Here is a 56,195-nt window from a genome sequence, read left to right on the forward strand (position 1 = left end):
GGTGAGGTCATCGACAGCTCCGCCGGCGGCGCGCCGCTGGTCTACCTGCAAGGCGCAGGTAACATCATCCCGGGCCTGGAAAAGGCACTGGAAGGCAAAGCAGTCGGCGACGAGCTGACCGTAGCCGTTGAACCTGAAGATGCCTACGGCGAATACGCTGCCGAACTGGTCAGCACCCTGAGCCGCAGCATGTTCGAAGGCGTCGACGAACTGGAAGTGGGCATGCAGTTCCACGCTTCCGCGCCGGACGGCCAAATGCAGATCGTCACCATCCGCGATCTGGACGGCGACGAAGTCACCGTCGACGGCAACCACCCGTTGGCCGGTCAGCGCCTGAATTTCCAGGTCAAGATCATCGACATCCGTGACGCCAGCCAGGAAGAAATCGCTCATGGTCACGTCCATGGCGAAGGTGGCCATCACCACTGATTTTCTGCGCTAAGCTCAGAGAACTGGAGAGGCGCCCGAGGGGCGCCTTTTTAGTCCGCGGCTGTCCCTGGCGACAACGCCAAGTGGCTGTTTCGAGTAGAACACGGGAATCTGGAGTTCGTCATGAGTGCTTTTCACGACCTTAAATTGACAGCCCTGGATGGACAGGAGCTACCGCTGGCGCCCTTTAAAGGGAACGTCGTGCTGGTGGTCAACGTCGCCTCCAAATGTGGCTTGACCCCACAGTACGCGGCGCTTGAGAACCTCTACCAGCAATACAAGGCCAAAGGCTTCAGCGTGTTGGGCTTGCCGTGCAACCAGTTTGCCGGACAGGAACCGGGCACCGAGCAAGAGATCCAGGAGTTTTGCAGCCTCAACTATGGCGTGACTTTTCCGTTGTCCAGCAAACTGGAAGTCAACGGGCATGAACGTCATCAGCTGTACAAACTGCTGGCCGGCGAGGGTGCGGAATTCCCAGGTGACATCACCTGGAACTTCGAGAAATTCCTGCTGGGCAAGGACGGGCGTGTGTTGGCGCGGTTCTCGCCCCGTACGCCGCCGGATGATCCGACGGTCATCCATGCGATTGAAAAAGCGCTGAGCTGACCCCCCCCTGTTCCTGTAGGAGCGAGGCTTGCCCGCGAAGGCGTCATGTCATTCAACATTGATATCGACTGACATACGCCTTCGCGGGCAAGCCTCGCTCCTACAATGGTTCTTATCTTCTAGACCTTAATCACCGCAATCAATAGTGCTGTTCAAAGCTTGCGGCTCTCCATATTATCGCCGTCATAAAGTCTTTTCACGTGGAGCGTCCCATGCCAGTCAAAGCCCTGTTCAAACCGTTCCACCTCGGCACCCTCGAGCTGCCGACCCGCGTCGTCATGGCGCCGATGACCCGTTCGTTTTCGCCGGGCGGCGTGCCTAATTCCAAAGTGATCGAGTACTACCGTCGCCGCGCCGCCGCAGGCGTGGGCCTGATCATCACCGAAGGCACCACCGTCGGGCACAAGGCCTCCAACGGCTACCCGAACGTGCCGCATTTCTACGGCGAAGCAGCGCTGGCCGGCTGGAAGAAAGTGGTCGATGCGGTCCACGCCGAGGGCGGCAAGATCGTTCCTCAGTTGTGGCATGTGGGCAGTGTGCGCCGCATCGGCACCGAACCGGATGCCAGCGTGCCGGGTTACGGTCCGTCAGAGAAATTGAAGGACGGTCAGGTCGTGGTTCACGGCATGACTAAACAAGATATCCAGGACGTGATCGCCGCGTTCGCCCAAGCGGCTAAAGACGCCCAAAGCATCGGCATGGACGGCGTGGAAATCCACGGCGCCCACGGCTATCTCGTGGACCAGTTTTTCTGGGAAGGCAGCAACCAGCGCACCGACGAATACGGCGGCAACCTGGCCAACCGTTCGCGTTTCGCCATCGAATTGATTCAGGCGGTGCGTGCAGCCGTCGGCGAAGGCTTCCCGATTATCTTCCGTTTCTCGCAGTGGAAGCAGCAGGATTACACCGCGCGCCTGGTGCAAACGCCGGAGGCACTGGGTGAATTCCTTAAGCCGCTGTCCGACGCTGGCGTGGACATTTTCCACTGCTCGACGCGCCGCTTCTGGGAGCCGGAGTTCGACAGTTCCGAGCTGAACCTGGCCGGCTGGACCCGCAAGCTCACCGGCAAACCGACTATCACCGTGGGCAGCGTCGGCCTGGATGGCGAGTTCCTGCAGTTCATGGTCAACACCGACAAGATCGCGCAGCCGGCCAGCCTGGAAAAACTGCTGGAGCGCTTGAACAACGATGAGTTTGATCTGGTGGCGGTAGGGCGTGCTCTGCTGGTCGACCCGGACTGGGCGCAGAAAGTGCGTGACGGTCGTGAGGAAGACATCCTGCCGTTCAGCCGTGAGGCGTTGATGACGCTGGTTTAAGCAGCGCTCGGAAGGGCCTCTTCGCGGGCAAGTCGGATCGCCGCACCGCTCGCTCCTACAGAATTTGAGTCGTTCGAAGTATCGCGAGCGACACAAATCCTGTAGGAGCGAGCGGTGCGGCGATCCGACTTGCCCGCGAAGCTCTTAAGGCAACAACGCCACATCAGGCAAAACCTGTTCCTGCGAACAAGCCCCCCGTAACTGCCCCTCAAACTGCTCGATAATCGCCGCCCAACCCTGGCGACTCGCATGCTGGCGCGCATTCAGCCGCACGCAACGCAAGGTTTCGCGCTCCTCCAGCAACCACGTCGCGGCATCGCAAAATGCCTCTTCGTCCCCCGGCATCGCCAACACGCCGTTGTAGCCATGGCGAATGTGCTGAGCCGCAGCCGCCTGATCGTAAGCCACCACACCCAATCCCGAGGCCAGCGCTTCAAGCACGACATTGCCGAAAGTTTCGGTCAGGCTCGGAAACAGAAATACATCCGCTGACGCATAGTGACTGGCCAACGCTTCGCCACGTTGTGAGCCGCAGAAAATCGCTTCCGGCAGTTCCTTCTCCAAAAAACCTCGCTGCGGCCCGTCGCCGACCACGATCAATTTCAATTTGCGCTGTGGATATGTGGCCTTCAGCGCGTCAAAACAGCGCTTGAGCAAGCCAAGATTTTTCTCCTGCGCCAAGCGTCCTACGTGGATGACCGCGATGTCCTTCTCGGCCAGTCCCCACTGTTCGCGTAAAGATTGCAGGCGTTTGACCGGATGAAACAATTGGCTGTCGACCCCTCGGGACAACAACGCCAGACGTTCGAAATGACGTCGCTCCAGTTCCAGTCGCTGGCTGATGCTGGGCACCAGAGTCAACGTAGAACGGTTATGGAACCAGCGCAGGTAATGAGTCAGCAAGCGCGACAGCAAGCCGAGCCCGTACTGATTGGAATACTGCTGGAAATTGGTGTGAAAGCCGCTGACCACCGAAATCCCCAGGCGCCGCGCGGCACGCAATGCCGACAACCCCAGCGGTCCCTCCGTGGCAATGTAGAGCACGTCCGGGCGATGACGCTTCCAGCGCCGCAGCAGCTTGTGCATCGACGACTGACCCCATTGCAAACCCGGATAGCCCGGCAGCGGCCAGCCGCGACACAGCAGCAACTCATCGCTGCTGGCCGCCAACTGATCGCAGCCCTGACGCGGCCGCACCAGTTCGACCTGATGCCCGCGCGCGCGCAAGCCATCGCACAAGCGGCCGAGGGTATTGGCCACGCCGTTGATTTCGGGAGGGAAGGTTTCGGTGATCAGGGTGATATGCAGAGCTGTCGTCATGACCTCAGTGTCGGCTGAGGCCATGTCGTCATTGTGGCGTTTCGATGATGGATTTGTGACGGCGTCAGCGTTGGGTCACCAGGTTCTCCGCGCCACGCTCACGCACCCAGAACAGCGTCGCCCCGGCCACGGCGGCCGGCATCATCAGAATGTTGACCACCGGAATCAGCAGCACCAGGTAAACGATCCCGCCGAAACTCATGCTCTGCCAGCGTTTCTGGCGCAGCCAGGCGAGCATCTCGTTCCAGCCGAGTTTGTGGTTATCCGCCGGGTAGTCGATGTACTGGATCGCCATCATCCACACGCCGAACAGCAGCCAAAGCGGTGCGGCGATGATGTTCACCACGGGGATGAACGAGAGAATGAACAACCCGATTGCCCGCGGCAGGAAGTAGCCGAGTTTGCGCATTTCCCGGGACAGGGTGCGCGGGATCATGGCAATCAGTTCGCCCCAGCTGAATGCTGGAAAGTCATCGGTGCCGCGCACCACCACTTCGACTTTCTCCGCCAGGAAGCCGTTGAACGGCGCGGCGATGACGTTGGCGAGCATGGTGAAGGTGAAAAACACCATCAGAACCACCAGCACGACAAAAATCGGCCAGAGAACATAACTGAGAAAACTCAGCCAGTCGGGCAGGGACGGCATCAGCGTATCGACCCACAGGCTGAATTGATGGCTGGCCAGGTAGATCAATCCGACGAACAGCACGAGGTTGATCGCCAGGGGCAACAACACGAACAAACGCAGGCTGGGACTCAGGACCAGCTTGAGGCCTTCGCGCAGGTATTGCGGGCCGGACAGAACGGGGGCGGGCATAACGTGCTCCGAGCAAAGGGTAAACGCGCCGACCTTACCGGCTTTGCCTGACAGGCGAAAGCGCGGTCGAAGCATCGACATCAACTGTAACAAAGGCGTCTCTATCTTCAGTGTGACGGGATAGAGACCACCTATGAGCTGGATTGTTAAACCGTATTTCCTTAATCTTCGCCCCCTCGATACGCTGCACCCATTCTTTTTACAGGACTGTCGAACCCAAGCCTTCCCCAAGGCATTCAACGGTCCTTTTTTATTCCCGCCGGCAACCCGGCGTTCCGCGCCAGGTGTTCCGGGCCGGTCAACAGGAGCAGGTCATGTCTGAAGTCCGTCATTCGCGAGTGATTATTCTCGGTTCCGGCCCTGCCGGTTACAGTGCCGCGGTCTATGCCGCCCGTGCCAACCTCAAGCCACTGCTGATCACCGGCATGCAAGCCGGCGGTCAACTGACCACCACCACCGAAGTCGACAACTGGCCGGGCGACGTCCACGGCCTGACCGGCCCGGCGCTGATGGAACGCATGAAAGAGCACGCCGAGCGCTTTGAAACCGAGATCGTTTTCGATCACATCAATGCCGTGGACTTCGCTGCCAAGCCGTACACCCTGATCGGCGACAGCGCGACGTACACCTGCGACGCCCTGATCATCGCCACCGGCGCCAGCGCTCGTTACCTCGGTCTGCCGTCGGAAGAAGCGTTCATGGGCAAAGGCGTTTCGGCCTGCGCAACCTGCGACGGTTTCTTCTACCGCAACAAGCCTGTAGCCGTGGTCGGCGGCGGTAACACTGCCGTGGAAGAAGCGCTGTACCTGGCCAACATCGCCAGCACCGTGACCCTGGTCCACCGTCGCGAAACCTTCCGCGCCGAGAAGATCCTGATCGACAAGCTCAATGCCCGCGTTGCCGAAGGCAAGATCATCCTGAAGCTGAACGCGAATCTGGACGAAGTCCTGGGCGACAATATGGGCGTGACCGGTGCCCGCTTGAAGAACAACGACGGCAGCTTTGACGAGTTGAAAGTCGACGGCGTCTTCATCGCCATTGGCCACACCCCGAACACTTCGTTGTTCGAAGGTCAGCTGACGCTGAAAGACGGTTACCTGGTTGTCCATGGCGGCCGTGAAGGCAACGCCACGGCGACCAACCTCGAAGGCATCTTCGCCGCCGGTGACGTGGCTGACCACGTTTACCGTCAAGCGATCACCTCTGCCGGCGCTGGCTGCATGGCGGCACTGGATGCCGAGCGTTACCTCGATGATCTGCAGAACGCCAAGTTCTGAAATCGTTGAAATGAAAAAACCGGCTTCGGCCGGTTTTTTTGTGCCTTCAGAAAAATGCCGTAAACCTGTGGGAGCGGGCTTGCCCGCGATGGCGGTGCGTCAGGCGACATAAATGTTTAATGATAAATCGCTATCGCGGGCAAGCCCGCTCCCACAGGATGTGCGTCAACTTCCATGCTCAAGCCAGTTTCTTCAGGCACGCCTCGAGCAAATCCAGGCCTTCCTCCAGCACCGCCGCCTCGGTGGTCAACGGCGCCAACAGTCGAATGATGTGGCGCGATTTACCGCTGGGCATCAGCAACAAACCGGCGTCTCGCGCCAGGCTCAGAAGTTGCGTCAACTGCGCCGAGGCCGGTGTGCCGTCGGTGTTGATCAGCTCGATGCCGCGCATCGCGCCGACGCCGGTCAAGCGTCCCAGGTACGGCGAAAGTTTGCTGTCGCGCCAGGACTCATAGCGGCTGACAATCGCTTCTTCCTGTTGCGCACCCCAGGCTTGCAGATTGGCATCCGTCATTTCATCCAGTGTCGCCAGCGCGGCAGCACAGGCAATGGGATTGCCTGAATAGGTGCCGCCCAGTCCGCCTTTGGGCAACGTGTCGAGCAGCGACTTGCGCCCGACCACCGCGCCCAGCGGCACGCCGCCGGCAATGCTTTTACCCAGCAGGATCAGGTCCGGCTCGATGCCAAGGCGCGAAAAGGCAAAACGCTCGCCGGTACGGCCGAAGCCGGACTGGATTTCATCGGCGATCAGCAGAATGTTTTTTTCATCGCAAAACGTGCGCAGCGCCTGGGCGAACTCCACGTCCATCGCCAGGAAGCCTGCTTCGCCCTGTACCGGTTCGACGATAAAACATGCCACGTCATCGACGTCGATTTCGACGCTGAACAGTCGATTCATCGCCTTCAACGCTTCGGCGCAGGTCACGCCGTTGTCCTTGCTTGGGTACGGCAAATGGAACACCGGCCCCGGCAGCACGCCGACTTTCTGTTTGTACGGCGCGACTTTGCCGTTGAGGTTGAGGGTGGCGAGCGTGCGGCCATGGAAGGCGCCGTCGAAGGCAATGACGGCCGTGCGACCGGTCGAACCGCGGACGATCTTCAGGGCGTTTTCCGCCGCTTCTGCGCCGCTGTTGGTGAGCATGCCACTGACAGCGTACTCCACAGGAATGAACGCCGTCAGACGATCCATCAGTTCCATGTAGGGCACGTGCGGTGCGGCGTTGAACGCGTAGTGAGTCAGGCGCGTGGCTTGTTCGCGAATGGCTTCGACGATGCGCGGATGGCAATGGCCGAGGTTAAGTACGCCGATGCCGCCGACGAAGTCGATATAGCGTTTGCCGTCCGTGTCCCAGACCTCGGCGTTTTTGCCGTGGCTGAGCGTGACGGGATGAACGACGTTGATCGACTGGCTGATGGTTTCGCTGCTCATGGATGACCGACTCTGAAGAAGGGATGCTTCTTTTTATCTAAGCCGTGAGCAGTGGTGTCGGGCAAACGAAATAAAGTGGCCGGGTCAATCTTAAAAGTCGGGATGTGCGGTGGAAGATCAAAAGATCGCAGCCTCGTTTCACTCGACAGCTCCTACAGAGAAACACGATCCCTGTAGGAGCTGTCGAGTGAAACGAGGCTGCGATCTTTGATTTTGAATCAGCGGCGAGTCAGTGGCTGTTGGGTGAATTTGACCCCGGCCAGACCCTGAGCGATCAACGCCCGGATATTGCCGTGGTCGCTGCCTTCAGGCGTGGCCACCACCGAGCGGTAATGTTCGCCAAAGGCCAACAGCGCCTCTTCATCGCTCAGGCCTTCCAGCAGCGCCAGGCCCAGGGTCTTGCACGAACCTTCGTTCTGCCCGGCGGCGTTTTCCACGCCACCGTTGTTGAACGCCTGAGGCTGGTAGTCGTAACCCGCGGCGATGAACGCCAGGGTGTCGGCGAAAATGTGTTCGCCGCTCTTGAGGCTGGCGCGCAGGGTGTTCAAATCACTCATTGGGTTTTCCTTTGGCGAACGCCGCTTGTTGTTCGGCGTTGGCTTCTTGCTGGTATTGGGCTTTCCACTCGGCGTAAGGCATGCCGTAGACCACTTCGCGGGCGTCATCGAGGCTGACCTCGATCTGGCGTTCATCGGCGGCGGCCTTGTACCACTTGGACAGGCAGTTGCGGCAGAAACCCGAGAGGTTCATCAGGTCGATGTTCTGCACGTCCTTGCGGCTGTCCAGGTGGGCGACCAGCCGGCGAAAGGCGGCGGCTTCAAGTTCCAGGCGTTGTTGATCGTTCATGGCGGGCTCTGTGCAATCCAATCGTGGCGCGGATGATAAAAGTCTGACGGACAATGCGCCAGACGTGGTCAGCGGCTCGCGGCCAGGGTAATCGACACCGACTCGGCGAATCGCAGGGCGTGGGGCTTGTCGACTTCGACCTCGGCGTACAACACCGACTCGTTGGCCATGACCAGGTCGAGAATTTCCTGAGTCAGGCGTTCGAGCAGGGCAAAGCGATTGCCCTCCACGTGGGCGATGATCGCCTTGGTGATGGTTCGGTAATTCAGCGCGTGATCGATGTCGTTGTCACGCACCGCTTCCTGAGCGGCATACAGGATGGTCAGGTTGATCAGCACATCCTGCTTGTTGAGGATTTCGTCCTCGTTGATCCCGATGAAGGTCCGCAGGCACAGGTCCTTGACCCGGATGCGTGCCGTTCCTGGTTGAAGTTGTGGCATTGCTACTTGCTCCGTCCAATCAATTGCAGGAACTCCTGGCGGGTGCTGCTCGACTCGCGGAAGGCGCCGAGCATCACCGAGGTGTTCATGGTCGAATTCTGTTTCTCGACGCCGCGCATCATCATGCACATGTGCCTGGCTTCGATAACCACCGCGACACCCGCCGCATCGGTCACTTGCTGCACCGCCTCGGCGATTTGCCGGGTGAGGTTTTCCTGGATCTGCAGGCGGCGGGCGAACATGTCCACCAGCCGCGCGATCTTCGACAGGCCCAGCACCTTGCCAGTCGGAATATAAGCCACATGGGCCTTGCCGATGAAGGGCAGCAGGTGATGTTCGCACAACGAGTACAGCTCGATGTCGGCGACGATGATCATCTCGTCGGTGTCGGACGCAAATAGTGCGCCGTTGACGATCTCTTCGACACTCTGGTCGTAGCCATGGCAGAGGTACTGCATGGCCTTGGCCGCGCGAACCGGGGTGTCTTGCAGTCCTTCACGGTCGGGGTTTTCACCGAGGCCGATGAGGATGTCGCGATAGCTCTGGGACAGTGAATTCTGGGGCAGGGATAACATCATGGAACATCCTCGCGGGGGCCGCTTATTTGATGTGCCGTCCGCCGTTGACGGTCAGGGTCGTGCCGGTGACATAAGGGTTGTCGAGCAAATAACGCAGGCTCTGGTAGATCACTTCGCTGCCGGGTTCGATGCCCAGCGCGGACTTGGCCAGGACCTTGGCGCGGTACGTGGCGTCGTCGTCGGGATTGAACATTAGCAGGGCTGGCGCGATACCGTTGACCTTGATTGTCGGCGCGTATTTCGCGGCGAAGGACAGGGTGAGGCTGTCGAGCCCGGCTTTGCTGGCGCAGTAGCCAATGTGCTTGCTGCTGCCCTTGCGGGTCACGTCGTCGCTGATGTGAACGATGTCGGCGAGGCTTGAGCGTTCCAGCAAGTCGGCACAGTGCAGGTTGATCAAATAGGGCGCCAGCATGTGTACGCTGAACATGCGGGTGAAGGCCTCGGCGTCGGTGTCCGGGGTTTCGGCCAGCCATTCGGAAGCGTTGTGGACAATGGCTCGCAGGCTGTCGGTGTGGGTTTTCAGTTGAGTGATGAACGCGAGGATCCCCGCTTCAGTGGAGAAGTCGGCAAATACCGCGGTGGCGCCCAGGTCGCGCAATGTCTGCACGCCGGGGCGTTCGCTGCGGTAGCTGAAGATCACCGGATGGCCGTCTTCGAGCAAACGCTGGGCACAGTGCAGGCCGACACGTTGGCCGGCACCGGTAATGAGGATCGGAGCTGCGGAAGAGGTCATGAACGGCTCGCGTCGCGGTAAGAGCAAAACTATACCAGCGACGAGCCGTGAGGTGGCTATTGTAGGAGCGAGGCTTGCCCGCGAAGAACGATAACTCGGTCTATCTGTTGAACTGAGTTGTCTTCTTCGCGGGCAAGCCTCGCTCCTACAGGTATCAGTGGTTTTGGGGAGTGGGCTCAACGGGCAGCGGCCGTGCCGGTGTGCTGTTCAGCCAGCCGGCCAGCAGGCGGGTCGACAGCGGAATGAAGAAGTAGACCATCAACGGCGTCAGGCACAGGGTGCTGATGAGCACGCGCGGCAGCAGGCTCATTTCGCCGAGCAACGGCCCCAACACAAAGTTGAACAGCAGGGAAACCGGAAAGAATGCCAGCCAGATCGCCACGGCCTGCTTCCAGCGGGGTGGGCGCTGGCCGACAGCGCCGAACCAGCCTTCAATGCCACTCACGCGATGTTCCGTCTTGTGCGCAAACAGATCGCTGCCGCGCGCCAGCCATGCGGTACGCGAAGCGGAGTGCTCCCAGGCGTGCATGGTTTGCTCGTCGGCAAAGCGGAAAATAATCTGGAATTCGTTATCTTCGGGTGGCGGAGCGAGCACACCTGAGCCGAGATAACCGGGAAAGTCGGTGGCCAGTTGTTCGCCTTCGCGCAACCAGACCATCAGGTCCTGATAACGCCCATCGGCAACGCGGCGCGAAACCATCAGCGTGACGGGTGAGGTAGACATGGTGAATCTCCGTATAACAAACGCGTCGCTCCGGGTAGGAGTTTCGCCAGGCGCAGCGCCGGGGTGATGGGCTGCGTCTTGAGACAAGCAAGGATTATTCCTGATTCTGATAATTACACCAGCGGCATACGTCGTTTATCAATGTATTGAATAGTGATGGGGCAGGAGAGTTAGAATGGGATCCAATTCGTACATGGACGTTGAATTCACATGCCTGTCCTGACAGAGAATGTCCCATCCTCACTGACGGATCTTTCCATTGAGCGCGAAGATCTGTTCCCTATTCGTGAGGTTGCACGCCTGACGGGCATCAACCCCGTTACGTTGCGGGCTTGGGAGCGACGATATGGCCTGATCCAGCCCACACGCACCGAAAGCGGGCATCGGCTGTACTCGATGGCCGATATTGAAAAGGTCCGCAGCATTCTCGGCTGGATCGACCGCGGCGTTGCGGTGAGCAAGGTCGGCAAGATACTGGCCAAGACCGAACCGCTCAAAGCCCTGGCGAAAATCATTCCCGACGAACTCGTTCAGGCCGACTACGCCCAGTGGCAGCAGCAGGTTCAGGTGGCGGTGACGGCGTTTGACGAGGTTAAGCTGGAACAAGTCTATGGACAGATTTTTTCCAGTTACCCCCTGGCAGTGGTGTTTCAGGACATCCTGATGCCGATCTGGAAGCTGATGCTGCAGCGCCATGGCGCGTTTGGTCAGACCAGCGAATGGCTATTTCTGGATGGTTTCCTGCGTTCCCGCGTATTACAGCGCATGCTGCTGGTGCGCGTCATGCAGCCTCGGCGCGTGATTGTCTGCGCCTTGGCCGATCAGGCCCATGAGCTCGAAGTGCTGGTCACGGCGCTGTACCTGAGTAGCGTCGATTCAGCGATTCAATTGCTGGCGATCGGTCAGCCATTCGACGAATTGACCCTTGTTTGTGAGCGGATCAACCCCTCGGCATTGGTGCTGGTGTCCAATCACGCGCCGGCCCCTGAGTTGCCTCGGCGCTTGAACCGGTTGGCCTTGAGCCTGGATTGTCAGTTGCTGTTGGCCGGCGATGCGTCGGACCTGGCACAGGACAGCTTGGCCGGATCGTCGGTCGGGTGTCTGGGGAATGAGGGGGCGGTGATGCGTCAGCGTCTGAAACAGTTCCTGGCAGGAAACCTGGATACCTGAAATCAGATGTGCAGTGCGGGATGTGTCAGACGATGTTGCTGAAGGATGAACTGACGTAGTCGCTCGGTCTCGTCCTTGTCGCTCTGGCTCAATTCGTAGGCATAAAAACCGTGCTCGGTTTCACGCTCAAAAGTGCCTCGCAATGCAATCCGCTCATAGCCTGAAGGGCTGAACCACAGCGCGAAGTGCTTGGGTGGTTTGGTCTTGTTGCGCACTTCCAGCAAAACCCCTTTGAACGATATTTCATGCACCCACATCGTGCCAGGTTGGCCTTTTGCATTTTCCAGCGCCACCGGCTCTTCAAGCGTCAGGCGCCATGGTCGTACCATCGGCCCGTCTTCATAAATACTCGGCACGCCCAAGCGCAAATGCAGCGCATGAAATTCGTCCTCCACCAGGTGCAGCGGAAAGGTCATTTGCTGGTTTTCGAAGTTGGCCTGGATGGTGACTTGCTCATGGGCCGCCAGGCGCGTGAGCAAATCACGGATTTGCGATCCACCGTTGACGAGCAGACTCGACGTCGCATCCCGCACATTGAGTTGCGGGTTGTGTTGCATGGTCTGGATGAAATCCAGCTCATCCTGTGTCAGGAGTGCGTCGCGTTGCATGGCTAACTCGAAAGAAAAAGTTACAAAGTCATCGGTGATTGTAGTTAATGACAATTAATTCGCCGTTTTGTTTTCGCCGTTCGTCGCTTTCAGCGCGGCAAGCTCGGCTTGCATCTCAGCCAATTGTGCTTCCAGTTGTGCTACTCGCTGCTGTGCCTTGACCTGCACCGTAACGTCTTTCTGTACGCCTACAAAATAAGTTTGTCCATCGCTCGGGTTCTTCACAGTAGAAAGGGACAGTTCATTCCAGAACGGCGTGCCGTCCTTGCGGTAGTTTCTCAGGATTTCCCGGCAGGAGCCGCCACGGGTCAACGATTCGCGAATCGCAGTGAGGGCTTCTTTTTGATCCCGGTCGCCGGCCTGCAGGAAACGGCAATCCTGGTAGAGAATTTCTTCGCTGCTGTAACCCGTCAGGCGCTCAAACGCAGGGTTTACGTAAATCAGGATGTTGTCCTGTTCGCCTTCCTTTTCGGCAATCACGATGCCGTCGTTGGAAGCGTTGATTACCATTTGCAGCAGTTGAGCGTTGATCATCGGAGAATCCTTTCCGAGTGGGTTGAGGGCAGCATTCTAAAAGATCAAATAAGGCTGTGCTGTTAATATCTGTGTCTTTTACTCAGCTTCAGGATCGATTGATGAAAGTTGCCATCATTTCCGGCTCGGTGTACGGCACGGCTGAAGAAGTCGCCCGCCACGCCGCGAATATTTTGAAAGAAGCGGGTTTCGAAACCTGGCACAACCCGCGCGCAGCGCTTGCCGATGTCCAGGCCTTCGGCCCGGAAGCATTTCTGGCGGTAACGTCGACCACCGGCATGGGTGAGTTGCCGGACAACCTGCAACCGCTGTATTCGATGATCCGTGACCAACTGCCCGCCGCCTGGCGCGGTTTGCCTGGCGCTGTCATCGGCCTGGGCGATGCAAGTTATGGCGATACGTTCTGCGGTGGCGGTGAGCAGATGCGTGAACTGTTCGGCGAACTGGGCCTGCGCGAAGTGCTGCCGATGCTGCGCCTGGACGCCAGCGAAAGCGTCACCCCGGAAACCGACGCCGAACCTTGGCTGGCGGAGTTGATTAAAGCGCTGCAGGGCTGACCGGCCGCTCGCGCAGCAGGGCGAGCCAGGCTTGTGCAGCCTTCGACAAGTACGCGCCCTGGCGCCAGATAAAGGCGATGTCCCAGCGCAAAGAGCTCGGGGCATTCAAGGTCAGGCGGACCACGCCTGGCCGCACCAGCCCGCGCGCGACCACGCTGGGCAACAGCACCACGCCTTGGCCGGCAGCCACCAGTGCCGCGAGAAAATCCGCCTGGCCACTGCGCCCACCTTCCTTGGGCGTAAACCCCAGCTGATGACAGGCCTGCAGCAAACGGTCGTTGAGCACGAAGCTGCGCTGATACAGCAGAAACGGCGTATCGGCCAACTCCTCCAATCCGATTGCCGACTTCGTCGCCAGTGGGTGATCGGCGGGCAGCAGCGCATCCAGCGGTTCATCGCAGAACGGCTGAAAGGCGAACTGCGGATCCTTTGGCAACAGACTGCCACCGAGTTCGAGTTCACCGCTCAATACCGCCTGTTCGATGTTGAGGCTACCGCCCTCAAGCAGCTGAATGCTGATATTGGGGTAGCGCCGCCGGTACTCGGCAAACAGCCCGGCGAACAGCGCGTCACTGCCCAGCAGCGGCAGGCCCAGACGTAATTCCCCGCGAGCCAGTTGGCTCAAATCGTCCAGCTCACTGAGCAATTCATTGCGCAGCCGCAGCATGCCTTCGGCCCGTTGCAGCACCACGCTGCCGGCGGCGGTCAGGCGAAGCTGCGAACCCAGGCGTTCGAGCAGCGGTGTGCCCAGGCTCTGTTCCAGCTGAGCGACTTGCTTGCTGACTGCCGATTGGCTGATGTGCAGGGTCTTGGCGGCTTGAGTGAAACCACCTTGGTGCATCACTTCGACGAAACTGCGTAGTTGTTTGAATTCCATGCGCCTGATTCCAGATTGGAATGGAGCCGAGTCTAACAATTCGTTTCGGGGATGGCAGCACGCTCCGTAAAATGAGCGCCTGTGAGGACCGAAACCATGAATGCATCAACCTTCAAACGCCTGGCTCGATTAACCGCTGAACTGGCCGTGCTGCTCGGCATCTACCTGCTCGGCTGCGAAATCGCCGCAGTTTTGGCCTGGCCGATCCCGGGTGGTGTTATCGGCATGGCGCTGTTGCTGCTGGCCTTCGCTGTCGGCGGGATCAAACCGGCGGCGTTGCAAATGGGGGCCGGCCTGTTGATGGCCGAGATGCTGCTGTTTTTTATTCCAGCGCTGATGAGCCTGCTCGATTACGGCGGCCTGATGCGCGATGACGGTTGGCGAATTCTGCTGGTGATTGGCGTCAGTACGCTGATGGTGATGCTGGTCACCGCGTTTACCGTGGAAGGGGTGGTGCGGTTGAGGAGGTCCCATGAAGCTTGAGTTGATGCCGATGTTCTGGCTGGCTTTCACGCTCTCGGCCTATTTTTTCAGTCGCTGGATCTACCGGCGCACCGGGCGTTATCTGCTGTCGCCGCTGATTCTGGTTCCGGCCCTGCTGCTGGCCTTCGCTGTGCCACTGCACACTGCGTATGCGGAGTATTCGAGCAACACCCATTGGCTGATGTTGGTGCTGGGGCCGGTGACCGTCGCGTTCGCCGTGCCGATCTGGCAACAGCGGCAGATGCTGATGCGGCATTGGTCGGCATTGCTGCTCGGAATGCTGGCAGGCAGTGCGGCATCCATCGGTACCTCGTTCGGTCTGGCCAAGGCGTTGGCGCTGGACAGCTCGGTGACGATGTCGCTGGTGCCACGTTCCATCACCACGCCGTTTGCCATGCCGCTGGCTCACGACCTCGGTGGCGTGCCAGAACTGACGGCAGTGTTCGTGATGTTCACCGGGGTGTTCGGGGCGATGCTCGGCGGCATTCTGTTGAAGTGGCTGCCGTTGCGCAGTGCCCTTGCGCGTGGCGCGTTGTTTGGCGTCGGCGCGCACGGTGCCGGCGTCAGTCGGGCCCATGAAGTGGGCGGTGAAGAAGGCTCGGTCGCGGGGCTTGTCATGGTTCTGACGGGGCTTTTGAACCTGTTTGCCGCCCCCTTATTGGCGGCGGTCCTTTGACATGGATCCAGGCTTTCCTCTGAACTGACTCGTTAGGCCATCAAGCTGGCTGCCAATGCAACTACACGAAATCCGGGGGCTGACTAGACTGCTGTAACCACAGTAAAACAATAAGAACAGGAGGTCCTTGCCGTGAAAGTTGCTCCCGTCCAATCCCCCCACAGTGTCAAAGACCAGGTCAGTGCCGCCGAGTGGCAGACCCGCGTCGACCTGGCTGCCTGCTATCGTCTGGTTGCCTCGCATGGTTGGGACGATCTGATCTTTACGCACATCTCGGCCAAGGTGCCGGGCACCGAAGATTTCCTGATCAACCCTTTCGGGCTGATGTTTCACGAGATCACCGCGTCGAGCCTGGTCAAGGTTGATCAGGCCGGCAACAAGCTGATGGAAAGCCCTTACGAGATCAACCCGGCGGGTTACACCATTCACAGCGCCGTGCATGAAGTGCGTCACGATGTGGTCTGCGTGTTGCACACCCACACCGCTGCAGGTGTGGCGGTGTCGGCGCAAAAACAGGGCATTCTGCCGATCAGTCAGCAGTCATTGTTTGTGCTGTCCAGCTTGGCGTATCACGCCTACGAAGGCGTTGCCCTGAACCATGAAGAAAAGGCGCGCCTGCAAGCCGACCTGGGTGAAAACAGTTTTCTGATGCTGCACAACCACGGCCTGCTGACCTGTGGCAGCACCATCGCCGACACGTTCCTGATGATGTTCACCTTCCAGCGCGCCTGCGATATCCAGGTGCTGGCGCAGAACGGTGGCGCCGAGCTGATTGCCATCGAGCCACAGATTCTGGCGGGCGCCAAGGCGATGATCGCCGGCGTGACCAAAAGTGCTCAAGGGATGGGCGGCGCGTTGGCCTGGCCGGCGTTGCTGCGCAAACTCGATCAACAAGACCCGGGTTATAAACTCTAATGGCACTTGCCGAGATCCCCTTGTGCGTCTGGCGCAAACGCGGCCAGTCGTTCGTATTCCGTGGCCAGACCATCCGTTACTGGACGGCGGGGCAGGGTGAGCCGCTGCTGCTCATCCATGGTTTCCCGACCGCCAGTTGGGACTGGCATTACCTGTGGCAACCGCTGGCGCAGCGCTATCGGGTGATTGCCTGCGACATGCTCGGCTTCGGCGACTCTGCCAAACCGGTCAACCACGAATACAGCCTGCTGGAGCAGGCCGATCTGCAACAGGCGTTGCTCGCGCACCTGAACGTCGAGCAGCCGGTGCATGTGTTGGCCCACGATTACGGCGACAGCGTGGCTCAGGAATTGTTGGCCCGGCATTACGAAACCCGCATCGATATCGCCAGTTGTGTATTCCTCAACGGCGGCCTGTTTCCTGAAACCCATCGCCCGCTGCTGGCGCAAAAACTATTGCTCAGCCCGTTAGGCTGGATGATTGGCCGCGCCTTCACGCGTGATGCGATGGTGAAAAGTTTCCGGCAGATATTTGGGCCGCAGACTCGGCCCACCGAAAGCGAGATGGATGATTTCTGGGGCCTGATCGACAGCAATCACGGCCCGCGAATCATGCATAAGCTCATCGCTTATATCCCAGAGCGGCGTGTCCAGCGCGAGCGTTGGGTCAGCGCCATGCAGCGTGGTGAAGTCCCGTTGCGGGTCATCGATGGTGAAGTCGACCCGATTTCCGGCGCTCACATGGTCAAGCGCTATCGGGAACTGGTCCCCAACCCGGACACGGTGCTGCTGCCTGATATTGGCCATTACCCACAGACCGAAGCGCCGGCGCAGGTGCTCAAGCATTACCAGGAGTTTAGGGATCGGCTGGTTTCTCCGCCGCGCAAGGCAGCCTGTTCCTGACTATCCCCCAGCCTTATCGGGCACCATTCAGCCCTACCTGTGTTTATTGTGACCAGCAGCCTGGTGCCTGACACTCGGACTTATTGTCCCTGGTCTGCTGGAGTTCCCCATGAATGAGTCTGTGCGCTTCGAAGATAAAGTTGTGATCGTCACGGGTGCAGGCGGCGGTCTGGGCCGGGCTCATGCGCTGCTGTTCGCCCAGCAAGGCGCCAAAGTGCTGGTCAATGATCTCGGCGGCTCGGCTCAAGGGGAAGGCGCCAACGCGTCGGCAGCAGACCGCGTAGTGGCGGAAATCCGTGAAGCGGGCGGCATCGCCGAAGCCAACCACGACTCCGTCACCGACGGCGACAAAATCGTCCAACACGCCCTCGATGCCTTCGGCCGCATTGATGTCGTGGTCAATAACGCCGGGATCCTGCGCGACAAGACCTTCCACAAAATGGACGACGCCGACTGGGACCTGGTTTACCGCGTCCACGTCGAAGGCGCCTACAAAGTCACCCGCGCCGCCTGGCCGCACATGCGCGAGCAAAACTATGGCCGCGTGATCTTTACCGCATCGACCTCGGGCATCTACGGCAATTTCGGCCAGTCCAACTACGGCATGGCCAAACTCGGCCTCTACGGCCTGACCCGCACACTCGCCATCGAAGGCCGCAAGAACAACATCCTGGTCAACGCCATCGCGCCGACGGGTGGCACCCGCATGACCGAAGGCCTGATTCCTCCGCAAGTGTTCGAGCAACTCAAGCCGGAACTGGTCAGTCCGTTGGTGGTGTATCTGGCCAGTGAAAACTGCCAGGAGACTTCCGGATTGTTTGAAGTCGGCGGCGGCTGGATGGGCAAGGTGCGCTGGGAGCGCAGCCTGGGCGCCGGGTTTGATCCGCGGGTGGGCTTCTCGCCGGAGGATGTGGCGGCGCAGTGGGATCAGATTTGTGATTTCGAAGGGGCGGCGCATCCGAAGGACAATATTGAGGCGCTGAAGGAAATGATGGGGAATTTGCAGAGGTATTCGATTTGACGTTGATGCATTGCGCAGGGCTTGTCTGAGTCCTGCCATGTCCCCGATTGTTCCCCTCGCCACAAAACCTCGCCCATAAAAAAGGCCGCTGCAAACGCAGCGGCCAAAGTAAGACGTTGGATCAAGGAGCTACAAATCAACGTCAGTGAACACGGGGCGATCAATCGATAAATCGTCGATTCATCTGGATTCTGTCACCAGTGGCGTGGGCTGAACACACGCCATCGTTTCGCGCTTTCTGGCGGTTCTCCGTGAAAGCCCGGCAAGAATAAGGCCTTGAGCCGAAAGGAAAAACAGCGATTCGCGACATGCTCTGTTGCAGCATGAGTAACAGTCCGCCACGTCCCCTGTAGCAGCTGCCGTTGTGGCAAGGGGACAAATCCCCTCGCCACAACGGCAGCTGCTACAGGATCGGAGCCAGCCTCCCGCCATGCGTTCTGCTGATAACCCCCCATCCAGCCCGTCCATGCCCGGCGCAAACCCCCGTCCCAGCAGGCCATTCATCCTTTAGAGGTACATCACGAATACCTCCTTGGTGCGCTTATCGCTCCCAACGTGCGGCAGTAGGGTGGGGCCTTCTGTCACTCACCGGGGAAGACGCATGACAAAAACAACAATGCGCGCCATCTTCACACCGCAAGCGCTGGCCGCTGCGGTTGCCTTGGGCTGCTGTGCCCAGGCGCAGGCTGTTGCGTTCAACATTGGCGAAATCGAGGGGACGTTCGACTCCTCGCTGTCCGTCGGCGCGAGTTGGGGCATGCGCGATGCCGATAAGTCTTTGGTGGGCACCGTCAACGGCGGGACCGGACAGTCTTCGACCGGTGATGATGGCCGGCAGAACTTCGAGAAGGGCGAAACCTTCTCCAAGATCTTCAAAGGCCTGCACGACCTCGAATTGAAATACGGCGACACCGGCGTGTTCGTCCGTGGCAAGTACTGGTACGACTTCGAGCTGAAGGATGAAGACCGCCCGTTCAAACAGATCAGCGACAGCGGCCGCAAGGAAGGCGCCAAGTCTTCTGGGGCGCAGATTCTCGATGCCTTCGTTTATCACAACTATTCCATCGCCGATTTGCCAGGCACCGTGCGCGCCGGCAAGCAGGTGGTCAGTTGGGGTGAAAGTACCTTCATCGGCAACTCGATCAACAGCATCAACCCGATCGACGTCTCGGCGTTCCGTCGTCCGGGCGCCGAGATCAAGGAGGGGCTGATTCCGGTGAACATGCTGTTCGCCTCCCAAGGCCTGACCGATCAGCTCTCGGTGGAAGGTTTCTATCAACTGGAGTGGGACCAGACCGTCGTCGACAACTGCGGCACCTTCTTCGGCAACGATGTGGTGGCGGATGGTTGCAACAACAACTACACCGTCGGCAGTCCCGCGATTGCTCCGTTGGCGCCTTTGGCGTCAGCCTTTGGTCAACCGATCCAGGTGACCCGCGAAGGCGTGGTCGTTCCCCGTGGTGGTGACCGCGATGCACGGGATTCCGGGCAGTGGGGCACGGCATTGCGCTGGCTCGGTGACGACACCGAGTACGGCCTGTATTTCATGAATTACCACAGCCGCACACCGACGGTCGGCACCACCACTGCCGGCCTGTCGACACTGGCCAGCCTGCCAGGGATGGTGAGTGTGGCCAACCGTCTGGCGCCGGGCAGCGGTGCGGGACTGGCCCAAAGCGTGATGCTCGGGCGCGGTCAGTACTACCTCGAATACCCGGAAGACATTCGTCTCTACGGCGCGAGTTTCTCCACCACCTTGCCGACCGGCACCGCGTGGAGCGGCGAGATCAGCTATCGGCCGAATGCTCCGGTGCAAGTCAGCACCAATGACCTGACCCTGGCGTTGGTCAACCCGATTGCCGGTGGCGCTGCATCGCCGATCGCCACCACCCCTGGCGCCGACAACAAAGGCTACCGCCGCAAGGAAGTCACGCAGATCCAGAGCACTCTCACGCAGTTCTTCGATCAGGTGTGGGGCGCACAACGGTTGACCTTGGTCGGCGAAGCAGCGGTGGTTCACGTCGGTGGGCTGGAGTCGCGCAGCAACCTGCGTTACGGCCGCGACTCGGTCTACGGCCAGTACGGTTTCGGCGGCGATACCGAAGGTTTCGTCACCTCCACCTCCTGGGGCTACCGTGCCCGGGCGATCCTCGATTACGCCAACGTGATCGGCGGGATCAACCTCAAGCCCAACCTGTCCTGGTCCCATGACGTCGCGGGTTATGGCCCCAACGGGCTGTTCAACGAAGGCGCCAAGGCCGTCAGCGTCGGTGTCGATGCCGACTACCGCAACACCTATACCGCGAGCCTGAGTTACACCGATTTCTTCGGCGGTGACTACAACACCCTGGAAGACCGCGACTTCCTGGCACTGAGCTTCGGCGTGAACTTCTGATCTGGCTGAGAAGGATGAATTTGATGCGCAAGATGATTCTGCAATGCGGCGCCCTGGCCTTGAGCCTGCTGGCGGCCAACGTGATGGCGGCGGTGTCGCCGGATGAAGCGAACAAACTCGGCACCACCCTCACGCCGCTCGGCGCCGAGAAGGCCGGTAACGCGGATGGCTCGATCCCGGCGTGGACCGGTGGTATCCCGAAAAACGCCGGTGCGGTGGACAGCAAAGGCTTCCTGGCTGACCCGTTCGCCAGCGAAAAACCGCTGTTCGTGATCACCCCCGCCAACGTCGACAAGTACAAGGACAAACTTTCGGAAGGTCAGGTGGCGATGTTCAAGCGCTACCCGGAAACCTACAAGATCCCGGTCTACCCGACTCACCGCACCGTGGCCGTGCCGCCGGAAATCTACGAATCGGCCAAGCGCAGCGCGCTGAACGTGAACAGCATCAACGACGGCAACGGCCTGGCCAACTTCACCGGCAACCGCTACTACGCGTTCCCGATTCCGAAGACTGGCGTGGAGGTGTTGTGGAACCACATCACCCGTTACCACGGCGGCAACCTGCGACGCATCATTACCCAGGTGACGCCGCAGACCAACGGCAGCTACACGCCGATCCGCTTTGAGGAAGAGATCGCCGTTCCGCAATTGATGAAGGACCTGGACCCGGAAAAAGCCGCCAACGTGCTGACCTTTTTCAAGCAGTCGGTAACGGCGCCGGCCCGTCTGGCGGGTAACGTGCTGCTGGTTCACGAAACCCTCGACCAGGTGAAAGAACCGCGCCTGGCATGGATCTACAACGCCGGCCAACGTCGCGTGCGCCGCGCCCCGCAAGTCGCCTACGACGGGCCGGGCACCGCCGCCGATGGTCTGCGCACCTCCGACAACTTCGACATGTTCTCCGGTGCGCCGGATCGCTACGACTGGAAACTGGTCGGCAAGAAGGAAATGTACATCCCCTACAACAGCTACAAACTCGACTCGCCGAGCCTCAAGTACGATGACATCATCAAGGCCGGCCACATCAACCAGGACCTGACCCGCTATGAACTGCACCGGGTGTGGGAAGTGGTCGGCACGGTCAAGCCGAGCGAGCGGCACATCTACGCCAAACGCCACATGTACATCGACGAAGACAGCTGGCAAGTGGCGCTGGTGGATCACTACGACGGTCGCGGTCAGTTGTGGCGAGTGGCCGAGGGTCACGCTCAGTATTACTACGATCACCAGGCCCAGGCTTACACGCTGGAAGCGCTCTACGACATCATTGCCGGTCGCTACATTGCGCTGGGGATGAAGAACGAAGAGAAGCACAGCTTTGAATTCGGCTTCGAAGCCAAGGCGGCGGACTACACGCCCTCGGCGTTGCGTGCCGAGGGCGTCCGGTAAGGGAGTTGATACATTCGCAGTGCAGAAGGCGACCGGTGGGTCGCCTTTTTTATGGCTGCCAATCAGCGTCTTGAATACTTCTCAACAAGCGGGTTGGAGAGGGCTAGGGTTGCCGGACAATTATAAATAGGCACGCCGCAATGACCGCCATGACCCCGTGTCTTGACCGTTCTGGATTCCTGCCCCGTCTGTCCTCTCATCACCTGTCACGTGATCGATTGACCGAGCCCTTGCTGGCTTCCACCTCCCGGGTGAAATTACTCTGCGCACCGGCCGGCAGCGGCAAGACCGCGCTGCTTGCCGACTGCCTGTTGCAGGCGCCGCCGCCATGCCGGGTGTGCTGGTTGCCGTTGTCGGGCATGGCGATGAGCACGGCAGATTTTCGTCAGCGTGTGGCAGAAGCGCTGGGGCTGGCTTCGTCAGAAGAACCGGCGATGCTCGGCGCGCTGGCTCGATTGCAGGCGCCGACCTGGCTGTTTCTCGATGACTACTGCCGCGTTCCGAACCCGGAACTCGATCAGTTGCTGGATCGCATGCTGGCCGTCAGCAGTCCGGCGCTGACCTGGTGGCTGGGCGCCCGCCGTCGCCCGCAATGCAACTGGCCGCGGTTGCTGCTTGATGACGAATTGTACGAATGCGAGCGCGCCACGCTGGCCTTCAATCAAACTGAGATTGCCTCGCTGTTGCGCCACCTGACACCGGCCGATGCCAACACCGCCGCCAGCAAGATTATCCAGCGCAGCGGAGGTTGGTGTGCTGGAGTACGCGTTGCGCTGTTGCAGAAATGCGACTGGTCGCGCAACGACCCGCATCACAGCCGACCTGACACATTGCTCGATTACCTCGAACACGAACTGTTTACCAGCCTGACCCCGGAGTTGACGGAAGCCTGGCGGGTGCTCGCGCATTTGCCACGCTTCAATGCACGGCTGTGCGATCACCTGTTTGGCGCAGGGGAGGGCGCGCAATGCCTGAAGACGTTGCAGGATCTGGGGTGCTTTATCGAGCCCTGGCAGGACTCGGTCGACTGGCTGCAGATCTTCCCTCCCCTCACGCAATTGATGCGCGATGAACAATGGCCGGCCGGGCGTTCCTGGCATCGCCGCGCCTGTCAGTGGTTTGCCGCCGAGCTGGACTGGAAAGCTGCATTCGAACAAGCCTTGCTGGCCGAGGAGTTCGAGGTGGCGGTCAGCCTGTTGCAGCATTTCAGTTTCGAGCATTTGTTCGAGGAGCAAACGGTCGTGCTGTTGTTGCGGTTATACGAGCAACAAGGCGACGCGCTGATGTTCGGTTCGCCGCAACTGGTCGGGCTGATCACGGCGGCGTCGTTGTTTGCCGGGCGGTTTGAGCAAGCCGCCGATTGCATCGAGCATCTGTCTCGATTCACACCTATGCCGTCGGCGCTCCTTCAGCAGCAATTGATTGCGCGCTGGCAGGCCCAGCAAGGGTGGCTCCTGCATTTGCAGGGGCGCATGGAGGGGGCACGCGCGCATTTTCTCGACGCGTTGACTGTGCTCGGTCCTGACCTCTGGCCCGTGCGCTTGATGTGCCTGTCGGGTTTGACGCAACAGGCCCTGCTCAGGGGTGAGCTCGAAGTGGCGCAGGCGATAAACCGCGATGCGTTGTGCCTGGCGCGGGCGCAAGGCTCGCTGGTTTTCGAAGGGCTGCTGGAACTTGATCATGCGCAATTGCTGGAGCAACGAGGGTCCACTCAACGAGCCGACAATTTGCTCGCCAACGTTCAGGGTATGCTCACTCAACAGCAGCGGATCGCCGAGCCCCTGCTTGGGCGGATTGCCTTGCACCGGGGGCGCTTGAATTTGTGTCAGGGCCTGGATACGCAGGCTGCCGAGTATTTCGAAGCGGGGCTGCCTATCTGTTTGCGCAACCACGACAAACGGGTGCTTTACGGTTTCCTCGGTTTGGCGCAGGTGGCGGCCAATCAGCGCAACTATGCCCAAGCATTTGTCCATCTTCGCGATGCCGAGCGCTTGATGCAGCAACGGCAGATTCCCGACACCGTTTACCGCGGTGTGCTGTTGCAGATCAGCAGTCAATTCTGGCTTCAGCAGGGCCGCCCGGAACTGGCCCATGAGGCGCTCAGTCGTGTACTGCGCCACTATCGTGGTCCGCATGCTCGGCAGGCTCCTCCCGCGACACTGATGTTAATCGCGCGGATCGACTATCTGTTGGTGTTGGCAAAAGTCGATCTGCACCAGTCCAAAGACCCGATGCCCCATTTCACACAGGCACTCGAACAATCGCAGCGCGCGGGCATGCTGGCGTTGGAGGTCGAATTGCTGTTCGCCGCGGCCGAAGTCGCGTGGCAGAACGGTGACATGGCCGGCGCCCGGGATTGGTTGTGTAAAGGATTGAGTCTTGCTGAGCACCATGGGCTTCGCCAGGCGCTCGTTGAGTTGCAACTGCGAAAGCCTGATCTTCTGCCTGTATTGGAGGTGACTTGGGATCGCTCGGAAAAAAATCCATTGGTGAGTGAAATCAATCCACTCAGTCAGCGTGAAGTGGAAGTGCTCAAGCTGATTGCGCTGGGTAACTCGAATCAACAAATAGCCGAGCAATTGTTTATTTCCTTGCATACGGTAAAAACACATGCGCGGAGAATTCACGGGAAGTTGGGCGTAGAACGCCGGACTCAGGCAGTTGCAAAGGCCAAGAGTGTCGGTCTGCTGGATTGATGAGTCAGCGGCTGTTTGCTGTCGGGCAAGCTGCATACGTTATTATTTGTTTAATAACTGCGACGGCATATGTTTCGTTTTATGTGTAAGGGCGAATGTTTTAATATTTTACTTAAGGGTTGAGTTGGGGTGGTTGTAGCAGTGTAAGTCCAGTGGTGGCGTAGCGTGCGGCTTTGTTGTAATGGATGCTGTTTCATGTATTTCGTTTTTTCTTAATGTGTCCTGATTGTATTTGAGTTGCTCGTACAACTATTGAAAAGTGTTTGGGGTTTTTAATAGAAGGGTCATCTGTTTTAGTTTGATCTCAAGTTGATCGGCAGCAATGTGCCGTTTTTTGTGATCAAATTAAATGAGATTGAAAATGCAAGACGAACAAGCAACAAATACAACGCTGGACCAAGTGCGTGAAGCGCGTACCCATTTACTCGAGGCGCTCAAAAAAATCCCTTCGTTCAAGGCGGTTCTTCATGTTGTCCTGATGGACGAATTTCAGAAGATGGATTCAGGCGCCTCTATCGAGCGCCGTTTTGTTAATCTTCGCGAGGGTGTAAGTCCAACATCTGCGGAACCCACCGGTAATCTGCTAGATGTGTTTTTGGAGTGCTTCAAGCGCGGCAGTCCCCCCCAATACACTGCTGATAAATACGGCATGTATGAACTCGATAAAATCGGCAGTGAAACATTCAGGCTGAAGTATCTGGATGTGGCAAAAGTCGGAAAAATGATAGCCGAGCTGATGCAGAACCTGCCTGAGAAATGCAGTTTCGCATTAGGTAAGTATTGGAGCGTATCCTATCCTGATACTAACGGTCGTCCTTTGCCATCGCCTAAACAGGAGTTGCGCACTCTTCAGGCGCGCCTTTTCTGGCGCGAGCTGGACTTGGCGGGCAGCGAGAACCTGATGTCCAAAGCCGATGTCGCGACCATCAATGGTTTAATCGGTTCGGGACTGCCAAGTTCCTGCTATGCCGTCTCGGTTGAAAAACAACAAGGAGGTTTTTCGACGCTGGCATCTACCTTTGTTATTTCTCTTTCCGGCACTGTCGCAAATGAGCTGAATCAAGCAGGCAGTCAAGAGGTTGTTTTTTATTCACCGTTCGGTGGATTAGAAAAATTCAGCACCGTGAGCGCACTTCATCAAACGTTGCAACAACGGATGTCCGATGCGTCGACCCGTGGAGAACTGTTGCAGGGTCTGTCGGAGGAGGAGAGAGCTCTGATATCGAATGCTCCAGCGATTCGCTACGCGAGAATCCTTGAAGATCTGTTTGAGCATTGCAATGACGGCCTGCTGGCAAGGCAAAGTCGTGATCTCATCTATCAAGTGCGGAAGTTAGTTACCGTCGGCGCGCATACCGAGGCGGCGTGGAAGCCTCTGGGCACAGTGCTGTCCATGGATGCGCTGGCACGTTCTGAAAATGCGCGAAATGTGTTCTTGATCAAGGCGATGCTGGAGAATGCCCGGCCGGAGTGGTTTAAAAAAACCTATGTCACCAATCAGGAGCTTTATGTCGGTCTGGAGAAGAATCTGCTTGAAAGCCAGATTCAGCTTCATGAATTGACCAAGGACGTGACGACTCTTGCAGCTTATGCCCGACAGGCCGTAGAGGAATTCATCTCGCCGGGAACCGACGAACGAATCGATCCTGACACGGTGTTTGTGAATATTCAGCACTCGGTCAGGATGGCGGATGGCAAACGCATAGAACACATTGAGCGGAAAACGCTGACCCAGGCTTTCATGTATGGGGCGCATGATCTGGCAGGGCGTTACACGATTACGCTGGAGAAGAACTATGGCCTCGCCAGGCTGACGCCTGAAAAAATATTGCGGGCCATTGAAACACTGGATCTGCGTCTGGCGTATGGACCCACACGGCAGCGAGTGTATGGCCAGCAGAACGTCAAGGAAGCGATGCGGGAAGTGCTGGGTCGAAAGACTGCCCTGACGCTGTTCGGCGCCATCTTGCAAAAGCACATCACCACGACTGCGCAGGATATTGTTCAGCGCTACAACTTTGGCGATCCATCTATTGAAGCGTCTGGTATTGCGTTAAGAGCTTTCTATAACTTCAAACCCTTGAAGGATCTCATTGTCTACCGGAGGAAAGGGGGGGACACGAATCTCAAAACATACGTGCTCTATGCACCCGGCTCCCCGACGAATAGAGACTGGTACGAATTCCCCGATCTGGACAGTCTGCAGCGGTATATAGGATTGTGGTCACTTGAAGAAGAGGGTCGCGCCTACCTTCGAACCCAAGTGCATGAAAGTGATCGGCATATCCTGGAACATGAAGTATTCGGCAAGGAATGGCCGCGCGGTGAACCGAGGGACAGGATTCAAGGCCGAGCGTGGTGGGACCAGGTCAATCTTGTTGCCTGGGTTGAAAGCGATGGGTTAAAGGGCAGTATTCAAAGTGTCCTTGACTGGGAAAACGCCGAAGAAAAGGCAATCACGCCCCATTGGTACCGAAACGCCCCTGCGTCTGATCGCCACCTGTTCAATCGTTTGAACACGGACTTCAAGGCCATTTATAACGCGTCAAAAGACAAACTTCATATAGAGGGCTTCCACAAGTTTTCTCGTGAATTGGTCATGAGCCGGTTGAATGAGCATCTGGGCCGTACCGGCGATCGCCAAATCGATCCTGATCGAGTCATGGTGAAATTTCATAAAGGCGCAATGACGCTGACCCAATTATTTATCAATTGGCATCTGTGGCGCAGCGATACCAATGTGTTCGAGAAAATTGTTCTGCCTGGATCGAATACGCTCAGAGACAGTATCAGGGTGTCTGAGTTCTGGTGGAAGGACACGGGCAAGCCGATGACTGAACTGAATTCCAGTACGCTCAATAAGCTTATCGATCTGATGCCGGGCGAGCATTACAGCCATTATCTGAAATCAAAATTCCTATGGAGCTCTGATATTGATCTGCGGGCAAACCTGTACCGGGAGCTCAAGAAAAATGAGATGTCCAGGGCGGCGCTGACGCAAAAGCTCAATGGCACGTTGCCGTCGGGGCATTATGAGTGGCTGATAGAGTCGATCAAGGGGCTGGATCGAGACACAAGGACGCCAGACGGTTCTTCATCTGGCAGTGAGCCTGGCGAAGGGGTTTATGAATTCTGGCTTGAAGGTGCGCGCATAGCGGGAGGGTATGTTTTTGGTCAGGGGCATGTGAAGTTTGCCTATATCCCGAATTCGCCCGGCAAGGCCTTTATCTGGGTCGGTGATTTATCCAAGGCTATCGAGAACGATCATCTTTTGGGCGAACATCTTCGGAGTCTGGCCGGTTTGCGTGGGCGGGACAGGGTCGACGCTTACATCAGCAAGTCCCGCGACCCACGAGGTTCGTTGCCAGTACCCGGGTTGGGCGGAACGAATCCGGTCTACAACTTCAAGGCCGAATACGAAAGCATGATTGATCGCTCGCTTGATGATCTGGATGTCCTGACCACCACTCAAGCCGAAGCGTTCTGGCAGGAAACAAAGATTCTGCTCGAAGTGGCATTGGATGTGATCTCGATCTTTGTCCCGCCGGTGGGTTTCGCTGTCAGCGTGTTGAAGATCAGTCATTCGATCGTGCAAGGCATCATTGCATCCAGCCATGGCGATTCTGCAGGCGCCAATGCACATTTTGCTGCCGCATGGCGTGGGGCAATCGTCATGTACCTGGGTAAAGTCTCCTCGGTAGGATCGGCGGCCTCTGCACTTGGCCTGCTGTCCACAATCAGGGATCTGACCGACGTACTCTCCGCCGTCACGGGCGTTCCGGTTGGAATCAGTTATGTCACTGCGGTGGCTGTGCCGCACTGGACGCCCGAGAGTACGACCCGCTTGATCGGTTGACAGTCGGGATGCACACCAAGGCGTTATCCAGAGGATGAATGATCGGAGCTGATCAGTTCCGGTCTTCGGACATCGGCGGTGTCTCATACCCCATCCGCCAACTCACGGCCCGCGTCGCCGCCAGCAATCGCTGCGCCGCCGGGCCGTTTTCGTCGGCGTGAAACAACGAGGTCGGGCCGACAATGGTCAAGACCGCCGCCACGTTCCCCACGGCGTTGAATACCGGTGCCGACAAAGCGTCCACCCCCGGCATCAGCAAACCATGCACATGATGCAATCCGCGCTCGCGGATCTGTTCGCACAAGGCCGCATAGGTTTGATCGTCCGCCAAGACGTGGTCTGTGGCGTTGTGCAGTTCCTGATCGCGCAAGTCCACGGTTTCCCGTTTCGGTAGATAAGCGCCAAACACCAGGCCAGTGGACGAACTGAGCAACGGCAGCACCGAACCCAATTGCGTCACCACCGTCACCGCACGCACCGCCGGTTCGATGTGCACCACGGTCGCGCCCTGATTGCCCCATACCGCCAGAAAGCAGGTTTCGTTCAGTTCATCGCGCAACTCGGCCAAGGGCAGGGCGGCAACTTTCAGTACGTCCATACTGTTGAGGGCGGCAAGGCCCACGCGCAGTGCTTCACGGCCGAGTCCGTAATGGTTGGTGGCGGTGTTCTGCTCGGCAAAACCACTGGCGATCAGCGCCTGCAAATAACGATGAACCTTGCTCGCCGGCATCTGCACGTGTTCGGCCAGGCGCGACAACGAGGTCGAGGGCGACAACTCGGCCAGGGCCTTGAGGATGTCGGTACCGACCTCGGCCGAGCGGACTTTCTGTTTGTCGTTGTTGCGCGGCGTTTCCATGAAGGCGGTCTGATCCCGGGACGAATGGGCGTCTTTATAGCTTGACGGTCAATACCAATCAAATTACGTTAAGCGTAATCGAATTACGATAAAAATAACCCGGGCGTGCCGAGACCTCTTCAACGGAGCGACAGGCCATTGCCTACTCCCTGTTCAGGAGGCTCCATGAACCTCGATTCAACGGCGCCAGCGTTGACTTATCAGTCAGGCTTCGGCAACGAATTCAGCAGCGAAGCGTTGCCCGGCGCACTGCCCGTCGGCCAGAATTCCCCGCAAAAAGCCCCTTACGGCCTCTACACCGAATTGTTCTCCGGTACCGCGTTCACCATGGCCCGCAGCGAAGCGCGGCGCACCTGGATGTACCGCATTCAGCCGTCGGCCAATCACCCGGCGTTCGTCAAACTGGATCGGCAACTGGCCGGTGGTCCGTTGGGTGAAGTGACCCCCAATCGCCTGCGCTGGAACCCGTTGGACATCCCGACCGAGCCGACCGACTTCATCGACGGGCTGGTGAGCATGGCCGCCAACTCGGGCGCGGACAAACCAGCCGGGATCAGCATTTACAGCTACCGCGCCAACCGTTCCATGGAGCGCGTGTTCTTCAATGCCGACGGTGAAATGTTGCTGGTGCCAGAGCAGGGTCGCCTGCGCATCGCCACCGAACTGGGCGTGCTGGACCTGGAGCCGCTGGAAATCGCCGTGCTGCCGCGCGGGCTGAAATTCCGCGTCGAACTGCTTGACCCGCAAGCTCGCGGCTACATCGCCGAAAACCACGGCGCACCACTGCGCCTGCCAGACCTGGGGCCGATCGGCAGCAACGGTCTGGCCAACGCGCGAGACTTCCTGACACCCGTCGCGCATTACGAAAACCTCAAACAACCGACCACTCTGGTACAGAAATTCCTCGGCCAGTTGTGGGGCTGCGAGCTCGATCATTCGCCGCTCAACGTGGTCGCCTGGCACGGCAATAACGTGCCGTACAAATATGACCTGCGCCGTTTCAACACCATCGGTACGGTCAGTTTCGATCACCCTGATCCATCGATATTCACCGTCCTGACCTCGCCGACCAGCGTTCACGGTCTGGCCAATCTGGACTTCGTGATCTTCCCGCCACGCTGGATGGTGGCCGAGAAAACCTTCCGTCCACCATGGTTCCACCGCAACCTGATGAACGAATTCATGGGCCTGATCAAGGGCGAGTACGACGCCAAGGCCGAAGGTTTCGTGCCCGGAGGCGCGTCGTTGCACAGCTGCATGAGCGCCCACGGCCCGGATGGCGAAACCTGCACCAAGGCGATCAACGCCGAGCTGGCGCCAGCGAAAATCGACAACACCATGGCGTTCATGTTCGAGACCAGCCAGGTACTGCGCCCTAGCCGTTTCGCCCTCGATTGCCCGCAACTGCAAAACAACTACGATGCCTGCTGGGCCACGCTGCCCGCCACTTTCGACCCGACCCGGAGATAACCCATGACTCAGACTTCCATCACTCGTAGCTGGGTTTCTTCCGCCAACGGCCACGCTGATTTCCCGCTGCAAAACCTGCCGCTGGGTGTGTTCAGCGTGAAGGGTTCGGCGCCTCGTAGTGGCGTAGCCATTGGCGAGCACATCTTTGATCTGGAAGCGGCACTGGACGCCGGCCTGTTCGACGGCCTCGCGAAAACCGCTGTAGAAGCCACCCGTGGCGGCCAGCTCAATGCGTTTTTCGAGTTGGGCCGTGAGGCTCGCGTTGCAATGCGCGAACGCCTGCTGGAACTGTTCGCTGAAGGCAGCACCCTGCACGGCAAGATCGAAGCCCAAGGCGCAAAACTGCTGCCACTGGCGGCGAACTGCGAGATGCACCTGCCGGCGAAAATCAACGATTACACCGACTTCTACGTCGGCATCGAGCACGCGCAAAACGTCGGAAAACTGTTCCGCCCGGACAACCCCTTGCTGCCGAACTACAAGTACGTGCCCATCGGGTACCACGGCCGTGCCTCGACCATTCGCCCGTCCGGCACCGACGTTCGCCGTCCGAAGGGCCAGACCCTGCCAGCCGGCCAGACCGAGCCAACGTTTGGTCCGTGCGCACGTCTGGACTATGAGCTGGAACTGGGCATCTGGATCGGTCAGGGCAACGAGATGGGCGATTCGATCGCCATCGGTGACGCCGCCGATCACATCGCCGGTTTCTGCCTGCTCAACGATTGGTCGGCGCGCGACATTCAGGCCTGGGAATACCAACCGCTGGGGCCGTTCCTGTCCAAGAGTTTCATCACCAGCATCTCGCCGTGGGTCGTGACGGCCGAAGCGCTGGAGCCGTTCCGTCGCGCACAACCGGCGCGCCCTGAAGGCGACCCGCAGCCGCTGCCGTACCTGTTCGACAAGCGCGATCAAGCCGCAGGAGCGTTCGATATCGAGCTGGAAGTGCTGTTGCTCACCGAAGGCCTGCGCGAGCAAAAACTGCCGGCCCATCGCCTGACGCTCAGCAACACCAAACACATGTACTGGACCGTGGCGCAAATGGTCGCGCACCACAGCGTCAACGGCTGCCAGTTGCAGGCCGGTGACCTGTTCGGTTCGGGCACGTTGTCGGGGCCGGAAAACGGTCAGTTCGGCAGCCTGCTGGAAATCACCGAGGGCGGGAAAAAGCCGATTGAACTGGCGTCGGGCGAGGTGCGCAAGTTCCTCGAAGACGGCGACGAAATCATCTTGCGTGCTCGTTGCAGCCGCGACGGTTTTGCCTCCATCGGTTTCGGCGAGTGCTGCGGCAAAGTCATCGCGGCACGCTAAGGGGATCAGCTCATGGAGCTCTACACCTACTACCGTTCGACGTCGTCGTACCGGGTGCGCATCGCGTTGGCGCTGAAGGGCCTGGATTACCAGGCACTGCCGGTCAACCTGATCGCACCGCCAGGTGGCGAGCATCGGCAAGCGCCATATCTGGCCATCAACCCACAAGGCCGCGTACCGGCCTTGCGCACCGATGAAGGCGAACTGCTGATTCAATCGCCGGCCATCATCGAGTACCTGGAGGAACGTTATCCACAGGTGCCGCTGCTGTCCAAAGACCTGCTCGCGCGCGCTCATGAGCGTGGTGTTGCGGCGGTGATCGGTTGCGACGTGCATCCGCTGCACAACGTCAGCGTGCTCAACAAACTGCGGCAACTGGGTCACGATGAACCGCAGGTGGTGGAGTGGATCGGACACTGGATCAGCCAAGGGCTGGCGACGGTCGAGCAGTTGATTGGGGAGGAGGGGTTTTGCTTTGGGACGGAGCCAGGCCTGGCGGACGTCTATCTGATCCCGCAGCTGTACGCAGCCGAGCGGTTCAACATCTCACTTGAAGCGTATCCGCGGATTCGTCGGGTTGCGACATTGGCGGCGCAGCATCCCGCGTTCATCAAGGCCCACCCGGCGAACCAGCCAGACACCCCTTAAAGCCTCACACGCACCGCTGTAGGAGCGAGGCTTGCCCGCGAAGAACGATAACGCGGTATTTCTGACAGGCCGAGTCGTCTGGTTCGCGGGCAAGCCTCGCTCCTACAGGGGGGCGTCAATGGACGATCGAGTTTGGCGGCAGATGCCCCAGCCGTTCAGTCAGGCGAATCCGCTGGATCGGATCGTCGCTGAGCAGCAGCGCATGTTCCAGATCGAAACGCTCGGCGTTCGGGCAGTCCAGCCGTTGATAGAGGCTGGCCCGGGCCAGGTAATCGGCAGCGTTGGCGTTACCCAGTTCCAGCACGCGTTCGGCGTCGATCAGGGCGCCGATGTAGTCATCGTGGGAGAGGTGCAACTGGCGCAGGTTGCGTGATAGCCGTTGCAGCATCTGCGCTGGCTCTGCGGTCAGCAAATGCTCGGCGTTGAGTTGCATGTTCGGGCCGTACTGGCGTTGCAGCAATTCACGGCAATCGTTGGGGTACAAGCGGCGCCCGCCGCAGGGGTCCAGCAGGTGATCGGCGCCCGGCACCCGCAACAGGAAGTGGCCGGGGAAATTGACCCCGACCAAGGGGATCTCGAGGCGTTTGGCCAACTCCAGTGCGATCAGCCCCAGAGACAGCGGCTGGCCGCGCCTGAGTTCCAGCACTTTGTTGAGCAGGGCCACTTGCGGGCGCAACGGCGTGAAGTCGTCCTGGGCGAACCCCAGGTCATTCATGCGCCGCAACAGCGGCTGGGCCAGTTCGCTCACCGGCAGCATCGGCAAGCCATAGCTGACCCTCTGCTGCAGATCCCGGAAGTCGGCCAGTATTTTCTCGGGGTTCACCTCTTTGTCGTGCTCGGCCGCCATCCACAGCGCGGCCTCGAACAGCGCGGGCGGTGATCGTTGCAGGCAATCAAAAAAACGTTGGCGCGGGGTCATCAAAATCTCCGGGCAATGACTCGTTTTAGCCTCGTCTGCGGCGTTCGTCCAGTGCTGCAAACATGCGGTATCAGGTTATGTCCGAAAGCCTGCTTCGCGGTGTTGCTTATTCCGGTGCGCTTCTGCAAATTTTGCGCGCAAGCCTATACTGGCGACTACAAGAAGTGATTCGGGAGCCCGAAGATGTTCGCTCTCATGCAAAGCACTCGCCTTGAATCGCTGCATCTGAGCGTCGACCCGGTCACCGGGTTGAAGGCGGTCATTGCTATTCATAACAGCCGTCTGGGGCCCGCCCTGGGGGGATGTCGTTACCTTGCCTATCCCAGCGACGAGTCTGCTGTCGAGGATGCCATTCGCCTGGCGCAGGGCATGAGTTACAAGGCGGCACTGGCCGGCCTGGCCCAGGGCGGTGGGGTGGCGGTGATTGTTCGACCGGTGCATGTGGAAAACCGCGCCGCGCTGTTCGAAGCCTTCGGCCGCTGCATCAATCAGCTCGACGGGCGCTACATCACCGCGATCGACAGCGGCACCTCAGTGGCGGACATGGATTGCATCGCCCAACAGACCCAACACGTCACCAGTACCACTTCGGCGGGCGACCCTGCACCTCACGCGGCGATGGGGGTGTTCACCGGCATTCGTGCCACCGCCATGGCCCGTCTGGGTAGCGATAACCTCGAAGGCCTGCGCGTGGCTATCCAGGGCCTGGGCAACGTCGGTTATGCCTTGGCCGAACAGCTGCACGCCGCCGGCGCCGAACTGCTGGTCAGCGACATCGATCACGGCAAGGTGCAATTGGCGATGGAACAACTGGGGGCTCACCCGATTGCCAATGACGCGTTGCTCAGTACACCGTGCGACATTCTCGCGCCCTGCGGCCTGGGCGGTGTGCTCAACAGCCACAGCGTGACGCAACTGCGCTGCTCGGCGGTGGCCGGCTCTGCGAACAATCAGCTGACCCATCTGGAAGTCGCCGATCAACTGGAACGGCGCGGCATTTTGTATGCGCCGGACTACGTGATCAATTCCGGCGGGCTGATCTACGTTTCGCTCAAACACCGTGGCGAAGAGCTCACGACCATTACCGCGCACCTGTCGAAAATCGCCTCACGGCTGACCGAAGTGTTCGCCCATGCCCAGGCGGAAAAACGCTCTCCGGCACGGGTGGCGGACGAGTTGGCGGAAAAAGTGCTGTACCGCTGAGCCATGTCATAACGGCAGACATGAAAAAGGCCCTGAGTCATTCGACTCAGGGCCTATTCAATTCGGGCGTTGCTTACTTCGGTGTCTTGGCGGCTTTGGCTGGCTTGGTCGGCGCAGCGGCTTCACCTTCTTCGACCGGTTCAGCCTGTTCAACCACTTCAGCCGGCGCATTCAGCAGTTCGGACAAAGCATCCGGCTGGCTCTTGAACGCCTTGGCAAACACATCGCGATTCTTCGCCATGTAGATCCCGGCTTCTTCCACTTGCTGTTCGGTCAGGGACGGAACGGCTTTTTGCAACACTTCAGCCAGCAATTCAGCCAGTTCGAGCATTTTGTCATGACGGTCAGCTTCGGCTTTATCCATGAACAAGCGCTCCAGATCTCGGCTGCTGCGGTATACCACTTCGACGGCCATTCACCACCTCACATGCCTTCACATTAGTTGTCTGTTTCGACCACTGTATTTATATACAGCGAAAAGGATAAGCGAATCCCTGCGCTTTGGGTAGTGGCTTTTTAATGTAGACCGAAATCAGGGTTTGTCAGGTGGACCGTGTCGTCCCCATTCGCGGGCAAGCCTCGCTCCTACAGGTTTGTTGTTGGTGACTGGTGCGGGTGCGACCAAACGCCACGGAGCGCGTTTTAGAGCATCTCGCCATCATGTGGCAGGCGCCTCTGGCCTTTTTTCTGCATGCAGAACAACCGTCACGTCAAACCCGCATCATCCGCTCGAACCGAGCTAAGGAAGAATCATCGTGAAAATCAACTGGGCCGAGAACCTGCGGCAGAACGTGCATCAACTGGCCGAGTCCCTGGGCAACCTGTTCGTCGAGACCTTCCATTACCTGGCGCTGTTCGCCATCGGTGCAGTGACCGCCTGGGCGGCGGTGATGGAATTTCTGGGGATGATCGAAGAAGGGGACATCAAGATCGATGACATCTTGCTGCTGTTCATCTACCTGGAACTGGGGGCGATGGTCGGGATTTACTTCAAGACCAACCACATGCCGGTGCGCTTCCTGATCTACGTGGCGATCACGGCGCTGACGCGACTGCTGATTTCCAACGTCTCGCACCACAATCCGCCGGACCTCGGCATCATCTACCTGTGCGGCGGGATTCTGCTGCTGGCGTTTGCGATTCTGGTGGTGCGATACGCTTCGTCGCAATTCCCTTCGGTGAAGATCGAACACCCGCAACGCAAGACCGGTGCGGGTTCCGGTGAGCACCCCGAGGTGGAGAAGGGCGAAATCTAAAGTCCCATGGTCGGGCGGGGCTTGGCTTTGACTTGGGGTGGCGGCAGGTTGCGATTGTCGCCATCGGTCATGGCTTCGAGGATCGACATGGCGCTGTGGCCCTGTTCGATGGCGATGCCGAACTGAATGCTTTGCACCAGGCGCTTGAGGCGCTTGGGGTCATTGCGTTGTTCGGCGCTGATCATCCGTTTGGCAACCACGTGGCCACTGTTGGAGAGGGTCAGCATGATGCTGCCGTCCAGACCCTGAATGCTCAGGTTGATCTGATAATCCGCCGCAAAGGCATCGGTAATGAGCTGAAAAGGGTTGTCCATGATGCGTCACCGCCTGATTGAACGTGCAGTAGTTGACTGGCCATGATCGGGTTGGTTCGCAGTACCAGACCATCGGCCATTCCATAGCCATATCGCCATCATCGCTTGCTTCTTTGAGGAGCAGCCTTGGGTAGCCCCCTATAGGGATATAGCAAGGGACGTGCCGGGAAAACTGTCGAACAATGTTCGCGGCAAAAAAGAGGCGGGCACCGAGGCCCGCCTTCTTTTTGCCTGCCCGTTTCAGGGCATGAACGAGTAGATGATCGCAGACAGTGCAATCAAACCGATCAACACCACGAACACGTTCGACGCCTGGCCTGAGTACTGGCGCAAGGCCGGCACGCGGCGGATGGCGTACATCGGCATCAGGAACAACAGGCACGCAATGATCGGCCCGCCGAGGGTTTCGATCATGCCGAGGATGCTCGGGTTGAAGGTCGCCACGGCCCAGCAGCTGAGAATCATGAACAGCGCAGTGACGCGGTTCAGCCAGTTCGCCGACATCACCCGGCCACGGCCGCGCAGGCTTTTCACGATCAGGCCCTGAAAGCCTTCACTGGCACCGATGTAATGGCCGAGAAAGGATTTGGTGATCGCCACCAGCGCAATCAGCGGCGCCGCATAAGCGATGACCGGGGTCTGGAAGTGGTTGGCCAGGTACGACAGGATCGAGATGTTCTGTGCCTTCGCCGCCGCCAGATCAGCCGGAGACAAAGCCAGCACGCAGCTGAAGCAGAAGAACATCACCGTCACCACCATCATGGCGTGGGCGATGGCAAGGATGCCGCTGCTTTTTCGCTCGGCGTGCTCGCCGTACCGCTGTTTCTGGTCAACGGCAAACGCGGAAATGATCGGCGAATGGTTGAACGAGAACACCATGACCGGGATCGCCAGCCATAAGGTTTTGAAGAACAGCGGCAGCGGCATGCCTTCGCTGGCGGTGGCGAAGAACGCGCCGTTCCAGTTCGGGATCAGGCTGACACCGAGCAGCAGCAACGCCGCGACGAACGGGTAAACCAGCACGCTCATGCATTTGACGATGACGCCCTGACCGCAACGCACAATCGCCATCAAACCGAGAATCAGCGCCAGCGACAGAATCGCTCGCGGTGGCGGGGCGATGTGCAATTGATGCTCCATGAAGCTGCTCAAAGTGTTGGTCAGCGCCACGCTGTACACCAGCAGAATCGGGAAGATCGCGAAGAAATACAGCAGCGTGATCAGCTTGCCGGCGCCAATGCCGAAGTGTTCTTCCACCACTTCGGTGATGTCCCCCGAACGACCGGACAGCACGAAACGGGTCAGGCCCCGGTGAGCGAAGAAGGTCATCGGGAATGCCAGCACCGCCAGGATCAGCAGCGGCCAGAAGCCCCCCACGCCGGCGTTGATCGGCAGGAACAGCGTACCGGCGCCAATCGCCGTGCCGTAGAGGCCGAGCATCCAGGTGGTGTCGTGTTTGCTCCAGCCCTTGTGGGTTATTTCGCTATTGCGTGTCAGGTCTACAGCGGGATTTTCGGCAGCAGGTGTACGTACATCGGTCATCGTTTGGCCTCGTTATTGTTCTTGCTCGGGCTCACGTGTTGCAGGCGGTCAGGGAATGCTCGTCAGCACTCCACCCAGCTCACTGCCAGGCCGCCCCGTGAAGTCTCTTTGTATTTGTCATGCATGTCGGCGCCGGTATCACGCATGGTGCGGATCACCCGGTCCAGGGAAATGAAGTGTTTGCCGTCGCCGCGCAGGGCCATTTGCGTGGCGTTGATCGCCTTCACCGCAGCGATGGCGTTGCGCTCGATGCACGGCACTTGCACCAGTCCGCCAACCGGGTCGCAGGTCAGGCCGAGGTTATGTTCCAGGCCGATTTCGGCGGCGTTTTCCAGTTGCTCGGGCGTGGCGCCGAGCACGTCGGCCAGACCGGCGGCGGCCATGGCGCAGGCGGAGCCGACTTCACCCTGGCAGCCAACTTCGGCGCCGGAGATGGACGCGTTTTTCTTGCAGAGAATGCCTACAGCCGCAGCGCCCAAGAAGAACGCCACAACGTCATCGTCCGACGCGTCCGGGTTGAATTTCATGTAGTAGTGCAGCACCGCCGGAATGATCCCCGCCGCGCCGTTGGTCGGTGCCGTCACCATGCGCCCGCCCGCTGCGTTTTCTTCGTTCACGGCGAGGGCGAACAGGTTCACCCACTCCATGGCCGACAGCGTCGACGTGATGACATTCGGCTTGCCGATTTCCAGCAGGCTGCGGTGCAATTTCGCCGCGCGGCGCGGAACATTCAGACCGCCGGGCAAGATGCCCTCGTGACGCAGGCCTTGCTCGACGCACTCGCGCATCACCGACCAGATGTGCAGCAGGCCCTGGCGGATTTCAGCTTCGCTGCGCCACGCCCGTTCGTTGGCCATCATCAACTCGGAAACGCGCAGGCCGTGCTGGTTGCAGAGCTTGAGCAGTTCGGCGGCGCTGGAGAAATCGTACGGCAGCACCACGTCGCTGGCCGGTGCAATGCCGGACTCGGCTTCCGCCGCTTCGATGATGAAACCGCCACCAATCGAGTAGTACGTTTGCTCCGACAACTCACCGGTTTCGCCAAAGGCTGTCAGAGACATGGCGTTGGGGTGGTAGGGCAGGCTCTCGTCGAGCAGCAGGAGATCGCGTTGCCAGTTGAAGGCGATGGTCTTGTGGCCGGCCAGAGACAGTTCACCGGTTTCGCGCAAGGTCTGGATTCGGCTGTCGATGGTGGTCGGATCAATGCTGTCCGGCCATTCGCCCATCAGGCCCATGACGCAGGCACGGTCGGTAGCGTGGCCGACGCCGGTGGCCGAAAGGGAGCCGTACAGACGAATTTCTACCCGACGGACGGCGTCGAGCAAATCCTGGTCAATCAGTGCCTGGGCGAAGGTCGCGGCGGCGCGCATCGGGCCGACGGTGTGGGAACTGGACGGACCGATGCCGACTTTGAAAAGATCGAAAACACTGATAGCCATGCTAAAGCCTATACAAGCAATGGAAGAGAAATCGCTGCCATTTTTGTAGGACAAGCGCAATGTCGGCGATACTGCCTACCTCGGTCCTACGTGACCAACGAAACTTCCTAAGACAGCCTTTAGCAGGACTAAACAATGAGTCGCCAATTGCACGCCCAGACTTATGTCTGGCTGCACGTGTTTTCCTGTGCCGCGCGGCACTTGTCGTTCACCCGATGTGCTGAAGAACTGCACATCACGCCGGGTGCGGTCAGTCAGCAAATCCGTCAACTGGAAGAACGGTTGGGCTTTCGCTTGTTTCACCGCCGTGCCCGCGGTGTGGAATTGAGCGCCGAGGGCCAGCGACTGGCCATTACGGTCAACGAGGCTTACGGCAGCATCGATGCGGAATTGCGACGACTGGACGCCGGAATGATCAGCGGGATTTTGCGGGTGCGCTCGATCCCATCGTTCCTGAGCAAGTGGCTGACTCCGCGCCTGCCGCGCTTGCAACAGCGCTTCCCGGACATTCAATTGCGCCTGGTGGCTGAGGACAGCAGCGTGCCATTGCACGAAGGCGACTTCGATTTGGCCATCGACCTGAACGACGGCAGTTATCCCGGGTTGTTATCCACAACCCTGCTCGACGAGCAGATCTTCCCGGTCTGTGCCCCGAGTTTGCTACGCGGCCGGCCACCGCTGCACGGTCCGGCGGGCCTGGTGCACTTTCCGCTGTTGCACGACATCACCGCCTGGCGCGGCAGTTACGAGTACGCGGAGTGGGAGTTCTACCTCAACGCCATCGGCTTCGAGGGCGCGGACGTGCGGCGCGGGCATACCTTCAACCGCAATCACCTGACTATCGAAGCGGCGATTGCCGGGATGGGCGTGGCGATTGCGCGGCGAACGTTGCTCAACGATGAGCTGGAGCGCGGGACGTTGATTGTGCCGTTCGGCCTGGCGGTGCCCAATCACAAACGTTACGTGCTGCTCTATGCGCCAGGGGCACTGAGCCATCCGGGCGTGCGCGCGGTGCATGACTGGCTGGTGGAGGAGGCGGGGATATTTCGAAGCCTGCATCCGTTGGCGGAGCGGCAGATGTGAGCAGCTTGGGTCATCAGGCAGGGGCGACCCAACTCCCGACCTTAACAGCGCTTTTGGCCGTTGTCCGGCTTTTTTTGCGAATCCATATTTATCTTTTTTTAGGGGTTGAAATGTTCTGCGCGCAGACCGATTGTGTAAGTAAGAGGTCACGGTGATGACGCCCAAGGGCCAGCCGATGTGCCTCTCGCGAGCTAGCTGAAATAAGGGATGAACTATGCAAATCCAAGTCAACAGTGATAACCATATTCAAAGCAGCATCCGACTGGAGGAGTGGGTACGTACTACCATTGAGAGCACGCTCGAACGTTATGAAGAGGACCTGACACGCGTCGAGGTTCATCTGCGGGACGAGAATGGCGACAAGCCAGGTCCCCATGACATGCGCTGCCAGCTGGAAGCGCGGCCAAAAGGCCACCAACCGATTTCTGTCACTCATAAAGCTGACACCCTGGAGCAAGCGATCGACGGTGCGGCGGAAAAACTTGAACATGCGCTGGAGCATCTGTTCGGCAAACTGCGGGGCAAACCACGTGCCGCTGTTGTGCCATTCGAACGAGTCGCTGCCGATGCGCTGCTGGAAGACGAGTTTCTCGAGAACGAACAGGCTGCTCAAAACGGCTGAAGCCTGATTCACTTTTTACCTTTCCACTGAAAACGGGCCTGCTGATGCAGGCCCGTTCTTGTTTGGGGTGTGCACCGAATCCGCTGGCTCCATGATTACCTGTGGCGAGGGAGCTTGTCGGAGCGCCGCACCGTCCCGTTCGGCTGCGAAGCAGTCGCAGACCGGCTGACACGGTTTGCCTGATAGAACCCGGTTGCAGGTTTTGGGACTGCTCCGCAGTCCAACGGGGACAAGCCCCCTCGCTACAAATGTGCTCGATTTCAGATTTGGCTCCCGGCAATCGGATCTGTTTTGCGTATGAGAATATTTATCATTAATATTACGGCCTTGTTGGCCCCATGACTTTCATGCGGCCTCACCCGGTTTCAAGGTCGAAACATGAAAGGCAAAATCAGCACGCTCCCCGTTTCTTATCGATTGGCCGTCACTTCACGGGTGCTGGCCGCGGTGTTGGGCGGCTATATCGTCGCGGCGCTGGCCAGCGTCAGCCTGAGCTTATGGTTGCCGATGGCCCGCGCCGAAGCGGTGGTGACCGGGATGATGACCTCGTTTCTGGTCTATCTGGTCGCGGTGCTCTGGTGTTTTGCCTGTCGCAGCGCATGGCAAGCATGGTTCGGGCTGATCGTGCCGGGCCTGGTGCTGGCGGCGGTGGCAGGGTTGGCTTGTTGGATGGGCCACGCATGAAAGAGGGATTTCGTCAGGCGATGGCCTGGTTGCACACTTGGGCCGGGCTGACCTTCGGCTGGTTGCTGTTCGCGATTTTCCTGACCGGCACGCTCGCCTATTTCAAGGACGAGATCAGTCACTGGATGCAGCCCGAGATTCCGGCGCGTGCGGTGACCTCCGAAGCCAGTCTGACGCTGGCGCAAAACTACCTCCAGCAACACGCCGCGGGTGCCTCCCGCTGGCTGATCGACTTGCCGAGCGCCCGGGAACCGGGCCTGTCGGTGCGCTGGCAACAGACCCCGGCCAAACCCGGCGAGCGCGGGCAATTCACCGAGAAACTGCTCGACGCGCAAACCGGCAGCGAAGTGCAGGGTCGCGAATCCATGGGTGGCGACTTCTTCTATCGGTTCCACTTCCAGCTGCAAATGCCCTATCCGTGGGGCCGCTGGTTGTCGACCATCGCGGCCATGGTGATGTTCATCGGCCTGATCACCGGGATCATCACCCACAAGAAAATTTTCAAGGACTTCTTCACCTTCCGCCCGCGCAAAGGCCAGCGTTCCTGGCTGGACGGGCATAACGCGGTGGGCGTTCTGGTGTTGCCGTTCCACTTGATGATCACTTACAGCAGCCTGGTGATTTTCATGGCGATGGTGATGCCGGCGAGCATCCTGGCCTCGTACAAAGGGGATCCCCGCGCGTTTTACGCGGAGGTGTTCCCGGCCTCCAGTACGCCCGAGCTTGCCGGCAAACCGGCGGAACTGGCACCGATGGCGCCGCTGCTGGAGCGGGCGCGGGCGCAGTGGTCGGGCGGCCGGGCGGAACGTCTGACGGTGAACAATCCGGGGGATGCGAATGCCTCGATTGTCGTCTCAAGGGATGACGCCGACCGAGTGATTTACGACGCGAGCAGCGCGGTGACCTTCCACGGCGTGACCGGCCAGCAACTCAGTGCCACGCCACAGCAACCGGTGCCGATGGCCATCGCCGGCAGTTTCTATGGCTTGCACATGGGCCATTTCGCGAGCCCGGTGCTGCGCTGGCTGTACTTCATTTGCGGGTTGGCGAGCACGGCGATGATCGGCACCGGTTTGGTGATCTGGCTTGGCAAGCGCCAACTCAAACATGTGAAAAGCGGCGTGATGCCCTTCGAGTTGCGGCTGGTGGAAGTGCTGAACATTGCCAGCATGTCCGGGCTGGTGGTCGCGGTGGCGGCGTTCTTCTGGGCCAATCGGTTGCTGCCGGTCGAGATGGCCACCCGGGCGGATTGGGAAGTGAACAGCTTCTTCATTGTCTGGGGTTTGAGCGTGGTTCACGCAGTGTTCCGCCGTGGTCGCGTGGCATGGGGCGAGCAATTGGCGGTGGCCGCGATGCTGTTCTGCGGCGTGCCGCTGTTGAATGCGTTGACCACGCCGTACCACTTGGGCGTGACGCTGGCTCAAGGCGACTGGACGCTCGCCGGGTTCGATTTGACGTGCCTGGGCAGTGGCCTGTTCCTGGCCTGGGCTGCGTGGAAAATGCAGCACGCCGGGCAGACCGTTCGCGTCGCCAAAGAACGAGCCCGACCGATCACGCTTGAGCAGAAGGTGAACTGAATGTTGTTGGCCCTGCTGCTCTGCTACGGCGGTTTCACCGCGCTGTGTTTATCGATGGATCGGCATCACGCCGAACTGCTGGGGCGCAAGTCGTCAGCCCGGCGACGCAAAACGTTCAAGCTGAGCGGCTGGTTGCTGCTGGCGGTTTCATTATGGGCGACGGTGGCGAAAACCGGTTGGGGGCTCGGGTTGGTGGAGTGGTTTGCGGTGTTGATGCTCAGTGCCTTGCTGCTGGTGTTATTGATGCCGTATCGCCCGCGCCTGGCCATGGCGTTGGCCGGGTTGAGCTTGCTCGCGAGCCCCGTCGCCGTGTTTGCGCAATGATGACCACCGATCCCCCGGAATCCCGCGACGACGAACATCGCGGCGCCCGTGCGCATTTCCTTCAGGTGTTCCTGTCCCAGCGTTCGCAGATGGAAGCGCTGGTGAGCCGGCGTGTCGGCTGCCGAGCGACCGCCGCCGATCTGGTGCAGGACTTGTTCCTGCGTTTCTGGCGGCGTCCGCTGGTGCAGGTCGAGGAACTCAGCACTTACCTGCTGCGTTGCGCCGGCAACATTGCCATCGACTATTTGCGCAGTGAAGGCACGCGAGTGCGGGTCAACGAAGGCTGGATGCCGGATCAACCGGACAGCCAGGGCAGCGAACCACAAGCGGCGCTGGAGGCGGGCAACGACCTGCGTCACGTCGAAGCGGCGTTGCGCGCGTTGCCGGAGCGCACCCGGCAAATTTTTCTGCTCAACCGCATCCACGGCCGTAAATACGCCGAGATCGCCAAGGCCATGGGCCTGTCCCAAAGCGCCGTGGAAAAACATATGATGCGCGCCCTCGATGCCTGCAAGGCCAGCCTGCAGGAACCGCCAACGCGCACGCCAAGGAAAGCACCGTGAATCAGCTCGACCGCGTCATCCCGACGCCCGCTCAGGAACAGGCCGCGCTCGCCTGGCTGAGCCTGCTGCACGACCAGCCCAGCAGCGGCGATCAACTCACGTTCAGCCGCTGGCTTCAGGCTGATCCCGCTCACGCCGAGGCTTACGCCCAGGCGCAAGTGCTGTGGGAATTGAGTGAAGAGCCGGCGCGAACCCTGGCCGATGAAGACGCGTTTGCCTTGCAGGGTTACCTCAATGCCATGAACCGATCCCGACACACCCGCGTGCGGCGCTGGTCTGGCGCTCTGGCCATGGCCGCGTGCCTGGTGCTGATGATCGGCCTCGGCGCGGGTTGGCAGCCGGCGCGCTGGATCGATGATCTGGGGGCGGACTATGTGTCCGCACCGGGGGAAATTCGCACCGTGACGCTGGCCGATCAGTCGCAAGTCACGCTGGACGCCGACAGCGCCATCGCCGTGGATTTCAGTCGCGGTGAACGCCACGTTCAGCTGCGTCGCGGTGCCGGATTTTTCAGCGTGACCCACACGGGGGATCCGTTTGTGGTCGACGCTGAAAAGGGGCAGGCGCGGGTGCTGGGCACGCAGTTTGAAGTACGCCTGCAACCGCGCGGGGCGCAGGTCACGGTGCTGTCCGGGCGGGTCGGCGTGACGGCGGACAAGCACGCCGAGCAGCAGGTTCTGACCGCTGGACAGCAAGTGGCGTATGGCGAGGGTTCGGCGGAAAAACTGCACGCCGTCGACAGCGAAGCGCAACTGGCGTGGCGTCAGGGCTGGCTCAATTACTACAAGGCCAACCTGGCCGATGTGGTGCAGGATTTGGGGCGGTATTACCCGGGGCGGATTGTGCTGCTCAATGATGAACTGGCGGCGCGGCGGGTGAGTGGCAGTTTTCCGAGCAAGGACCCGCAGGCGGTGTTGAGTTCGTTGCAAGGGGTTTTGGGGTTTGAGCAGCACAGCGTTTTGGGGCATCTGATTATTGTGCGGTGAGGCAACTGGCGCCTTCGCGGGCAAGCCTCGCTCCTACAAGGATCGCGCAAACCTGTAGGAGCGAGGCTTGCCCGCGAAGGCGTCAGACCAAACACCACATAACCCCCGGCAAAAAATTATTTTCAAAATTATGGTGAGGTAAACCCGACCCCCATCCGTGTAGTGACTGAAACTGCGAGTCATTCGCATCCCGTAGGTTCTACACAGGTCATTGAGCAATGAAGTCCAGGGCAAAATCGGGTTCGGTCAAACAGTGGTTGGGTGCCTCTGCACTCAGTATGTCGGCGTTGGCCTTGCTGCCATCGAGCGTCGCATCCGCCGCTGAGGCGGCCAACACGCAGCCGCTTACGCAGTTCAGCTTTGCCATCGCGGCCAAGCCGCTGCCCCAGGCTTTGAGCGACTTCAGCCGGGTCACCGGCATCAGCGTGGTCTACACCGATGAAGCGCCGTACGGCCTCACCGCCCCGGCGGTCAATGGTCAGTTGGGCGCCGAGCAGGCCCTGCAGCGTTTGCTCAGTGGTTCGGGTTTCACTTTCCGCCGTAGCGATGCCCACACCTTGGTGCTTGAACCTGTGCCCACCGCCGGCACGTTGAATCTGGGCACCACCACCATCAATTCGGTGGCCGATCAATCCATGAGTTATCAGCCGCCGCCCACCAGTTCGGTGATGCGCTCGTCGGCCTTGCTCCAGGAAATCCCCCAGACCGTCAACGTCATTCCGGCCCAGGTCATTCGCGATCAGGCACCGCGCAATCTGGATGATGCGCTGGCCAACGTCAGCGGCATCACCCAGGGCAACACGCTGGCGAGCACCCAGGATTCGGTGATGACCCGCGGTTTCGGCGACAACCGTAACGGCTCGATCATGCGCGACGGCATGCCGATCGTGCAGGGCCGCGGCATGAATGCGACCGTGGACCGGGTCGAAGTGCTCAAGGGCCCGGCCTCGCTGCTGTACGGCATCCAGGACCCGGGCGGCGTGGTCAACATGGTCAGCAAGAAACCCGAACTTGAGCAATACAACGCCCTGACGCTGCGCGGTTCGACCTACGGCGACGGCAAAAACGGCAGCGGCGGCGGCCTCGACAGCACCGGTGCGCTCGGTGATTCCGGTTTCGCTTATCGCATGGTGCTGGACCACGAAGACGAGGACTACTGGCGCAACTTCGGCACCCACCGCGAGACGCTGGTGGCGCCGTCGCTGGCCTGGTTCGGCGAAAGCACCAAACTGTTGTTCTCCTATGAACACCGCGAGTTCCTGACCCCGTTCGACCGCGGCACGATCATCGATCCGCGCACCAACCACCCGTTGGACATCTCGCGCAATGAACGCCTGGACGAGCCGTTCAACAACATGGAAGGTCGCTCGGACCTGTACCACTTCGAGGCCGACCACGAGCTCAACGACAACTGGAACGCCCACTTCGGCTACAGCTGGAACCGTGAAACCTACGACGCCAGCCAGGTGCGCGTCACCGCTATCGACACCCGACGCGGCACGCTGACCCGCAGCATGGACGGCACCCAGAACGCCATCAGCACCGACCGTTTCACCACCGCCAGCCTCGAAGGCAATGTGAACGTGCTGGGCCTGCAACATGACCTGGTGTTCGGCGTCGATGACGAATACCGCAAGATCTACCGTGAAGACCTGATCCGCCAGAAAAGCCTGAGCACCTTCAGCTACGTCAACCCGGTCTACGGCCGCGAAGTCGCCGGCACCACCGTCAGCCCGGCTGACAGTGCGCAGACCGATGAACTGCGCAGCGATTCGATCTTCCTGCAGGACTCGATCCACCTCACCGATCAATGGATTTTCGTCGCGGGCGCACGCTTTCAGGAATACGACCAGTACGCCGGCAAAGGTGTGCCGTTCCAGGCCAACACCGACAGCAACGGCCAGAAATGGGTGCCGCGCGCCGGTTTGGTCTATCGCTTCACCGATGAATTGTCGTTCTACGGCAGCTACACCGAATCGTTCAAACCCAACTCGACCATCGCACCGTTGAGCGGCAGCAGCACCGTGCTGGATGGCAGCGTTGCGCCGGAAGAAGCCAAGTCCTGGGAAATCGGCGCCAAGCTTGATATGCCGGGGCGCGTGACCGGCAACGTCGCGCTGTTCGACATCAAGAAACGCAACGTGCTGGTGGCCAACTCCGAAGGCCCGGTGACGATTTACAGCGCCGCCGGCGAAGTGCGCTCACGGGGTCTGGAAGTGGATTTGAGCGGTCAGCTCAGTGATCGCTGGAGCATGATCGGCAGCTATGCCTACACCGACGCCGAAGTCACCGAAGACCCGATCTACAAGGGCAAAAAACTGCAAAACGTCGCCAAGAACAGTGGCTCGCTGTCGGCGGTCTACGACTTCGGCACCATTGTGGGCGGCGATCAATTGCGGGTCGGCGCGGGTGCGCGGTATGTCGGCGAGCGAGCGGGTAACGCCGTCAACGATTTCGACCTGCCGAGCTACACCGTGGCCGATGCCTTCGCCACCTACGACACCAAGGTTGAAGGGCAGAAGGTCAAGTTTCAGCTCAACGTGAAGAACCTGTTTGACCGCACCTACTACACCTCGGCGGCGAGCCGGTTCTTTGTGTCGATGGGGGATTCGCGGCAGATCTCACTGTCCAGCACATTGGAGTTCTGATCAGAGACCGCGTCATCGTTCATCGCGGGCAAGCCCGGCTCCCACAGGGATAGTGTCGTTCGCAAAAGATGGGTTCGCCACCTGTCCTGTGGGAGCGGGCTTGCCCGCGATGGCGGCCTGACAGCCACTGATGATCATCGGGATTAACGCAAAAACGCCTGCCGATACTCCCCAGGCGTCCCGCCCAAAACCTGCCGAAACCGATGGGTGAAATGGCTCGCACTGGCAAACCCGCACGCCAGCGCAATCTCCCCCAACGGCTGCGACGTCGAACGCAATAATTCCTGCGCCCGACTCAGTCGCCGTGCCAATACATACTGATGCGGCGGCAAGCCAAAGCTCTCGCGAAACATCCGCGCAAAGTGATATTCCGACAACGCACACAACGCCGCCAATTGCCCCAGGCTGATCGCCTCGGCCAACTGATTGTCGATGAACTCCACCAACTGCCGCCGCTGATGCGCCGCCAATCCGCCCTTGAGCCGCAACCCTTCGCGCATCCCGACCTGGCCGAGCAACACGTGGCTGAGCATTTCATGGGCCAGGCTGCTGGTGAGCAGGCGTTCGCCCGGCTCTTCCCAGTTGAGCGTGAGCATCTGCCGAAAGCGCCGGGCCTGTGCCGGATCGTCAAGGAACGTGGCTTCGCGCAATTGCAGTTCGCGAGGCTCGCGGTCCAGCAGCGTGACGCAGCCGAGGGCGAATTGTTCGGGGCTGAAATAGACGTGGGCCAGGCGAATGTCGCCGTTGATCACCCAACCCGATTGATGCTCGGCCGGCAGGATGCACAGCTTGTCCGGGCCGCCCTTGGTGCCGGGCTGATCGCGGCGAAAAGTGCCGGTGCCGCCGGCGATGTAGCAGGACAAGGTGTGGTGGCTCGGCGCCTCATAGTCCTGGGCGTCGTGATGGTTGCTCCACAAGGCTGCAGCCATGCCGTCACCGAGCTCGGCGCTGTGCTCGAGGCGAGCAGTGGGCGAGCGGTTGAGGGCTTGAAAGACTTGCAGGGTTTCCAGTGCAGGCATGATGGCTTCTCTCCGACGCCTTGCATCCTACTCCGTAGCCGTTGGCCTGCCAGCCTGTCGGCCGACAAAAGCGCAAGTTTATGCAAGTGCGCCGAGGCTTGGCGCAGGACACTGAGCCCCTATTGAGGAGCCTTTGCCATGAACCTGTCGTTGTATTTATTGACCGTGCTGATCTGGGGCACCACCTGGATTGCCTTGAAATGGCAGCTGGGCGTGGTGGCCATTCCTGTGTCGATCGTTTATCGCTTCGGCCTCGCGGCGCTGGTGCTGTTTGTTCTGTTGCTGCTCAGTCGGCGCCTGCAAGTGATGAACCGCCGCGGGCATTTGATCTGTCTGGCTCAGGGCCTGTGCCTGTTTTGCATCAACTTCATGTGTTTCCTGACCGCCAGTCAGTGGATCCCCAGCGGGCTGGTCGCCGTGGTGTTTTCAACCGCCACGTTGTGGAATGCACTCAATGCCCGCGTGTTCTTCGGCCAGAAAATCGCCCGCAACGTTTTGATGGGTGGTGCGTTGGGGTTGGCCGGGCTTGGCCTGTTGTTCTGGCCGGAACTGGCGGGCCACACCGCCAGCCCGGAAACCTTGCTCGGCCTGGGCCTGGCGCTGCTCGGTACCCTGTGTTTCTCGGCCGGCAACATGCTCTCGAGCCTGCAACAGAAGGCCGGTTTGAAGCCGCTGACCACCAACGCCTGGGGCATGGCGTATGGCGCGGCGATGTTGTCGGTGTGGTGCCTGTTCAAAGGCATTCCGTTCGACATGGAATGGAATGCGCGCTACATCGGCTCGCTGCTGTACCTGGTGATTCCGGGTTCGGTCATCGGCTTCACCGCGTACTTGACGCTGGTCGGGCGTATGGGCCCGGAGCGTGCGGCCTATTGCACTGTGCTGTTCCCGGTCGTGGCGCTGAATGTCTCGGCGTTTGCCGAAGGCTATCAATGGACCGCGCCGGCATTGGTGGGGTTGGTGTTGGTGATGCTGGGTAACGTGCTGGTGTTCCGCAAGCCCAGGGTGCGCGTGTTGCAGCAGACTGGAAATCTGGCCTGATATTTCTGCGTCGAGCGCGGTACTGTTCAGCGCTCGATCTTTAACGCGATATACATAAGTAGCGGCAACATAAAATCAACAATATGCCGAGCCCAATCCTTGGCATTCCATGTTTGCGATCTATCCATGTCGAACCATTCGACGCCGACGACCTGCAAACAGACGTAATAGATGAATAAACCGATCAATAGACCAATTATCGAGAATTTTTTTGCTTCATGGAATTCGCGGGCAGACGCATTCAGTTTTCGATAAAGGTGGTAAGTGCCTACCAGGCAGTAAACGGTGTAGGTCACTTCGAGGGTGATGATGAGCCAGTAAATGCGATGGTGCAACATGGGCGAAGTGATGGCCCGGTAGGTTGTTCGTTCATTGTTGTGGGTTGTGTCCATGCTCAGGACATGTGCGACATATTCGTAGTTTGTGGTGTAGTCGGTGAAGTTGCTATACATCACCAAAAGTCCAAAAAAGCTTATATAAGCCATCAGTGTAATCTTGCTGATTCTGATGATTTTTTCAGTTGTGTAGTTGTTCAAGTTGATAGTTCTCCATGTACATAGTCCGAGGTCGGGCAAGTAGAGGAGAGTCTAGAGTGCTTAGCTTTTTTTCGTCGGTTGACTGAATTGCAAGTTGTGTAAAGAAACGGGCAGATACTTTATAAGTCTCTGCCCGTTTTAGTTAGCCTTTCCACACTTGCGGGTTGACCAGATCTTGCGGCCGCTCGCCCAGCAGTGCGCTACGCAGATTAGCCAACGCACGGTTGGCCATGGCTTCGCGGGTTTCATGGGTCGCGGAGCCGATGTGCGGCAACGTCACCGCGTTTTTCAGCTGGAACAACGGCGACTCGGCCAGCGGTTCTTTCTCGTACACGTCCAGCCCGGCGCCGCGAATGCGGTTGTTTTGCAGCGCTTCGATCAGGGCGGGTTCATCGACGACCGGACCGCGCGCGATGTTGACCAGGATGGCGCCTGGCTTCATCAGTGCCAGTTCGCGGTGGCTGATCAAATGCCGGGTTTTTTCGCTGAGCGGCACGACCAGGCAGACGAAATCGGCTTCGGCCAGCAGTTCGTCAAGGCTGCGGAACTGCGCGCCGAGTTCTTGTTCCAGGCCGGTCTTGCGGCTGTTGCCGCTGTAGAGGATCGGCATGTTGAAGCCCAGGCGACCGCGCCGGGCAATGGCCGCGCCGATGTTGCCCATGCCGACGATGCCCAGGGTTTTGCCGTGTACATCGCAACCGAACAGCGGTGCGCCGACGGTGGCTTGCCATTGGCCAGCCTTGGTCCAGGCATCGAGTTCGGCGACGCGGCGGGCGCTGCTCATGAGCAGGGCGAAGGCCAGGTCGGCGGTGCTTTCGGTGAGGACATCCGGCGTGTTGGTCAGCATGATCCCGCGTTCGTTGAAGTAGGCGACATCGTAGTTGTCGTAGCCGACGGAGACGCTGGAAACGACTTCAAGTTTGGCGGCGTTTTCCAGTTGTGCGCGGCCGAGTTTGCGACCGACACCGATCAGGCCGTGGGCGTGGGGCAGGGCTTCGTTGAACTGGGCGTTGATGTCACCGTTTTTCGGGTTGGGCACGATGACGTCGAAGTCTTGCTTGAGGTGTTCGACCATTTCCGGGGTGATGCGACTGAAGGCGAGGACGGTCTTTTTCATGGGAGGAGGGCTCGTCGGGCTGGAGATTGCCAAGCAAGCTAACATTCTTGTCGAGGGTTGTGCGAGCGCCTCGATGACGCCTACACCTCACTGCCGCTCCTGCCAAGTGACGGGAGCGCGGTGAGGAGCTATTTTTATGGAAAAGCCGTGTTAACAATGGCCTCTATTTTCGGTTCTCGCTCCATCCAGTAACGTTTATATCACCGACGGCTTGATGGCTTTTCCCTGGAGTCCCTTGAGTCAAAAGCGTGATGTTAAACTCTGCTTCGAAGATGCCTAGCGTTTTGTCAATTTTTTTAACGACTATATAACCGTTGTTTTCGTCTGGGTTATATCTTTCTGTTTGTTCGGCTCCATGTTCATCTACCCAGTGTTTTAAAAAATAAGGCACGGTAGGAATCATTTCTTTGTTGGGCAGTTCGTAGCGCCCTGCTTCGATGTTCGGTGAAATCGCCAAGTTAAATTCATTGGTTTCGGTTTCACTGAGTTTCTGGCTGGTAAACAGATAAAAATGTCGTGGGCCGATAAAATAATGCGTGACAGTGCCTGTGTAATCTGGGAATGGGAAGTTGTTGTGGATTTTTGCGTTAAGTGTGCCGACGTCTGAGAGGCTCTCGGTAAGTTGAGACATATTCTTGCTCCTTCAATAAATCAGTGAGAGTGCGTCATGGATTTTCAGTTTGAACGAGCATCATTTCTACTGTCAGTACTGACAGTTTTTTATATGTCTTGGCTATTGAAATGCCTGATCTGATATCCGCAGGGAATAAGAGCCTTCGCTTTTCAATTGTGGGAGCTGGCTTGTTTGGCTGCCGCATCGCTGCGATGGGGCCTGACAGCCGACCACCATTTTGCTGATGTACCCAAATCCAATTGTGCGAGCCTGCTCGCGTTGATGGAGTATCAGAGGACATCAATGTTGAATGTCAGGCCCTCATGGCGAGCAGGCTCTCATACGGCCATTGCATTTCTTCAATACAACCCCAGCTCAAAGCGCAATGTCATTCCGGCCAAATATAGAGAAACGACCGCTATCGATGTCTATTTCTTCCCCGTCCACACCAATAGATCTGAAGTGAAATTTGCCGTCGTACCGTTCATTCTCATGATCGAATTCTAAATCGACGCTGCCTGTGTCAGCTCCGAATGTTTGAACTCGGAGCTTGTCGCCCTCACGCCACATTTTCCAGTAGGCGGCGCTGACCTTTCTGTTTTGAATTGCATGAAGACCTGTCGTGATATCGGCGTCGAACACGATTTCAATTCCCCGCTCAACCGTTACACCGTCCGCAGTGACGTAGGTCTGAAGGGTGTTCAAGGTCAGATGCAATTTTCCATCGGTTGCAAGGAAGTCATGATTGAAAGTGTAGGCTTGAGCGCTGAAGCTCTCTTCGTGACGTACGTCAGCGGTCACGGTGGCCTTGGGAGGGGTTTTCCTGGTTAGGGGAAGGCAATATTCCTTAAACATGTTCAGCTCCTTGGAACCAGAAAGAGGTCTGGTTACGCGCTGAACATAGGCCCGAGGTTGGGCGCCGTAAACTGTCAGAGTTGACAGTTGACGACGCTGTACAACAGGGATTTTTGTCCGCCCATTGGTTGGTGGAATGTCGGTGTGTCGATGGACATTGATGTCGGCTGACACACCGCAATCGCGGGCAAGCCCGCTTCCACAGGGATCAGCTGTGCTGCGAAGGTTTTGGTACGGCGAAGTTATCCATCATCCGGTTCACCGCCAGTTCGGCCAGCATGACGATCTGTTGGATCGCCATCGCCGTATGCCGATGCGGCCCTTCCAGATACCCCGCGAAGTCACTCGCCATCACACTGGCCTGGGCCAACGATTCGCAGGTATGGGCCAGCAGGTCTTCGTCTTTCATGTCCGGTGCGATCAAAAACATCGTGCTGGGTTTGCGGGTAGCGGGGGATTTTAGGGCGGCGGGGTTGAGGTAGTGATCCAGCGCGCGTTCAGCGGCGTCGTGGAATTTTTTGGAATCGACTGATTCGTAGGGGGAAACGTCGTCGGTTTCCGGAGGATTCGGTGTTTCTTTGATCATGAAAGTTACTCGGTTTGGGATTAATCGAGCTGCCGTTTTCGTTTCCAAGCGAAAGGGTGGCAGCCATGCGCGGTCTGGAAAACCGGATATCCCACCAAAACCGGCAGACCCGAAGGTCTCCCGCGCACAGCCGCCATAACAAGGAATTGCGTGCAGAAAAAAGCGCCGCAGTATGCCATGTGCTGTGATGGGAATATCAGGTTTCCAAGCCTGGCCGCTGATTTTGCAGCGACCCACAAAGCCTACCCATTTCCCGTCTGACCCAACAACCGACAGAACCCGTCGGAAACATTCCCCAAAATCGCCGTGTCTGTAGGACCGTGAAATCAGTTCGCCACCCGAACCCCACCCAGACTCCCACTCAATTCATACGCCACCAATTCCGCCTGGTGCGCCGCCAATATCTCCGGCAGTGACCCGCGCAAGTACTCGACCCACGTCTTGATCTTCGCGTCCAGGTACTGCCGCGACGGGTAGATCGCATACAGATTCAGTTCCTGCGAGCGGTAGTTCGGCATCACCCGCACCAGCGTGCCGTTGCGCAACCCTTCAATCGCCGCATACACCGGCAAGACGCCGACGCCCATGCCGCTGATGATCGCGGTTTTCATCGCATCAGCCGAGTTCACCAGGAACGGCGAACTGTTGATGGTGACCATTTCCTGGCCTTCCGGGCCGTCGAAGGTCCATTTCTCCAGCGGGATCACCGGGCTCACCAGGCGCAGGCACGCGTGGTTGAGCAGGTCGCTGGGTTTGTGCGCGCAGCCGTTGGCTTTCACGTAAGCCGGCGAGGCGCAGACGATGCTGTAGGTGATGCCCAGGCGCTGGGAGACGAAGCCCGAGTCCGGCAGTTCGCTGGCCAGGACGATGGAGACGTCGTAGCCCTCGTCGAGCAGGTCCGGCACGCGGTTGGCCATGGTCAGGTCGAAGGTCACGTCGGGGTGAGTCTTGCGATAGCGGGCGATGGCGTCGATCACGAAGTGCTGACCGATGCCGGTCATGGTGTGCACTTTGAGCTGGCCGGCCGGGCGCGCGTGGGCGTCGCTGGCCTCGGCTTCGGCTTCTTCGACGTAGGCCAGGATCTGCTCGCAGCGCAACAGATAGCGCTTGCCGGCCTCGGTCAGGGCGATGCGGCGGGTGGTGCGGTTGAGCAGGCGGGTTTGCAGGTGGGCTTCCAGGTTGGAGACCGCGCGCGAGACGTTGGCCGTGGTGGTGTCCAGTTGCACGGCGGCGGCGGTGAAGCTGCCGGCCTCGGCCACGTAACTGAAGGCGCGCATGTTTTGCAAAGTGTCCATGGGGTGCTCTCGGAGGCGATGGCAAATTGTGACACGAAGTTGCGGGGGCGGTGACCCCGACCAAGGGATTATCGCGTTAACGGTAACAAAGATTCACAGGATTCCCAGCTTATCGCCCTTCGAGCCGGCCCCTAGAATTGCGCCATCGCAGGAACCGCCAGTCAGGCATGGCACAAAACCCCTGTAGGAGTGAGCCAGCTCGCGATAGCGGTCGAACATTCAAGATGGATGTCGACTGACACACCGCTATCGCGAGCAGGCTCACTCCTACGAGTAATGCGGTGCTCGTTCTTACCTCTCCCTCTCAGGAAATCGCAGCAGTGCCGCGTCGCATCAACAGAGCGCTTCAGACGCTCAGTGTTCTGGCTTTATCCCTGACCCTCAGCGGCTGCATCGGAACCGGAGGAATTGCCCCGCAGGGCAAGGCACTGGAGGCCAATTCACTGGTCACCGACGAGGCCATCCAGAGCGCCGCGCAGGACGCTCACTGGCCCACCGCGCAATGGTGGCAGGCCTATGACGACCCGCAACTAAACCGCTGGATCGACCTCGCCGTGCAAGGCAGCCCGACCATGGCCAAGGCCGCCGCCCGTGTGCGTCAGGCCAGATCCATGGCCGGCATCGCCGAGTCCGCCGAGTCGTTGCAGATCAACGGCGAGTCCACCCTCAAGCGCCACAACTGGCCGACCGATCAGTTCTACGGGCCGGGCGAGTTGGCCAACACGACCACCTGGGATAACAACGCCGCGCTGGGTTTCAGCTACGCCCTCGACCTCTGGGGCCGCGAAAGCAATGCCACCGAGCGCGCCGTGGACATGGCGCACATGAGCGCCGCCGAAGCGCGTCTGGCGCAGCTCGAATTGCAGAACAACATCGTCCGCGCCTACATCGAACTGTCGTTGCATTTCGCGCAACGGGACATTGTCGAGGCGACCCTGAAACAGCAGCAGCAAATTCTCGACCTCGCGCAGAGGCGTCTGAACGGCGGCATCGGCACGCATTTCGATGTCAGTCAGGCTGAAACGCCGCTGCCGGAAACCCATCGCCAGATCGATGCGCTGGACGAAGAAATCGCCCTCAGCCGTAACCAACTTG

54 protein-coding genes and 1 pseudogene (2 of these 55 cut by a window edge) are annotated in these 56,195 nt (G+C 59.2%); 30 read left to right on the forward strand and 25 right to left on the reverse strand.

Annotated elements, in window-relative coordinates; genetic code table 11:
* The 3 genes from ACIQV9_RS11555 to ACIQV9_RS11565 all read left to right on the forward strand — a co-directional run.
* A protein-coding gene (locus ACIQV9_RS11555) for a peptidylprolyl isomerase (RefSeq protein WP_140666744.1) crosses the window boundary here: on the forward strand, positions 1 to 429 show its 3' portion. The gene continues 57 nt to the left of window position 1, outside the view; only the last 429 of its 486 coding nucleotides appear in the window; its start codon lies beyond the left edge, outside the window; the stop codon is at positions 427 to 429.
* Between the two features lie 123 nt (positions 430 to 552).
* Entirely contained in the window at positions 553 to 1,035 is a 483-nt protein-coding gene (locus ACIQV9_RS11560) for a glutathione peroxidase (protein ID WP_403101218.1), read from the forward strand.
* Between the two features lie 212 nt (positions 1,036 to 1,247).
* Complete coding sequence (locus tag ACIQV9_RS11565; protein ID WP_403101220.1) at positions 1,248 to 2,351, forward strand: NADH:flavin oxidoreductase; 1,104 nt, start codon at positions 1,248 to 1,250, stop codon at positions 2,349 to 2,351.
* 144 nt (positions 2,352 to 2,495) lie between these two features.
* Here ACIQV9_RS11565 and ACIQV9_RS11570 read toward each other — a convergent pair whose 3' ends face one another.
* Positions 2,496 to 3,695, reverse strand: a complete 1,200-nt coding sequence (locus tag ACIQV9_RS11570; RefSeq protein ID WP_403101221.1) for a glycosyltransferase family 4 protein — start codon at positions 3,693 to 3,695, stop codon at positions 2,496 to 2,498.
* Between the two features lie 40 nt (positions 3,696 to 3,735).
* Complete coding sequence (cysZ, locus tag ACIQV9_RS11575) at positions 3,736 to 4,488, reverse strand: sulfate transporter CysZ (protein WP_403101223.1); 753 nt, start codon at positions 4,486 to 4,488, stop codon at positions 3,736 to 3,738.
* 314 nt (positions 4,489 to 4,802) lie between these two features.
* Here cysZ and trxB point away from each other — a divergent pair, with 314 nt between their 5' ends.
* Positions 4,803 to 5,765: a thioredoxin-disulfide reductase gene (gene trxB / locus ACIQV9_RS11580; protein WP_403101225.1), complete on the forward strand. Its 963-nt coding sequence runs from the start codon at positions 4,803 to 4,805 to the stop codon at positions 5,763 to 5,765.
* A 178-nt stretch (positions 5,766 to 5,943) separates the two neighbouring features.
* On the opposite strand, the gene ACIQV9_RS11585 is transcribed toward trxB, so the two are convergent.
* The 7 genes from ACIQV9_RS11585 to ACIQV9_RS11615 all read right to left on the reverse strand — a co-directional run bounded on the left by ACIQV9_RS11585 (position 5,944) and on the right by ACIQV9_RS11615 (position 10,515).
* Complete coding sequence (locus ACIQV9_RS11585) at positions 5,944 to 7,194, reverse strand: aspartate aminotransferase family protein (protein WP_403101227.1); 1,251 nt, start codon at positions 7,192 to 7,194, stop codon at positions 5,944 to 5,946.
* 218 nt (positions 7,195 to 7,412) lie between these two features.
* On the reverse strand, positions 7,413 to 7,751 hold the full coding sequence (locus ACIQV9_RS11590; RefSeq protein WP_403101229.1) for a HopJ type III effector protein: 339 nt from the start codon (positions 7,749 to 7,751) through the stop codon (positions 7,413 to 7,415).
* Complete coding sequence (locus ACIQV9_RS11595) at positions 7,744 to 8,040, reverse strand: DUF1244 domain-containing protein (RefSeq protein WP_095129425.1); 297 nt, start codon at positions 8,038 to 8,040, stop codon at positions 7,744 to 7,746. Before ACIQV9_RS11595 ends, ACIQV9_RS11590 begins: the two co-directional genes overlap by 8 nt.
* A gap of 68 nt (positions 8,041 to 8,108) precedes the next feature.
* Positions 8,109 to 8,480, reverse strand: a complete 372-nt coding sequence (folX, locus tag ACIQV9_RS11600) for a dihydroneopterin triphosphate 2'-epimerase (protein WP_129438421.1) — start codon at positions 8,478 to 8,480, stop codon at positions 8,109 to 8,111.
* 2 nt (positions 8,481 to 8,482) lie between these two features.
* Complete coding sequence (gene folE / locus ACIQV9_RS11605) at positions 8,483 to 9,058, reverse strand: GTP cyclohydrolase I FolE (protein ID WP_403101232.1); 576 nt, start codon at positions 9,056 to 9,058, stop codon at positions 8,483 to 8,485.
* Between the two features lie 22 nt (positions 9,059 to 9,080).
* On the reverse strand, positions 9,081 to 9,791 hold the full coding sequence (folM, locus tag ACIQV9_RS11610; RefSeq protein WP_403101234.1) for a dihydromonapterin reductase: 711 nt from the start codon (positions 9,789 to 9,791) through the stop codon (positions 9,081 to 9,083).
* Positions 9,792 to 9,945: 154 nt separating this feature from the next.
* Positions 9,946 to 10,515, reverse strand: a complete 570-nt coding sequence (locus tag ACIQV9_RS11615; protein WP_403101236.1) for an antibiotic biosynthesis monooxygenase — start codon at positions 10,513 to 10,515, stop codon at positions 9,946 to 9,948.
* A 210-nt stretch (positions 10,516 to 10,725) separates the two neighbouring features.
* Here ACIQV9_RS11615 and ACIQV9_RS11620 point away from each other — a divergent pair, with 210 nt between their 5' ends.
* A complete protein-coding gene (locus ACIQV9_RS11620) occupies positions 10,726 to 11,685 on the forward strand; it encodes a MerR family transcriptional regulator (RefSeq protein WP_403101238.1) in 960 nt (319 codons plus the stop codon).
* A gap of 2 nt (positions 11,686 to 11,687) precedes the next feature.
* Here ACIQV9_RS11620 and ACIQV9_RS11625 read toward each other — a convergent pair whose 3' ends face one another.
* Positions 11,688 to 12,293, reverse strand: a complete 606-nt coding sequence (locus ACIQV9_RS11625; protein ID WP_403101240.1) for a hypothetical protein — start codon at positions 12,291 to 12,293, stop codon at positions 11,688 to 11,690.
* 54 nt (positions 12,294 to 12,347) lie between these two features.
* The gene (locus ACIQV9_RS11630) at positions 12,348 to 12,827 is read right to left on the reverse strand and encodes a PAS domain-containing protein (RefSeq protein ID WP_403101242.1); all 480 of its coding nucleotides are present in this window, start codon (positions 12,825 to 12,827) and stop codon (positions 12,348 to 12,350) included.
* Positions 12,828 to 12,928: 101 nt separating this feature from the next.
* On the opposite strand from ACIQV9_RS11630, the gene ACIQV9_RS11635 reads away from it, so the two are divergent.
* A complete protein-coding gene (locus ACIQV9_RS11635; RefSeq protein ID WP_403101243.1) occupies positions 12,929 to 13,384 on the forward strand; it encodes a flavodoxin in 456 nt (151 codons plus the stop codon).
* Here the strand turns inward: ACIQV9_RS11635 and ACIQV9_RS11640 are convergent.
* Complete coding sequence (locus ACIQV9_RS11640) at positions 13,365 to 14,261, reverse strand: LysR family transcriptional regulator (protein WP_403101245.1); 897 nt, start codon at positions 14,259 to 14,261, stop codon at positions 13,365 to 13,367. The two genes, ACIQV9_RS11635 and ACIQV9_RS11640, sit on opposite strands and share 20 nt — an antisense overlap.
* A gap of 96 nt (positions 14,262 to 14,357) precedes the next feature.
* On the opposite strand from ACIQV9_RS11640, the gene ACIQV9_RS11645 reads away from it, so the two are divergent.
* The 9 genes from ACIQV9_RS11645 (at position 14,358) to ACIQV9_RS11685 (ending at position 28,596) form a co-directional block, all read left to right on the forward strand.
* Complete coding sequence (locus ACIQV9_RS11645; protein ID WP_403101247.1) at positions 14,358 to 14,744, forward strand: CidA/LrgA family protein; 387 nt, start codon at positions 14,358 to 14,360, stop codon at positions 14,742 to 14,744.
* Positions 14,734 to 15,420, forward strand: coding sequence for an LrgB family protein (locus ACIQV9_RS11650; protein WP_403101248.1), 687 nt, complete (start codon positions 14,734 to 14,736; stop codon positions 15,418 to 15,420). Before ACIQV9_RS11645 ends, ACIQV9_RS11650 begins: the two co-directional genes overlap by 11 nt.
* Positions 15,421 to 15,552: 132 nt before the next feature.
* On the forward strand, positions 15,553 to 16,335 hold the full coding sequence (locus ACIQV9_RS11655) for a class II aldolase/adducin family protein (RefSeq protein ID WP_403101250.1): 783 nt from the start codon (positions 15,553 to 15,555) through the stop codon (positions 16,333 to 16,335).
* On the forward strand, positions 16,335 to 17,237 hold the full coding sequence (locus tag ACIQV9_RS11660; RefSeq protein ID WP_403101252.1) for an alpha/beta fold hydrolase: 903 nt from the start codon (positions 16,335 to 16,337) through the stop codon (positions 17,235 to 17,237). Before ACIQV9_RS11655 ends, ACIQV9_RS11660 begins: the two co-directional genes overlap by 1 nt.
* A gap of 109 nt (positions 17,238 to 17,346) precedes the next feature.
* Positions 17,347 to 18,258, forward strand: coding sequence for an SDR family oxidoreductase (locus ACIQV9_RS11665; RefSeq protein ID WP_403101254.1), 912 nt, complete (start codon positions 17,347 to 17,349; stop codon positions 18,256 to 18,258).
* Between the two features lie 601 nt (positions 18,259 to 18,859).
* On the forward strand, positions 18,860 to 20,653 hold the full coding sequence (locus ACIQV9_RS11670) for a DUF1302 domain-containing protein (RefSeq protein ID WP_403101256.1): 1,794 nt from the start codon (positions 18,860 to 18,862) through the stop codon (positions 20,651 to 20,653).
* Between the two features lie 23 nt (positions 20,654 to 20,676).
* On the forward strand, positions 20,677 to 22,044 hold the full coding sequence (locus ACIQV9_RS11675; protein WP_403101258.1) for a DUF1329 domain-containing protein: 1,368 nt from the start codon (positions 20,677 to 20,679) through the stop codon (positions 22,042 to 22,044).
* Between the two features lie 140 nt (positions 22,045 to 22,184).
* Positions 22,185 to 24,740 (forward strand): LuxR C-terminal-related transcriptional regulator, encoded by a 2,556-nt coding sequence (locus tag ACIQV9_RS11680; protein ID WP_403101260.1) that lies wholly within the window; start codon positions 22,185 to 22,187, stop codon positions 24,738 to 24,740.
* Between the two features lie 361 nt (positions 24,741 to 25,101).
* Positions 25,102 to 28,596 (forward strand): dermonecrotic toxin domain-containing protein, encoded by a 3,495-nt coding sequence (locus tag ACIQV9_RS11685; RefSeq protein ID WP_403101262.1) that lies wholly within the window; start codon positions 25,102 to 25,104, stop codon positions 28,594 to 28,596.
* A gap of 52 nt (positions 28,597 to 28,648) precedes the next feature.
* Here ACIQV9_RS11685 and ACIQV9_RS11690 read toward each other — a convergent pair whose 3' ends face one another.
* On the reverse strand, positions 28,649 to 29,452 hold the full coding sequence (locus ACIQV9_RS11690) for an IclR family transcriptional regulator (protein ID WP_403101264.1): 804 nt from the start codon (positions 29,450 to 29,452) through the stop codon (positions 28,649 to 28,651).
* A gap of 165 nt (positions 29,453 to 29,617) precedes the next feature.
* On the opposite strand from ACIQV9_RS11690, the gene hmgA reads away from it, so the two are divergent.
* From hmgA to maiA, 3 genes are read left to right on the forward strand one after another with little or no spacing between them, the layout of a single operon-like run.
* Positions 29,618 to 30,922: a homogentisate 1,2-dioxygenase gene (gene hmgA / locus ACIQV9_RS11695; protein ID WP_403101266.1), complete on the forward strand. Its 1,305-nt coding sequence runs from the start codon at positions 29,618 to 29,620 to the stop codon at positions 30,920 to 30,922.
* Between the two features lie 3 nt (positions 30,923 to 30,925).
* Positions 30,926 to 32,230, forward strand: coding sequence for a fumarylacetoacetase (gene fahA / locus ACIQV9_RS11700; protein ID WP_403101268.1), 1,305 nt, complete (start codon positions 30,926 to 30,928; stop codon positions 32,228 to 32,230).
* A 12-nt stretch (positions 32,231 to 32,242) separates the two neighbouring features.
* Entirely contained in the window at positions 32,243 to 32,878 is a 636-nt protein-coding gene (maiA, locus tag ACIQV9_RS11705) for a maleylacetoacetate isomerase (RefSeq protein WP_403101270.1), read from the forward strand.
* Between the two features lie 115 nt (positions 32,879 to 32,993).
* On the opposite strand, the gene ACIQV9_RS11710 is transcribed toward maiA, so the two are convergent.
* The gene (locus ACIQV9_RS11710) at positions 32,994 to 33,797 is read right to left on the reverse strand and encodes a SirB1 family protein (RefSeq protein WP_403101272.1); all 804 of its coding nucleotides are present in this window, start codon (positions 33,795 to 33,797) and stop codon (positions 32,994 to 32,996) included.
* A gap of 183 nt (positions 33,798 to 33,980) precedes the next feature.
* Between ACIQV9_RS11710 and ACIQV9_RS11715 the strand changes: the two genes are divergently transcribed.
* Positions 33,981 to 35,000 carry a Glu/Leu/Phe/Val dehydrogenase dimerization domain-containing protein gene (locus ACIQV9_RS11715; protein WP_219095759.1) on the forward strand — a complete coding sequence of 340 codons (1,020 nt, stop codon included), beginning with the start codon at positions 33,981 to 33,983 and terminating at the stop codon, positions 34,998 to 35,000.
* 160 nt (positions 35,001 to 35,160) lie between these two features.
* Here ACIQV9_RS11715 and ACIQV9_RS11720 read toward each other — a convergent pair.
* Positions 35,161 to 35,415, reverse strand: a pseudogene (locus tag ACIQV9_RS11720) (YebG family protein); the annotation flags it as partial.
* Between the two features lie 340 nt (positions 35,416 to 35,755).
* On the opposite strand from ACIQV9_RS11720, the gene ACIQV9_RS11725 reads away from it, so the two are divergent.
* Positions 35,756 to 36,256, forward strand: coding sequence for a phosphate-starvation-inducible protein PsiE (locus ACIQV9_RS11725; RefSeq protein WP_403101274.1), 501 nt, complete (start codon positions 35,756 to 35,758; stop codon positions 36,254 to 36,256).
* On the opposite strand, the gene ACIQV9_RS11730 is transcribed toward ACIQV9_RS11725, so the two are convergent.
* The 3 genes from ACIQV9_RS11730 to ACIQV9_RS11740 all read right to left on the reverse strand — a co-directional run bounded on the left by ACIQV9_RS11730 (position 36,253) and on the right by ACIQV9_RS11740 (position 39,551).
* Positions 36,253 to 36,570: a DUF3509 domain-containing protein gene (locus ACIQV9_RS11730; RefSeq protein WP_403101276.1), complete on the reverse strand. Its 318-nt coding sequence runs from the start codon at positions 36,568 to 36,570 to the stop codon at positions 36,253 to 36,255. The two genes, ACIQV9_RS11725 and ACIQV9_RS11730, sit on opposite strands and share 4 nt — an antisense overlap.
* A gap of 240 nt (positions 36,571 to 36,810) precedes the next feature.
* Positions 36,811 to 38,112, reverse strand: a complete 1,302-nt coding sequence (locus tag ACIQV9_RS11735; protein WP_403101278.1) for an HAAAP family serine/threonine permease — start codon at positions 38,110 to 38,112, stop codon at positions 36,811 to 36,813.
* A 62-nt stretch (positions 38,113 to 38,174) separates the two neighbouring features.
* A complete protein-coding gene (locus ACIQV9_RS11740; RefSeq protein ID WP_403101280.1) occupies positions 38,175 to 39,551 on the reverse strand; it encodes an L-serine ammonia-lyase in 1,377 nt (458 codons plus the stop codon).
* A gap of 135 nt (positions 39,552 to 39,686) precedes the next feature.
* Between ACIQV9_RS11740 and ACIQV9_RS11745 the strand changes: the two genes are divergently transcribed.
* From ACIQV9_RS11745 to ACIQV9_RS11780, 8 genes are all read left to right on the forward strand, one after another.
* Positions 39,687 to 40,634, forward strand: a complete 948-nt coding sequence (locus ACIQV9_RS11745) for a LysR substrate-binding domain-containing protein (protein ID WP_010463175.1) — start codon at positions 39,687 to 39,689, stop codon at positions 40,632 to 40,634.
* A gap of 214 nt (positions 40,635 to 40,848) precedes the next feature.
* Complete coding sequence (locus ACIQV9_RS11750; protein ID WP_054049780.1) at positions 40,849 to 41,256, forward strand: HPF/RaiA family ribosome-associated protein; 408 nt, start codon at positions 40,849 to 40,851, stop codon at positions 41,254 to 41,256.
* Between the two features lie 378 nt (positions 41,257 to 41,634).
* The gene (locus ACIQV9_RS11755) at positions 41,635 to 41,940 is read left to right on the forward strand and encodes a DUF3649 domain-containing protein (RefSeq protein WP_403101283.1); all 306 of its coding nucleotides are present in this window, start codon (positions 41,635 to 41,637) and stop codon (positions 41,938 to 41,940) included.
* Complete coding sequence (locus ACIQV9_RS11760) at positions 41,937 to 43,517, forward strand: PepSY-associated TM helix domain-containing protein (RefSeq protein ID WP_403101285.1); 1,581 nt, start codon at positions 41,937 to 41,939, stop codon at positions 43,515 to 43,517. Before ACIQV9_RS11755 ends, ACIQV9_RS11760 begins: the two co-directional genes overlap by 4 nt.
* Positions 43,518 to 43,841, forward strand: coding sequence for a DUF3325 domain-containing protein (locus ACIQV9_RS11765; protein WP_403101287.1), 324 nt, complete (start codon positions 43,518 to 43,520; stop codon positions 43,839 to 43,841).
* Positions 43,838 to 44,404: an RNA polymerase sigma factor gene (locus ACIQV9_RS11770; RefSeq protein ID WP_403101289.1), complete on the forward strand. Its 567-nt coding sequence runs from the start codon at positions 43,838 to 43,840 to the stop codon at positions 44,402 to 44,404. Before ACIQV9_RS11765 ends, ACIQV9_RS11770 begins: the two co-directional genes overlap by 4 nt.
* Complete coding sequence (locus tag ACIQV9_RS11775; protein WP_403101291.1) at positions 44,401 to 45,390, forward strand: FecR family protein; 990 nt, start codon at positions 44,401 to 44,403, stop codon at positions 45,388 to 45,390. The genes ACIQV9_RS11770 and ACIQV9_RS11775 overlap by 4 nt, the downstream gene beginning before the upstream one ends.
* Before the next feature lie 218 nt (positions 45,391 to 45,608).
* Positions 45,609 to 48,038, forward strand: coding sequence for a TonB-dependent siderophore receptor (locus ACIQV9_RS11780; protein WP_403101293.1), 2,430 nt, complete (start codon positions 45,609 to 45,611; stop codon positions 48,036 to 48,038).
* Between the two features lie 143 nt (positions 48,039 to 48,181).
* Here the strand turns inward: ACIQV9_RS11780 and ACIQV9_RS11785 are convergent, their stop codons facing one another.
* Positions 48,182 to 49,057 (reverse strand): helix-turn-helix domain-containing protein, encoded by an 876-nt coding sequence (locus ACIQV9_RS11785; RefSeq protein WP_403101295.1) that lies wholly within the window; start codon positions 49,055 to 49,057, stop codon positions 48,182 to 48,184.
* A gap of 138 nt (positions 49,058 to 49,195) precedes the next feature.
* Here ACIQV9_RS11785 and ACIQV9_RS11790 point away from each other — a divergent pair, with 138 nt between their 5' ends.
* Positions 49,196 to 50,098 (forward strand): DMT family transporter, encoded by a 903-nt coding sequence (locus ACIQV9_RS11790; RefSeq protein WP_403101297.1) that lies wholly within the window; start codon positions 49,196 to 49,198, stop codon positions 50,096 to 50,098.
* Positions 50,099 to 50,124: 26 nt separating this feature from the next.
* Here the strand turns inward: ACIQV9_RS11790 and ACIQV9_RS11795 are convergent, their stop codons facing one another.
* The 6 genes from ACIQV9_RS11795 to ACIQV9_RS11820 all read right to left on the reverse strand — a co-directional run bounded on the left by ACIQV9_RS11795 (position 50,125) and on the right by ACIQV9_RS11820 (position 55,100).
* Positions 50,125 to 50,634, reverse strand: a complete 510-nt coding sequence (locus ACIQV9_RS11795) for a DUF2165 family protein (RefSeq protein WP_403101299.1) — start codon at positions 50,632 to 50,634, stop codon at positions 50,125 to 50,127.
* A 142-nt stretch (positions 50,635 to 50,776) separates the two neighbouring features.
* Positions 50,777 to 51,751 (reverse strand): 2-hydroxyacid dehydrogenase, encoded by a 975-nt coding sequence (locus ACIQV9_RS11800; RefSeq protein ID WP_403101301.1) that lies wholly within the window; start codon positions 51,749 to 51,751, stop codon positions 50,777 to 50,779.
* 163 nt (positions 51,752 to 51,914) lie between these two features.
* Complete coding sequence (locus ACIQV9_RS11805; protein WP_403101303.1) at positions 51,915 to 52,382, reverse strand: hypothetical protein; 468 nt, start codon at positions 52,380 to 52,382, stop codon at positions 51,915 to 51,917.
* A gap of 357 nt (positions 52,383 to 52,739) precedes the next feature.
* Positions 52,740 to 53,219: a hypothetical protein gene (locus tag ACIQV9_RS11810; RefSeq protein WP_403101305.1), complete on the reverse strand. Its 480-nt coding sequence runs from the start codon at positions 53,217 to 53,219 to the stop codon at positions 52,740 to 52,742.
* 208 nt (positions 53,220 to 53,427) lie between these two features.
* Positions 53,428 to 53,805: a DUF6124 family protein gene (locus ACIQV9_RS11815; protein WP_403101307.1), complete on the reverse strand. Its 378-nt coding sequence runs from the start codon at positions 53,803 to 53,805 to the stop codon at positions 53,428 to 53,430.
* 326 nt (positions 53,806 to 54,131) lie between these two features.
* Positions 54,132 to 55,100, reverse strand: coding sequence for a LysR family transcriptional regulator (locus tag ACIQV9_RS11820; RefSeq protein ID WP_010463147.1), 969 nt, complete (start codon positions 55,098 to 55,100; stop codon positions 54,132 to 54,134).
* A 320-nt stretch (positions 55,101 to 55,420) separates the two neighbouring features.
* Here ACIQV9_RS11820 and ACIQV9_RS11825 point away from each other — a divergent pair, with 320 nt between their 5' ends.
* Positions 55,421 to 56,195, forward strand: partial view of an efflux transporter outer membrane subunit gene (locus ACIQV9_RS11825; protein WP_403101310.1) — the 5' portion only. The gene runs 737 nt beyond the window's last position; the window shows 775 of its 1,512 coding nt (coding positions 1-775); the start codon lies at positions 55,421 to 55,423; its stop codon lies beyond the right edge, outside the window.

Source organism: Pseudomonas sp. NPDC099000 (assembly GCF_044759925.1).
GTDB lineage: Bacteria > Pseudomonadota > Gammaproteobacteria > Pseudomonadales > Pseudomonadaceae > Aquipseudomonas.

Coding starts and splice junctions, on each gene's coding strand:
- ACIQV9_RS11760 (WP_403101285.1), top strand. CDS start 41,937: ATGAAAGAGGGATTTCGTCAGGCGATGGCCTGGTTGCACACTTGGGCC.
- ACIQV9_RS11620 (WP_403101238.1), top strand. CDS start 10,726: ATGCCTGTCCTGACAGAGAATGTCCCATCCTCACTGACGGATCTTTCC.
- ACIQV9_RS11735 (WP_403101278.1), bottom strand. CDS start 38,112: ATGACCGATGTACGTACACCTGCTGCCGAAAATCCCGCTGTAGACCTG.
- ACIQV9_RS11715 (WP_219095759.1), top strand. CDS start 33,981: ATGTTCGCTCTCATGCAAAGCACTCGCCTTGAATCGCTGCATCTGAGC.
- ACIQV9_RS11755 (WP_403101283.1), top strand. CDS start 41,635: ATGAAAGGCAAAATCAGCACGCTCCCCGTTTCTTATCGATTGGCCGTC.
- ACIQV9_RS11770 (WP_403101289.1), top strand. CDS start 43,838: ATGATGACCACCGATCCCCCGGAATCCCGCGACGACGAACATCGCGGC.
- folM (WP_403101234.1), bottom strand. CDS start 9,791: ATGACCTCTTCCGCAGCTCCGATCCTCATTACCGGTGCCGGCCAACGT.
- cysZ (WP_403101223.1), bottom strand. CDS start 4,488: ATGCCCGCCCCCGTTCTGTCCGGCCCGCAATACCTGCGCGAAGGCCTC.
- ACIQV9_RS11680 (WP_403101260.1), top strand. CDS start 22,185: ATGACCGCCATGACCCCGTGTCTTGACCGTTCTGGATTCCTGCCCCGT.
- ACIQV9_RS11675 (WP_403101258.1), top strand. CDS start 20,677: ATGCGCAAGATGATTCTGCAATGCGGCGCCCTGGCCTTGAGCCTGCTG.
- maiA (WP_403101270.1), top strand. CDS start 32,243: ATGGAGCTCTACACCTACTACCGTTCGACGTCGTCGTACCGGGTGCGC.
- ACIQV9_RS11780 (WP_403101293.1), top strand. CDS start 45,609: ATGAAGTCCAGGGCAAAATCGGGTTCGGTCAAACAGTGGTTGGGTGCC.
- ACIQV9_RS11585 (WP_403101227.1), bottom strand. CDS start 7,194: ATGAGCAGCGAAACCATCAGCCAGTCGATCAACGTCGTTCATCCCGTC.
- ACIQV9_RS11670 (WP_403101256.1), top strand. CDS start 18,860: ATGACAAAAACAACAATGCGCGCCATCTTCACACCGCAAGCGCTGGCC.
- ACIQV9_RS11800 (WP_403101301.1), bottom strand. CDS start 51,751: ATGAAAAAGACCGTCCTCGCCTTCAGTCGCATCACCCCGGAAATGGTC.
- ACIQV9_RS11615 (WP_403101236.1), bottom strand. CDS start 10,515: ATGTCTACCTCACCCGTCACGCTGATGGTTTCGCGCCGCGTTGCCGAT.
- ACIQV9_RS11635 (WP_403101243.1), top strand. CDS start 12,929: ATGAAAGTTGCCATCATTTCCGGCTCGGTGTACGGCACGGCTGAAGAA.
- ACIQV9_RS11560 (WP_403101218.1), top strand. CDS start 553: ATGAGTGCTTTTCACGACCTTAAATTGACAGCCCTGGATGGACAGGAG.
- ACIQV9_RS11645 (WP_403101247.1), top strand. CDS start 14,358: ATGAATGCATCAACCTTCAAACGCCTGGCTCGATTAACCGCTGAACTG.
- fahA (WP_403101268.1), top strand. CDS start 30,926: ATGACTCAGACTTCCATCACTCGTAGCTGGGTTTCTTCCGCCAACGGC.
- folE (WP_403101232.1), bottom strand. CDS start 9,058: ATGATGTTATCCCTGCCCCAGAATTCACTGTCCCAGAGCTATCGCGAC.
- ACIQV9_RS11685 (WP_403101262.1), top strand. CDS start 25,102: ATGCAAGACGAACAAGCAACAAATACAACGCTGGACCAAGTGCGTGAA.
- ACIQV9_RS11650 (WP_403101248.1), top strand. CDS start 14,734: ATGAAGCTTGAGTTGATGCCGATGTTCTGGCTGGCTTTCACGCTCTCG.
- ACIQV9_RS11805 (WP_403101303.1), bottom strand. CDS start 52,382: ATGTCTCAACTTACCGAGAGCCTCTCAGACGTCGGCACACTTAACGCA.
- ACIQV9_RS11740 (WP_403101280.1), bottom strand. CDS start 39,551: ATGGCTATCAGTGTTTTCGATCTTTTCAAAGTCGGCATCGGTCCGTCC.
- ACIQV9_RS11690 (WP_403101264.1), bottom strand. CDS start 29,452: ATGGAAACGCCGCGCAACAACGACAAACAGAAAGTCCGCTCGGCCGAG.
- ACIQV9_RS11570 (WP_403101221.1), bottom strand. CDS start 3,695: ATGGCCTCAGCCGACACTGAGGTCATGACGACAGCTCTGCATATCACC.
- folX (WP_129438421.1), bottom strand. CDS start 8,480: ATGCCACAACTTCAACCAGGAACGGCACGCATCCGGGTCAAGGACCTG.
- ACIQV9_RS11810 (WP_403101305.1), bottom strand. CDS start 53,219: ATGTTTAAGGAATATTGCCTTCCCCTAACCAGGAAAACCCCTCCCAAG.
- ACIQV9_RS11665 (WP_403101254.1), top strand. CDS start 17,347: ATGAATGAGTCTGTGCGCTTCGAAGATAAAGTTGTGATCGTCACGGGT.
- ACIQV9_RS11745 (WP_010463175.1), top strand. CDS start 39,687: ATGAGTCGCCAATTGCACGCCCAGACTTATGTCTGGCTGCACGTGTTT.
- ACIQV9_RS11785 (WP_403101295.1), bottom strand. CDS start 49,057: ATGCCTGCACTGGAAACCCTGCAAGTCTTTCAAGCCCTCAACCGCTCG.
- ACIQV9_RS11730 (WP_403101276.1), bottom strand. CDS start 36,570: ATGGACAACCCTTTTCAGCTCATTACCGATGCCTTTGCGGCGGATTAT.
- ACIQV9_RS11790 (WP_403101297.1), top strand. CDS start 49,196: ATGAACCTGTCGTTGTATTTATTGACCGTGCTGATCTGGGGCACCACC.
- ACIQV9_RS11815 (WP_403101307.1), bottom strand. CDS start 53,805: ATGATCAAAGAAACACCGAATCCTCCGGAAACCGACGACGTTTCCCCC.
- ACIQV9_RS11765 (WP_403101287.1), top strand. CDS start 43,518: ATGTTGTTGGCCCTGCTGCTCTGCTACGGCGGTTTCACCGCGCTGTGT.
- ACIQV9_RS11565 (WP_403101220.1), top strand. CDS start 1,248: ATGCCAGTCAAAGCCCTGTTCAAACCGTTCCACCTCGGCACCCTCGAG.
- ACIQV9_RS11640 (WP_403101245.1), bottom strand. CDS start 14,261: ATGGAATTCAAACAACTACGCAGTTTCGTCGAAGTGATGCACCAAGGT.
- ACIQV9_RS11750 (WP_054049780.1), top strand. CDS start 40,849: ATGCAAATCCAAGTCAACAGTGATAACCATATTCAAAGCAGCATCCGA.
- ACIQV9_RS11625 (WP_403101240.1), bottom strand. CDS start 12,293: ATGCAACGCGACGCACTCCTGACACAGGATGAGCTGGATTTCATCCAG.
- ACIQV9_RS11660 (WP_403101252.1), top strand. CDS start 16,335: ATGGCACTTGCCGAGATCCCCTTGTGCGTCTGGCGCAAACGCGGCCAG.
- ACIQV9_RS11590 (WP_403101229.1), bottom strand. CDS start 7,751: ATGAGTGATTTGAACACCCTGCGCGCCAGCCTCAAGAGCGGCGAACAC.
- trxB (WP_403101225.1), top strand. CDS start 4,803: ATGTCTGAAGTCCGTCATTCGCGAGTGATTATTCTCGGTTCCGGCCCT.
- ACIQV9_RS11820 (WP_010463147.1), bottom strand. CDS start 55,100: ATGGACACTTTGCAAAACATGCGCGCCTTCAGTTACGTGGCCGAGGCC.
- ACIQV9_RS11630 (WP_403101242.1), bottom strand. CDS start 12,827: ATGATCAACGCTCAACTGCTGCAAATGGTAATCAACGCTTCCAACGAC.
- ACIQV9_RS11595 (WP_095129425.1), bottom strand. CDS start 8,040: ATGAACGATCAACAACGCCTGGAACTTGAAGCCGCCGCCTTTCGCCGG.
- hmgA (WP_403101266.1), top strand. CDS start 29,618: ATGAACCTCGATTCAACGGCGCCAGCGTTGACTTATCAGTCAGGCTTC.
- ACIQV9_RS11710 (WP_403101272.1), bottom strand. CDS start 33,797: ATGACCCCGCGCCAACGTTTTTTTGATTGCCTGCAACGATCACCGCCC.